This is a genomic window from Nonomuraea sp. NPDC049129, from assembly GCF_040648495.1.
In the GTDB taxonomy this organism is placed as follows: Bacteria; Actinomycetota; Actinomycetes; order Streptosporangiales; family Streptosporangiaceae; genus Nonomuraea.
This window is the reverse complement of the sequence record NZ_JBEZDU010000002.1, coordinates 630,727-688,397: the sequence shown is the minus strand read 5'-3', so window position 1 is coordinate 688,397 and position 57,671 is coordinate 630,727. Positions and strand designations below refer to the sequence as shown.

Annotated in this window: 42 protein-coding genes (1 of these 42 running past the window's edge); 20 read left to right on the top strand and 22 right to left on the bottom strand. The window is 69.4% G+C overall.

Annotation, left to right across the window (positions count from 1 at the left end; genetic code table 11):
• Positions 1–382: the 3' end of a transposase gene (locus AB0B64_RS08170; protein ID WP_358175626.1), read on the top strand. It extends 848 nt beyond the left edge of the window; 382 of the gene's 1,230 nt are visible here — the last part of the coding sequence; its start codon lies off the left edge, out of view; its stop codon occupies positions 380–382.
• A 112-nt stretch (positions 383–494) separates the two neighbouring features.
• Here AB0B64_RS08170 and AB0B64_RS08165 read toward each other — a convergent pair whose 3' ends face one another.
• The 4 genes from AB0B64_RS08165 to fxsA are packed head-to-tail and all read right to left on the bottom strand — an operon-like array spanning position 495 to position 3,615.
• On the bottom strand, positions 495–2,483 hold the full coding sequence (locus AB0B64_RS08165) for a tetratricopeptide repeat protein (protein ID WP_358175623.1): 1,989 nt from the start codon (positions 2,481–2,483) through the stop codon (positions 495–497).
• The gene (locus AB0B64_RS08160; RefSeq protein WP_358175620.1) at positions 2,480–2,878 is read right to left on the bottom strand and encodes an SIR2 family protein; all 399 of its coding nucleotides are present in this window, start codon (positions 2,876–2,878) and stop codon (positions 2,480–2,482) included. The genes AB0B64_RS08165 and AB0B64_RS08160 overlap by 4 nt, the downstream gene beginning before the upstream one ends.
• Entirely contained in the window at positions 2,875–3,369 is a 495-nt protein-coding gene (locus AB0B64_RS08155; protein WP_358175617.1) for a hypothetical protein, read from the bottom strand. The genes AB0B64_RS08160 and AB0B64_RS08155 overlap by 4 nt, the downstream gene beginning before the upstream one ends.
• A 60-nt stretch (positions 3,370–3,429) precedes the next feature.
• Positions 3,430–3,615 carry an FxSxx-COOH cyclophane-containing RiPP peptide gene (gene fxsA / locus AB0B64_RS08150; protein ID WP_358175614.1) on the bottom strand — a complete coding sequence of 62 codons (186 nt, stop codon included), beginning with the start codon at positions 3,613–3,615 and terminating at the stop codon, positions 3,430–3,432.
• Between the two features lie 206 nt (positions 3,616–3,821).
• On the opposite strand from fxsA, the gene fxsT (AB0B64_RS08145) reads away from it, so the two are divergent.
• On the top strand, positions 3,822–6,308 hold the full coding sequence (fxsT, locus tag AB0B64_RS08145) for an FxSxx-COOH system tetratricopeptide repeat protein (RefSeq protein ID WP_358175611.1): 2,487 nt from the start codon (positions 3,822–3,824) through the stop codon (positions 6,306–6,308).
• A gap of 353 nt (positions 6,309–6,661) precedes the next feature.
• Entirely contained in the window at positions 6,662–9,175 is a 2,514-nt protein-coding gene (gene fxsT, locus AB0B64_RS08140) for an FxSxx-COOH system tetratricopeptide repeat protein (RefSeq protein WP_358175609.1), read from the top strand.
• On the opposite strand, the gene AB0B64_RS08135 is transcribed toward fxsT (AB0B64_RS08140), so the two are convergent.
• Entirely contained in the window at positions 9,135–10,457 is a 1,323-nt protein-coding gene (locus AB0B64_RS08135; RefSeq protein WP_358175606.1) for an HEXXH motif domain-containing protein, read from the bottom strand. The two genes, fxsT (AB0B64_RS08140) and AB0B64_RS08135, sit on opposite strands and share 41 nt — an antisense overlap.
• Entirely contained in the window at positions 10,454–11,587 is a 1,134-nt protein-coding gene (locus AB0B64_RS08130; protein WP_358175985.1) for an FxsB family cyclophane-forming radical SAM/SPASM peptide maturase, read from the bottom strand. Before AB0B64_RS08130 ends, AB0B64_RS08135 begins: the two co-directional genes overlap by 4 nt.
• A 179-nt stretch (positions 11,588–11,766) precedes the next feature.
• On the opposite strand from AB0B64_RS08130, the gene AB0B64_RS08125 reads away from it, so the two are divergent.
• Complete coding sequence (locus AB0B64_RS08125) at positions 11,767–12,105, top strand: hypothetical protein (protein ID WP_357941419.1); 339 nt, start codon at positions 11,767–11,769, stop codon at positions 12,103–12,105.
• Between the two features lies 1 nt (position 12,106).
• Here the strand turns inward: AB0B64_RS08125 and AB0B64_RS08120 are convergent, their stop codons facing one another.
• The 7 genes from AB0B64_RS08120 to AB0B64_RS08090 all read right to left on the bottom strand — a co-directional run bounded on the left by AB0B64_RS08120 (position 12,107) and on the right by AB0B64_RS08090 (position 33,357).
• Positions 12,107–12,658 carry a hypothetical protein gene (locus AB0B64_RS08120; RefSeq protein ID WP_358175603.1) on the bottom strand — a complete coding sequence of 184 codons (552 nt, stop codon included), beginning with the start codon at positions 12,656–12,658 and terminating at the stop codon, positions 12,107–12,109.
• A 14-nt stretch (positions 12,659–12,672) separates the two neighbouring features.
• Positions 12,673–20,040, bottom strand: coding sequence for a zeta toxin family protein (locus tag AB0B64_RS08115; RefSeq protein WP_358175600.1), 7,368 nt, complete (start codon positions 20,038–20,040; stop codon positions 12,673–12,675).
• A gap of 22 nt (positions 20,041–20,062) precedes the next feature.
• Positions 20,063–20,392 (bottom strand): hypothetical protein, encoded by a 330-nt coding sequence (locus AB0B64_RS08110; RefSeq protein ID WP_357941413.1) that lies wholly within the window; start codon positions 20,390–20,392, stop codon positions 20,063–20,065.
• Between the two features lie 106 nt (positions 20,393–20,498).
• Positions 20,499–21,146 carry a dienelactone hydrolase family protein gene (locus AB0B64_RS08105; RefSeq protein WP_358175597.1) on the bottom strand — a complete coding sequence of 216 codons (648 nt, stop codon included), beginning with the start codon at positions 21,144–21,146 and terminating at the stop codon, positions 20,499–20,501.
• Between the two features lie 14 nt (positions 21,147–21,160).
• Positions 21,161–23,173 (bottom strand): erythromycin esterase family protein, encoded by a 2,013-nt coding sequence (locus AB0B64_RS08100; protein ID WP_358175594.1) that lies wholly within the window; start codon positions 23,171–23,173, stop codon positions 21,161–21,163.
• Between the two features lie 140 nt (positions 23,174–23,313).
• Positions 23,314–29,346 (bottom strand): RHS repeat-associated core domain-containing protein, encoded by a 6,033-nt coding sequence (locus AB0B64_RS08095; RefSeq protein WP_358175591.1) that lies wholly within the window; start codon positions 29,344–29,346, stop codon positions 23,314–23,316.
• 21 nt (positions 29,347–29,367) lie between these two features.
• On the bottom strand, positions 29,368–33,357 hold the full coding sequence (locus AB0B64_RS08090; protein ID WP_358175588.1) for a LamG-like jellyroll fold domain-containing protein: 3,990 nt from the start codon (positions 33,355–33,357) through the stop codon (positions 29,368–29,370).
• A gap of 551 nt (positions 33,358–33,908) precedes the next feature.
• Here AB0B64_RS08090 and AB0B64_RS08085 point away from each other — a divergent pair.
• From AB0B64_RS08085 to AB0B64_RS08065, 5 genes are all read left to right on the top strand, one after another.
• Entirely contained in the window at positions 33,909–35,417 is a 1,509-nt protein-coding gene (locus tag AB0B64_RS08085; RefSeq protein ID WP_357941403.1) for a serine/threonine-protein kinase, read from the top strand.
• A gap of 179 nt (positions 35,418–35,596) precedes the next feature.
• The gene (locus AB0B64_RS08080) at positions 35,597–35,821 is read left to right on the top strand and encodes a type II toxin-antitoxin system VapB family antitoxin (protein WP_225289512.1); all 225 of its coding nucleotides are present in this window, start codon (positions 35,597–35,599) and stop codon (positions 35,819–35,821) included.
• Complete coding sequence (locus AB0B64_RS08075; RefSeq protein ID WP_357941401.1) at positions 35,818–36,219, top strand: PIN domain nuclease; 402 nt, start codon at positions 35,818–35,820, stop codon at positions 36,217–36,219. The genes AB0B64_RS08080 and AB0B64_RS08075 overlap by 4 nt, the downstream gene beginning before the upstream one ends.
• 136 nt (positions 36,220–36,355) lie before the next feature.
• Positions 36,356–36,835, top strand: a complete 480-nt coding sequence (locus AB0B64_RS08070) for an Rrf2 family transcriptional regulator (RefSeq protein ID WP_357941399.1) — start codon at positions 36,356–36,358, stop codon at positions 36,833–36,835.
• A gap of 90 nt (positions 36,836–36,925) precedes the next feature.
• Positions 36,926–38,191: an MFS transporter gene (locus tag AB0B64_RS08065; RefSeq protein WP_358175586.1), complete on the top strand. Its 1,266-nt coding sequence runs from the start codon at positions 36,926–36,928 to the stop codon at positions 38,189–38,191.
• Positions 38,192–38,260: 69 nt separating this feature from the next.
• Here AB0B64_RS08065 and AB0B64_RS08060 read toward each other — a convergent pair whose 3' ends face one another.
• A complete protein-coding gene (locus tag AB0B64_RS08060) occupies positions 38,261–39,022 on the bottom strand; it encodes an alpha/beta hydrolase (protein WP_357941395.1) in 762 nt (253 codons plus the stop codon).
• Entirely contained in the window at positions 39,016–39,603 is a 588-nt protein-coding gene (locus AB0B64_RS08055) for a TetR/AcrR family transcriptional regulator (RefSeq protein WP_358175584.1), read from the bottom strand. The genes AB0B64_RS08060 and AB0B64_RS08055 overlap by 7 nt, the downstream gene beginning before the upstream one ends.
• 365 nt (positions 39,604–39,968) lie before the next feature.
• Between AB0B64_RS08055 and AB0B64_RS08050 the strand changes: the two genes are divergently transcribed.
• Positions 39,969–41,504 carry an aldehyde dehydrogenase family protein gene (locus AB0B64_RS08050; RefSeq protein WP_358175581.1) on the top strand — a complete coding sequence of 512 codons (1,536 nt, stop codon included), beginning with the start codon at positions 39,969–39,971 and terminating at the stop codon, positions 41,502–41,504.
• A gap of 107 nt (positions 41,505–41,611) precedes the next feature.
• A complete protein-coding gene (locus AB0B64_RS08045; RefSeq protein ID WP_357941389.1) occupies positions 41,612–43,030 on the top strand; it encodes a CehA/McbA family metallohydrolase in 1,419 nt (472 codons plus the stop codon).
• Positions 43,031–43,094: 64 nt separating this feature from the next.
• On the opposite strand, the gene glnII is transcribed toward AB0B64_RS08045, so the two are convergent.
• Positions 43,095–44,114: a glutamine synthetase gene (gene glnII / locus AB0B64_RS08040; protein WP_357941387.1), complete on the bottom strand. Its 1,020-nt coding sequence runs from the start codon at positions 44,112–44,114 to the stop codon at positions 43,095–43,097.
• Between the two features lie 193 nt (positions 44,115–44,307).
• On the opposite strand from glnII, the gene AB0B64_RS08035 reads away from it, so the two are divergent.
• On the top strand, positions 44,308–44,862 hold the full coding sequence (locus tag AB0B64_RS08035; protein ID WP_357941385.1) for a hemerythrin domain-containing protein: 555 nt from the start codon (positions 44,308–44,310) through the stop codon (positions 44,860–44,862).
• Here the strand turns inward: AB0B64_RS08035 and AB0B64_RS08030 are convergent.
• The gene (locus AB0B64_RS08030) at positions 44,859–47,756 is read right to left on the bottom strand and encodes an AAA family ATPase (protein ID WP_358175578.1); all 2,898 of its coding nucleotides are present in this window, start codon (positions 47,754–47,756) and stop codon (positions 44,859–44,861) included. The genes AB0B64_RS08035 and AB0B64_RS08030 overlap by 4 nt on opposite strands.
• Before the next feature lie 10 nt (positions 47,757–47,766).
• Positions 47,767–48,444: a hypothetical protein gene (locus AB0B64_RS08025; RefSeq protein WP_358175575.1), complete on the bottom strand. Its 678-nt coding sequence runs from the start codon at positions 48,442–48,444 to the stop codon at positions 47,767–47,769.
• Between the two features lie 241 nt (positions 48,445–48,685).
• Between AB0B64_RS08025 and AB0B64_RS08020 the strand changes: the two genes are divergently transcribed.
• A complete protein-coding gene (locus AB0B64_RS08020) occupies positions 48,686–49,006 on the top strand; it encodes a carboxymuconolactone decarboxylase family protein (RefSeq protein ID WP_358175572.1) in 321 nt (106 codons plus the stop codon).
• Positions 49,007–49,328: 322 nt separating this feature from the next.
• On the opposite strand, the gene AB0B64_RS08015 is transcribed toward AB0B64_RS08020, so the two are convergent.
• Positions 49,329–50,264: a hypothetical protein gene (locus AB0B64_RS08015; RefSeq protein WP_357941377.1), complete on the bottom strand. Its 936-nt coding sequence runs from the start codon at positions 50,262–50,264 to the stop codon at positions 49,329–49,331.
• Here AB0B64_RS08015 and AB0B64_RS08010 point away from each other — a divergent pair.
• The 4 genes from AB0B64_RS08010 to AB0B64_RS07995 all read left to right on the top strand — a co-directional run bounded on the left by AB0B64_RS08010 (position 50,257) and on the right by AB0B64_RS07995 (position 52,674).
• Positions 50,257–50,463, top strand: a complete 207-nt coding sequence (locus AB0B64_RS08010) for a hypothetical protein (RefSeq protein ID WP_357941375.1) — start codon at positions 50,257–50,259, stop codon at positions 50,461–50,463. The two genes, AB0B64_RS08015 and AB0B64_RS08010, sit on opposite strands and share 8 nt — an antisense overlap.
• Before the next feature lie 255 nt (positions 50,464–50,718).
• Positions 50,719–51,504 (top strand): neutral zinc metallopeptidase, encoded by a 786-nt coding sequence (locus tag AB0B64_RS08005; protein WP_358175569.1) that lies wholly within the window; start codon positions 50,719–50,721, stop codon positions 51,502–51,504.
• Positions 51,505–51,783: 279 nt separating this feature from the next.
• Entirely contained in the window at positions 51,784–52,227 is a 444-nt protein-coding gene (locus tag AB0B64_RS08000; RefSeq protein WP_357941371.1) for an Hsp20/alpha crystallin family protein, read from the top strand.
• Positions 52,228–52,335: 108 nt separating this feature from the next.
• A complete protein-coding gene (locus AB0B64_RS07995) occupies positions 52,336–52,674 on the top strand; it encodes a MerR family transcriptional regulator (RefSeq protein ID WP_357941369.1) in 339 nt (112 codons plus the stop codon).
• On the opposite strand, the gene AB0B64_RS07990 is transcribed toward AB0B64_RS07995, so the two are convergent.
• The gene (locus AB0B64_RS07990) at positions 52,664–52,894 is read right to left on the bottom strand and encodes a hypothetical protein (protein ID WP_358175566.1); all 231 of its coding nucleotides are present in this window, start codon (positions 52,892–52,894) and stop codon (positions 52,664–52,666) included. The genes AB0B64_RS07995 and AB0B64_RS07990 overlap by 11 nt on opposite strands.
• Positions 52,895–52,944: 50 nt before the next feature.
• Here AB0B64_RS07990 and AB0B64_RS07985 point away from each other — a divergent pair, with 50 nt between their 5' ends.
• Positions 52,945–53,694: an SDR family oxidoreductase gene (locus AB0B64_RS07985; RefSeq protein ID WP_358175563.1), complete on the top strand. Its 750-nt coding sequence runs from the start codon at positions 52,945–52,947 to the stop codon at positions 53,692–53,694.
• Positions 53,695–53,842: 148 nt separating this feature from the next.
• Here AB0B64_RS07985 and ugpC read toward each other — a convergent pair whose 3' ends face one another.
• Positions 53,843–55,060: a sn-glycerol-3-phosphate ABC transporter ATP-binding protein UgpC gene (gene ugpC / locus AB0B64_RS07980; protein ID WP_357941363.1), complete on the bottom strand. Its 1,218-nt coding sequence runs from the start codon at positions 55,058–55,060 to the stop codon at positions 53,843–53,845.
• A 171-nt stretch (positions 55,061–55,231) separates the two neighbouring features.
• Here ugpC and AB0B64_RS07975 point away from each other — a divergent pair, with 171 nt between their 5' ends.
• Positions 55,232–56,308 (top strand): LacI family DNA-binding transcriptional regulator, encoded by a 1,077-nt coding sequence (locus AB0B64_RS07975; RefSeq protein ID WP_358175560.1) that lies wholly within the window; start codon positions 55,232–55,234, stop codon positions 56,306–56,308.
• A 207-nt stretch (positions 56,309–56,515) separates the two neighbouring features.
• Here the strand turns inward: AB0B64_RS07975 and AB0B64_RS07970 are convergent, their stop codons facing one another.
• Positions 56,516–57,001, bottom strand: coding sequence for a glutathione peroxidase (locus AB0B64_RS07970; protein WP_357941359.1), 486 nt, complete (start codon positions 56,999–57,001; stop codon positions 56,516–56,518).
• 187 nt (positions 57,002–57,188) lie between these two features.
• On the opposite strand from AB0B64_RS07970, the gene AB0B64_RS07965 reads away from it, so the two are divergent.
• Positions 57,189–57,611: a transglycosylase SLT domain-containing protein gene (locus AB0B64_RS07965; RefSeq protein WP_357941357.1), complete on the top strand. Its 423-nt coding sequence runs from the start codon at positions 57,189–57,191 to the stop codon at positions 57,609–57,611.
• The last annotated feature ends 60 nt before the right edge of the window (positions 57,612–57,671 follow it).

The window sequence follows — 57,671 nt, the reverse complement described above, 5'->3', positions numbered from 1 at the left end:
TCTGCAGGGTATCCGCGGGCGGGTAAGGGTTCATCGGTTCCAGCGGCGTACCCTGCACGGCTGGGCCTTCGCCCAGCAGATCACCTTCACCCGCTACAAGGCCGCGCGAGCCGGGATCGCCTTCGTCCTGGTCGACCCCGGGTATACGTCGCAGGCGTGTCCGGAGTGCGGGCATATCAGCAGGGCGAACCGGCCGGCGCGGGGCCGGTTCATCTGCACAAGGTGTGGCCTCGCTGGGCACGCCGACCACATCGCAGCCCGCAACATCGCCACACGCGGCATAGCGGGCTGGGCTGCCATCAACCAGCCACACGCTACCGGCCTCCCCTCACCCAGACGGGACCGCGAGAGCAAACCACCAGCCTCACCCGGTGGTAGTTGATGTTGTAGCTCGGCGTCACCGAGGCGCCGCTGCAGTGCTGCAGGGTACGACCGCCGTTGCCGTTGCTGGGGTAACCGAGCAGCAGGTTCGAGGCGCCGGACAATGCTGGCAATTACCGCAGGTCCGCCAAGATCCGCCGCTGGTAGGAGGTGAGGGGCGGCCGGGTCGCCTCGCGCACGACCTGGGCGGCGCGGGCGCGGTCCCCCATCCGGGACAGGGCACGGGCGCACAGGTACGCCACCAGCCCCTGGTCACGCCCCCCGAGCAGGGCCGCCTCCAGCTCGACGGACGCCTCCTCGGCGCGGTCCAGCTCGGCCAGTGCCAGGGCACGGGCGGCGATGGTGGCCGGTTCGGCGGGCTCGCGTACCCGGTCGAGATCGCGCAGCGCCGGCTCGGGCTTGCCGAGATCGGCGAGGATCGCGCCGCGCACCCGCAGGGCGACGGGGGTGTCTCCGTCCGCCGACAGCACGCTGTGCAGGATGGGAAGCGCCGCCTGCGGGCTGCCCGTGTGCCACAGCACGATGGCCAGCTCGACCTGCACGGCCAGGTCGCCCGGCACCCTGCCCACGGCCGCCAGCAGCTCCGCGATGGCCTCGTCCGGGCGTCCCTGGTGCAGGATCACCCGGCCCGCCGCGGCCAGCGAGTGACCCACCGCCGAGGTGTCCCGCAGCCGCTCATAGACCTGGCTGGCCTGCTTGTAGCAACTCTCGGCCGCCGCCCAGTTCCCCGCCGTGTCCGCGAGGTTGCCGAGGAAGGACTCGATCTCCGCGCGTATGCGCAGCTCGTCCTCCCCGCAGGTGCGCCTGGCCTTCTCGGCGTGCGTCCCGGCCAGCTCGAGGTCGCCGTCCGCCAGCACCTGCTCGGCCACCCGCAGGTGCTGTGCGGCGCTCATAGGAGTTTGGCCGGAGCCGGGACGGGCGCTCGCACCGCCGGACGCGCGCAGCACCGGCTGGAGCAGCCGGTCGTGCTGGAGCTCGCACCACCGTGAGCCCGAGCGCATCTCCGCCTTGAGCACATGCCGGTCGATCAGCGCCTTGACCACGCTGTTGGGCATGCCCGCGGTCTGGGTCTCCCCCTCGTAGGCGGTGCCGCGGGTGCCGAGCGCGGTGATGAACGTCTCCCGCAGCCAGGCGCCCAGCCGGTCGACGGGGATCTCGTGCTCGTGCCCGATCTGGGCCAGGGCCTGGTCGAGGAAGTCGCCCAGGGATCGGTCGACGTCCGCGTGCCGTTCCACGTACTCCGGGGTGATGACGGTCAGGTCAAGGGGGCAGGAGTTCCACAGCGCGGAGCAGACGATCTGCAGCTGCACCGGCTCCACGGAGTGGGCGGCCGGGGAGCCCTCGTCGTGCAACCTCACTGTACGAAGTCTCCTGACCAGAATCTCGGCGGCCTGCGGCGCGAACGAGCGTGCTGTATCGGCGAGAGGTTCCCTGATCGCCGCCAGCGCTTCCTCATCCCGGAACGGAGCCAGCATTACCGATGCCGCAAAACCGCCGCTCCTCAGCGGCTCCGCGCGGGCCATGAACGGGGCCAGGTAGTCGTCCCTGATCGACAGGAGCAGGCGCAAATCCTCGTTGTCGTCCAATGCCTCGGCAAGCTGGGCGATGAAGGGGTTACGGAAGCGCTGGCGGTGGGAGAAGTCGAAGAAGAGCTCTTCGGCCTGGTCGATGGCGGCCAGGATGGGGATGGGGTCGCCGTACTTGTCGGTTCGGGAACCGCGAAGCCGGAAGAACTGCCGAATGGTCAGGCCCGACAGTCCCGTCAGCGACTCGCCGGGCGCCCACGACGACAGGAGGGCCAGCGTGAATGGGTTGCGTTCGGGCGACACGACGGGATTGGAAGCGGACCCGTGCGACAGCCGCCCGATCGGCAGCACGTTCACTCGTTTGTCCGCTAGCGCCGGTAGTACTCCCGCTTCGAGCAGGGAGGTCTTGCCCACCCCTGACGGCCCGTGCAGCACCGTGAGCCGGTGCGCCTGCCACATCACGGAGACCTCGTATGCCTTCGCATCCCGGCCGAAGAACCGATCCTGGTCATCCTTCGTGTACGAGCGCAGGCCGACGTACGGCTCGGCCTTCGAGCTCGGCTGATCGGCGATCACGACCGGTTCCCCATTCGCTCGGCCAGTTCCGTACAGAACTGGCGAGGGGTGCCCCAGAAGACGGAGATCTCCCAGCCGTCGAAATATCGGGCGAGATACTCCTTCGCACGTAGCGTGGCACCAGGCTTCACGTTCTCATACTCAGGCGTGAGTTGCACACTGAAATGCCGTCTGCGACGGATCGCTGAGTAACGTCTGATGAGTCCGTGGAACAGCACGCGGAACGTCCATTCCTGAAGTATGTAGCCGAGAAAGAGCAGGGGCCGGTTCGCCAGGGCATCCAGGATGATCGGGGGAATCACGTGCCGCTTGTTCTGCGCTCGCGTGGTTGTCATGTGCACCAGGAAGTCCATGTAATCGTCTTCAGTCAGCACCATGGACGACGGGAGGCTCATGCTTCCATGAAGATGGTAGACCATGGGCCGATTGGCGGCGGGGCGTGTTTCCGCACCGCGCTCGAACCAATTCCGCCATACGACAGGCCCTTGCGCCACGGGAAAATCGCCACACTGGGTTCTTTGGCGGAAAAACGGATTGCCCGTACGAGAAAGTCGTCGTAATTGGTGGCCAGGAACACCGGGACGGGAAATCGGGCAATGGACGGATGGACTTCTCCGGGCGCTATGAAGTCGGGTGGACTCATCGCCCTGAGGTGACGGCTGAATTCCTGTTTGAGCGCGGCGTCCCCGAGTACTGTACGGACGTATTGCATCACCCGCGCGAAGTCGCCGTGGTCGACGAAGGGATAGGTGTAGCGGGCCACCCACTCACGGCTCAGCGAACTGCCGGACGCGACGTTGCCGTCACTGGCCCACGCGCCGATGAACGGTGTGCAATAACCGGTACGGAGCTGATTGATCAGCCGGGCCCAGTCGGAGTCCTTCATCGGGGACGACCTACTCTCCTGGCACGACGAGGGCGTGGAGCACGAGGTACGACCCTATTTTTAGCTGGTGGCGGCGGGCCCGTCGATGCTCTGGCTGAACCCCGCGATCGGTCCCATCGCGTCTTCGCCCGCGCGCAGGAGCGTACGCAGGGCATGGGCGAGCGCTGACGCGTCCAGCTCGTCGAGGTCGGCGAGCGACAGATCACTCACATCGACGAGACCCGGCTCGGCCAGCTCATCGCTCATGGAAGCTCCTACGATCCCAAATCGGACAGAGAGAACACAGCACTGCACCGACCGAGATTAGCGTGATCAACTTATCTCTATATGGCGTCGTCCGTGAGGGAGATGCAAATGTTCCCGGAGCGCCTCACGCACTACGATAAAGAGGCCAGCGACCCCGGAGGCGTGACGTGACAGGTTCGCAGCCAGAATCGGTCAGAACGGGGCGAGTGCCCGAAGTCTGGGGCAAGATCCCCACCCGCAACGTCAACTTCACCGGCCGGTCCGGCCTGCTTGAGCGCTTGCACGCGGGCCTGTCCACCGAGGTGACCGCCGTCGTCCCGCACGCCCTGCACGGCCTGGGCGGGGTGGGCAAGACCCAGCTCGCGGTTGAATACGCGCACCGCTTCAGGGCCGAATACGACGTGGTCTGGTGGATCCCCGCCGATCAGCCCCTCCTGGTCAAGTCGTCGCTAGCCGGCCTGGCGGCGCATCTCGGTCTGGAGGGCGCCACCCGAAGCGGGGCCGAGGACGCGGCCGACGCGGTGCTCGACGCCCTGCGGCGCGGTGTGCCCTATGACCGCTGGCTCCTGGTCTTCGACAACGCCGACCAGCCTGAAGAGATCAGCCGGCTCATCCCCCAGGGGCCAGGGCAGGTGATCGTCACCTCACGCAACCACCGCTGGCAGGGCATCGTCGACGCCGTCGCGGTGGACGTCTTCGACCGCGTGGAGAGCGTGGAGTTCCTCTCCAGGCGCGCGTCACTCTCCAGCGCCGACGCCGACCGCCTCGCCGAGCAGCTCGGCGACCTCCCGGTGGCGCTGGAGCAGGCGGGCGCGCTGCACGTGGAGACCGGCATCTCGGTGGACGACTACCTCCGGTTGCTGAAAGAGCAGACCAGCACCCTGCTCTCCGAGAGCAAGCCATCGGAATACCCGATGCCCATGACCGCCGCGTGGGCACTGTCGGTCGCGCAACTGCGCAGCAAGCTCCCCGAGGCCGTCGACTTGCTGCGCTGCTGCGCCTTCTTCGGCCCGGAGCCGATCCCCCGCGACGTCTTCCGCAGGGTCGACCATCATGCCTCCGACGCCAGGTTCAGCAGCATCTTCGGGGACACGATCCTGCTCACCAGGGCGATCAGGGAGCTGGGCAGGTTCGCGCTGGCGACCATCGACTCGCAATCACGCACGATCCAAGTGCATCGGCTGGTCCAGGCGCTGCTGAGGGACGAGCTGGATGAAGAGGAGCGCCGGCGCTTCCGGCACGAGGTGCACCTGCTGCTCGCCAGCGCGACGCCAAAGCGGCCCGACGAGACGGCCAGCTGGCAGCGGTACAACGAGCTGATCGCGCACATCCTGCCGTCGCGGGTGGACGACTGCGCGGATCCGGCGGTCCGGAGCATGGTGCGCGACGTCCTCTACTACCTCTATCGCTCGGGCAACTACCAGTCCGCGCGCATCTTCGCGGAGCAGTTCGTGGCCAAGTGGGCCGAGGAGTCGGGGCCCGAGCACCCTGACGTGCTGATCGCCCAGCGTCACCTCGCTGGCATCATCCGCGAGCTGGGCGAATACCGGGCCGCTTACGATCTCGACAGCGCCACGCTGGCCAAGATGACCGACGTGCTCGGCCCGGAAGACCGCGAGACCTTGGTGCTCAGCAGCGGGTTCGCGGCCGACCTGCGGGCCGCTGGCGACTGGTCGGCGGCGAGGGAACTGGACGAGCGGCTGCGGGCCCAGCACATGACCGTGTTCGGCGAGCAGTCGCAGGCGACCCTGCAGATCATGAACAACCTGGCCGTCGACTACTGTCTCAACAGCGACTACTGGGCGGCCAGGAATCTGCATGACATCGTGCACCGCATGCAGAGCGAGAGCGAGGAGCGGATCGGCGAAGCCGACGTGCTCAACAACTGGAACGGCCTGGCCAGGGCCGTCCGGCTGACCGGCGACTCGCGGGAGGCGGTCGACCTCGGCGAGGACGCCTACGCGTACGGCGTCCAGAAGCTCGGAGCCGAGCACCTGTGGACCCTGCGCACGGCCCGCGATCTGTCGATCGCCAAGCGCAGGGCGGGCGACTTCGACGGCTCGCTCGAACTCGCCCAGGACGTGCACTCCCGCCTGCAGCGCATCATGGGCGACCACCACCCCGACACCGTCGCGGCGGCCAGCACCCTGTCCAACGCCCTGCGCGCGACCGGCGACGTCGGCTTCGCCTACGACATCGCCGAGCAGGCGGTGGCGAGATACCGCGCCATCTACGGCGAGGACCACCCCTATGTCCACGGCTGCGCGACCAACCTGGCGGTCCTCCAGAGGCTGCGCGGCGACCCCGCGGCGGCCAAGGACACCGACGAGCGGGCGCTGGCCCGCCTCGACGCCAGGCTCGGACGTGACCATCACTACACCCTGACCTGCGCCGTCAACCTCGCCAGCGACCATGCCGCGCTGCACGACCACGACTCGGCCATGCGGCTGGGCAGCGGGACGCTCGTCAGCCTACGCAGGACCTTCACCGACACGTACCCATTGCTGATCGCCTGCCTGACCAACCTCGCCCTTGACGCCCGCGCGTGCGGCCGGCAGGAAGAGGCCGACTCGCTGTACGCCGAGGCCCAGCGAGGTTACGCCGACGCTATAGGCCTCGATCATCCCGACGCGCGACTCGCCTTGGAAGCGGGCGCGCGCATGGACTGCGACTTTGACCCGCCCCCCATCTGATCCAGCCCCGACTGGGTACCTCTCATCGCCATGGCGAAGTCGTGATACAAACCCGGCCGATCGCTCTGGCGGGCCTTGCACAGCGCAAGTCGAAGCCCCAGAAACAGGATCAGGAAACGAAGCGCGCCCAGCAGAAAGGTAGCGGCCGAAAAAAGCAGTACGGTCCGGTCCACATTGTGCCTCCTGTGTGATGCGTCCTACATTCAGGGAAGCCAGGAGAGGCGGTGTCCCGCAATGATCCGGGTCAATGCTGGAATGGTCTGGACGACCCGAGACATCTGCCTGGAGAAATGCTCGGGTGATGCGGATGATACTGAACGAGTCCGTACGGGTTCGGACAGGGGCGGGTGTCGATGCCAAAAGAGCGGAACGAATCGCTCCGGGCGTTCATCGCGGCCCTGAGCGAACTACGCGGGCGGGCCGGCAGCCCGTCCTACCGCGAACTGCGGCGGCTCAATCCCGAGCGGCTGGCGCCCAGCACCGTGCAGAGCCTGCTGGAGGGCGAGCGCAAACGGCCGCCCTCGTGGCCGCTCGTCGACGCCTTCGTCCGCGCCTGCCTGGCCTTCGGGCGCGAGAACGGGCTGCGCATGGAGGACGACGAGGAGGCGTACGTCCGAGGGTGGCTGGACCGGCACCGGGGCGTCTCGGCGAGCATGAGCCAGGCGGCCGAGCCGGCACCGGACGACCGGGACGATTCCCTGCCGCGGATCCTGGGCGGCGGCACTCCGCCGGTCAGAGGCCATTTCTCTGGCCGCCGGCGCCTGCTCGCCGAGCTCGGCACCGCGATGGCCGCGCAGACGGGCTGGCCGGTGTGCCTGGTCGGGCCCGGCGGCCACGGCAAGACCCAGCTGGCCTCCGAATACATCCACCAGCATTCCTCCAGATACGTCACCGTCTGGTGGGTCAGGGCCGAGCAGCCGAGCCTGATCCGGACCGATCTGGCCTCCTTAGGGCACCGGCTCGACGAGGGCATCGGCGAGGCGGAGATCGTCTCGGAGACGCTGAAGCTGCTGCGGGAGGATCCGCGCTGGGCGCCGTGGCTGCTGGTGTTCGACAACGCCGGGCATCCGGAGACCATGGGGGCGTTCCTGCCGCGTGGCGGGTCGGGGCATGTGCTGATCACCTCCCGCGAGCCCGCGTGGGACGAGGTCGCGGTCCCGATCGACGTCGGCGTGTTCGAGCGCGGGGACAGCATCGAGCTGCTCACCCGGCGGGTGCCCGGGATGTCCGTCGACGAGGCCGGGCAGGTGGCGGAGGAGTTGGAGGACATGCCGCTCGGCGTCGTGCAGGCGGGCACGTACATCAAGGGCTCCGGCCTGGCCCCCGGGGCCTACCTCGCGCGGCTGCGGGAGCAGCCCGGCCGGATGCTGGACCAGCATCCGCCGGTCGACTACGGGCGCGGCCTGGCCTCGGCCTGGGACCTGGGCTTCGAGACCCTCGCGCAGACCTGCCCGGAGGCCCTGCACCTGCTGCGACGCTGCGCGTTCCTCCGGCCGGAGTCGATCTCGCGCGGCCTGCTGCGCCAGGGGCGGCTGCCGCTGTCGGGCGAGTCGGTCGCGGTGTTCCAGGATCCGGTGCTGGCCGACAACGCGATCCGGGCGCTCACCCGCTACGGGTTCGTCCGCCTGGCCGGTCAGGGCACGATCCAGGTGCACCGCCTGCTCCAGTCGACGGTCAAGGAGCGCATGGCCGGCGAGGAACGGGAGCGCGTACGGCGCGACGTCCACCGGCTGCTGGCCGGATTCGACTGCGGCGATCCGGACAACCGGGCGAACTTCCCCCGATACGCCGAACTGGCCGGCCACGCCGAGGCGTCGTCCCTGGCCGACTCCACGGACGAGGAGGTGCGGGGCTTCGTCACCCGGCTGGTCACGTACTTCCGGGCGATCAACGACGGGGAGGGCGCCGAGCGCTACAGCGGCGTCGCGCTCGAGGCCGGGGCCCGCACGGCCGTCCATGACAGTACGGTGGCCAGGCCCGCGCCCGCGCCGGCCCTGCCGCGCCGGACGCTCCTGGCCCAGGAGATGGAGGGCGACGACTGGGCCCGGCTGATCTACCAGGTGACCACGGGCGACTGCACGCCGATCGTCGGCACCGACGTCTCCAGGGAGAAGGCCGCCAGGGTCCGGGCGATGAGCTGGGAGTGGGCCGGCCGGCTCGGCTACCCGTTCGCGGACGCGTGGGACTTCGAATCCGTCCTGGACTATGCGGTGACGCTTCCGGATCAGGCGGCCATGGCCGAGGAGATCCTGGAGGGGCTGCGGCGGGAGTGGGAACGGCAGGACGAGGAGGACCCGCACGCGGAGGACCCGTACGCCTTCCTCGCCAAGATGCCCGCCACCTCCTACCTGACCACCGGCTACCACGGCCGGCTCGCGCAGTCGCTGCTGCGCGCGGGCCGGGAGCCCGTCATCAAGGTGCTGCCCTGGCGCCCCGAGCGCGCCGCGGCCGAGCCCGTGGTCGCGCCCACCCCCGAACGGCCCCTGGTCTGTCACCTGGCCGGCTCGTACGACCTGCCGGGCTCGCTGGTGCTGTCGGAGAGCGACCGGCTGAGGTGCCTGCGGGTGGAGTACGACCAATGGTCGCCCGACATCCTCGGGGCGCTGGTGACGTACCCCTTCCTCATGATCGGCTACAACCCTCGGTCGTCGTCGTTCGACCTGCTGATGTCGCTGCTGTCGGGCGTCCCCAGCCCCAAGAGGAACATCATGGTGCTCTACGATCCGGGCCCCGGTGGGATGGAGGAGGCCGCCAGGAAGTATCACCTGGCCAGGATCGCCCGGCTGAACATCCGCGCGGCCGTCTTCTGGGGGGACGCCCGCGACTTCATCCAGGAATTGTCGCGCCGCCTGGAGACGACGGCGTGATCATGCCATTGCGCTCCTCCCACATCCGGCTGTGGGCCGCCGCGTCCTTGTGCGCCTTCTCGATGGCCTCGGCGGAGACCTCCTCCTCCCGCCAGGCGTTCAGGGTCTCGGCCATCCGGGCGACGAAGCGCTCGCCGGGCGGCGTGAGGAACCCGCTCTCGGCGATCACCCGCGTCGCCCCCTCCGCGGCCTCCCACCAGCGGTAGAATTCGGCGCTCGCGGCCAGCGCCGCCTCCCCCTGCTCGTGCCGCCGCTGCCTGCGCCAGAACCCGCTGACCCCGACATAGGCGTACGCGCCCTGGAAGAGGCCGCCCAGCGGGCGGGGATCGTTGCGCCACGGCGCGTAGTAGCGCCGGTCGCCGGACGGCCGCAGCAGGGGCAGCACGTCGAGCACCGCCGACAGCTTCCCGTGCTGCACCTCGTGCGCGAACGTCAGCGCCAGCGTCGTCGCGTCGGGCGGCGTGGACAGCGCCACGCAGCCGAACGCCTCGCGCGAGCTGCCGCTGATCTGGTCACCGGGTACGTCGGTCAGCGGCGTCAGCACGCTCGTGGCGACGGACACCTCTTCGGCGACGGTCCGGTGATGGGCGAGCATCAGCTCCCACGCCTGCCGCAGCGCCTCACCCCAGACGGCCAGCTCGTCGTCGGACAGCCGGTCCGCGGCCAGCCGGGCGCCGGGCATCCGGTACGGGTCGAGGTCGTCGACGCAGAGCGAGAGGGTCTCGCCCTGGGCCGTCGCCTCCAGGCGGCGCAGCGCCTGCCAGCCGGGGGCGTCCTGATGGGGATCGTCGGGGATGCGTACCGTCTCGTCGCCGATCACCTCCGCCGGGCCGCCCGCGCGCCTGACCGTGGCCGAGGAGCCGCCGAGCACGGCACGGCCGAGCGACGGCAGCATGATGCCGCCTTCCTCGGCGGGCACCTCGATCTCGAAGTCCATGCCCGAACGGACGGCGGCCGCGGCGGCCACGGCGGCCAGCCGGGCGGGCGAGTGCCCGCCGGACCCCGTCGCCAGCGCACGGTAGGCCAGCGCGTGGTAGGTACGCCAGGCCCAGGCGCCGACGGCGGGATGACGCAGCACGGCCGCCACCGCTTCCGGGCGATGACTCTGGGCCTCGCTCAGCAGCCGGTACGCCTCCGGGGCGACGCGACCGACCCCGTGGATGAGCAGGACGTGCTTGCTGTGCTGAGCGCTGAGCAGCAGGCGGGCCGCCGCCGCGCCGCCCGCGCCCGAGCCCAGCGCCTGGAAGTGCTCGTCCGGGATGATGTGGTGCTTGAGGCTCATCGGCGCCCTTCCAGCAGGGCGGCGACGTCGCGTTCGACCTCGCCGCGGATATGGGTGATCAGACGGAACAGGTCATCGCAGCACACCGAGCGGTTGCCGAAACCGCTGTCCGGGTCGTAGCGGTGCGCGTAGAGGCCGCCGCCGCAGACCGACAGGACCGGACAGTCCTGGCATTCCTTCGCGAGGGCCTCGGCGCCCAGCTGTCGGCTCATGACGGCCGGATGCCGGAGCACGGCGTCGAAGGTGTCGCGGGCGACGTGGAACCCGGTGACGGGAGCGCCGGGATAGGCGGACTTCAAGGTGTCGGACTGCTGGATGCCACCGTCGGCCTCGATCACCACCATCCGGGCCGGGCCCAGCCCGAGGCTCTCGCTCGACGACGTGCCGCCCATGAGGAGGTGCAGGATGTCGGCGAAGAGCCGTACCTCGGTCTCCCTCTGTTGCGCGCCGTACCACCGGTCGAAGATCGGGATCAGCCAGTCGGCGTACGGCGTCGCGCCGTCCTCGGCGGGCAGGCCAGGCGGCGGCTCGGCCCAGTTGCCGTGCGGCAGGAGGAAGTCGATCCGCGGCGGCCCGGACTCCAGCAGCGCCTCGTAGGTGGTGAGGGGGTCGCTGTCGAGGTCGACCGTGCAGAGGAGCCCGCCGTACAGGTGGAGGTAGCGCTCGGTGAGCAGGTCGAGCGCGGCGGAGACGGTCGCGTGGCTACCGCTCCCGTCGGCCCGCCGCCGATGCCGATCATGATCGGCGGCGTCGCCGTCCAGGCTGAGGCCGACGCGGACCCCGAGATCGTCGAACAGCTTCAGGTACGTCTCGTCGAGGCGCATCCCGTTGGTCTGCAGGCTCACGTCGAGACGTACGCCCGGCCCCAGGGCCTGCCTGACGGCCCGGACGGTATGGGCGATGTGGTCGGCACCGGCCAGGAGCGGCTCCCCGCCGTGCAGGATCAGGTGGACGGACGGCATCCGGTGCGCGTGAGCGTGCTCGGCGATCCGGGAGGCGGTGTGCGCGATGACGTCTTTCGAAACCCGACGCGGCTGCTCTTTCCAGCTTTGATCGGCCATTTCGTAGACATAACAATAATCGCACCTCAAGTCGCATCTACTATGTATTTTTAGGATGAACTGGCACAAAGGCCATGGCTGCCATCCTTCCGGCGACAGCGGCGTGACCTGGGGCTTTATCTCGCCCAGCCAGGTTTCATGCGAGCGTGGCACGTGGCCGAACCTACCCCGCCATTCGGCGGCGTCCAGCATTAATCGGTAGCATGGCGGTCCTGACGATGTCGCCCGCTGAGAGGACGAAACCCCGAATGTCGCAGCTGGATCCGTTCCGGCATTGCCTGACGTCCCTGCGCTATGAGGGGGACGGTCCGGGAGAGCCCATCACTCTGGAGCAGCGGGCGGCGGACCTGCGGCAGCGGCTGGCCGGCGATCGTGGGCTCGACGACCGGCAACCCGGCGAGCCGGCCCGCAACGTGACCGTCACGGAGCTCCAGGCGATGATCATCGCCGACCTGCTGGACGAGCTGGCCGCGCGCCTGTCCCCCGGTGCCGCCTTCGGGCCGGGCGACAGCGGGGAGGCGCTCGCGGGCCTGGCCAGGGACCTGTCTCAGGAACTGCTCGGCCAGACGTTCATCGGCACTCGGTGAGTCAGTCGCGTAGGAAGTCGGCGGCCTGACGGCGTAGCCGGTCCGGGGCAGCGGCCCAGACGGGGGCCCGGGTCATCGCCGCCAGCTTGACCTTCTTCACCTCACGGGGCGCGTCGTCGCGCACTCCGAGGTGCTGCCACAGCTGGTCCAGCTCGTCGTACGGCAGCTCCCACGACTCCCCGATCGCGCCCTCCGGCGGGGTCGGCGTCAGGAAGACCTCGTCAGCGGTCTGCGGCGGGTCGACCTGGACGATCGTCAGGCCGAGGCGTTCGGCGGCGTCGCGGAGGAGCCGACGGTGGCTCTCGACGGTGTCCGGCGGCGGCGCCCCGTCGGCGAACAGGGCCAGCAGCCAGCCCGACTCGCCGACCCGGGAGAGATCCAGGACGAGCCGCGCCCCGGCGCCGTCGGTGAAGGTGCGGTGTGCCAGGCTCGCCTCTTCCCCCGGCCCTTCGGCGCGCGGGACCTCGTCCAGGTCCAGGGCGCCGATCAGCTGCCGTACCTGATCGGCGGCCAGGTGCCCGTGGGCCAGGACGCGGAGTGCCGGCCAGAGCATCGTCACTCTCCCTCTCATCGGGTTGACGGCCCGTCGGTGAACGGTCCATCGGTGAACGGTCCGTCACCGGACGGCCCGCCCGTGTCGGGTGACCCCCAGGTGGTCAGCCAGGCTCTCGGGTTGGCCGGGCGGTGGATGATCCAGTCGGTGTCGCGGAAGTGCGACGAGAGCTCGGAGCCCATGCTCGTCCCGTCGAACGGCCCGCTGGACTCGAACAGACCCAGCGATATGGGCCGCCCCAGCGCCGTCTCCCAGTCATTCTTCCACGCCGCCAGCTCGGGAAAGGCTCTCATCAGGCTGTCCTTGTCGATGTAGCCGTGGCCGCCCATGAAGTCGCCCGGATAGCGGCCGGGCGGCCAGTGCGAGCGGGCCACCTGCACCATCGCGCTGCTGGAGATGTCCATGTCATAGTCGCTGGGCGGCTGCTCCAGGCCGAGCCGGTACATCGAGTCGAACGGGCGGCGCAACGGACGGTTCGGGTCGTCGCCGAACCATTCCCGGAGCCTGCGCAGCGCCTCCGGGTTGCCGGCCAGCTCGTCCTCGGCGGGAAACGTCTTGTGCAGCCCGGCGAAGAACTCGGCGCCGGTCCCCTTGAGCCGGATGTCCACTTCGGCCGGTCCGATGCCGTCGCGCCCGATCGCGTCGAGCAGCTCGCCGGCGTAGCGGTGATACCGCTCCGGTGTCATGCCCATGGGGGCCTGCCGGGTGACGAGCCACTTGAGCTGCATGGGGGACATGCCGAGGAAGTCGAGATCGCGCTTGGTGACGTGGTAGCCGGAGTCGTCGTGCGGCCACCACGACGGATAGGGTTCCTGCCCCTTGAGCACCCGGTCGATCCGGTGGCTCAGCGGGTCGGTGAGGTCGAGTTCGCCCGTGGTCACGGGGGTCGGCCGCAGGGTCCAGCCGCCGTGGTCGCCGACGGCCACCGGTGGTTCGGCCTCCCCGAAGGACCCGCCGATCCCCGCGGAGATGTGGTCCAGCGTCGCCAGCCGATCGCCCGGCAGCGAGACGAACTCGCGCTGCCCGAAGAAGCCCATCCCCGTGAGCGGCACGGAGATGATGTCCCGCGCGGGCTTCCTGTCGATCAGGAGCACGCCGCGGCCGGGGAGGGAGTCCAGCCAGTCCATGACCACCTGGCGGTCGGCGGACCAGCTCGCCAGCGGCCGGTGCCGCATCTCGAACATGTCCCCCGGACGCAGCCCGGCCCACGCCGAGTGCTCGCCCTCCGGCCACGCCATGCCCCGGTAGGCGATCACTTCCTCGATGCCGCGCCGGGCCAGCTCGGCCTGGGTGAGCTCGTACTGGCGGCGGATGAACTCGCGCAGCGTCTTGCGGTTGTACAGGAGCTCCATGTCGACCGCGCTGCGCGTCTTGCCGTCCATCGGCCAGGACATCGCCTCCGTGAGACCGAACTCCTCCTGGACGACCTCCTGCAGCGCCAGCACCCGTACGTTGCTGTTGGCGTTGCGATGCGCCCAGGCCCCGAGGAGCTCGCTCACCGCGATCCGCCGCACCAGGATCTCGGCGAACGGATCGTCCATCCGTACCACCCTGTCCGGCGCGTGTGCCGGGTCGGCGGGGTCGAGCGCGTCGACGTGCAGGACCCGCGCGCCCATGGACGGATACCGCTCGTTGAACGGCGCGAGGACGTAGTCGCCGTCGCCCAGGCGGTTGACCATGTCGGAGCCGACGTGCAGGCCGACGGCGGCCAGGACCAGCTCCGGCGTCGAGGACCGCATGCTGCCCGCGAGGGCGTTGATGGTGTGCGTCTTGGCGGGGCTGGTGTCGGTGAACGCGCCGTCCCCGGTCAGGAGCGCCTCGGCGACCTGGCGGTGGTGCGTGCGCTCCGGGGAGCCGGGCGGCGGAGGCGGCGCGTAGTGCCCGACCGGCTCCGTCACGGGCAGCGTGACCGCGTGGTCCGCCGCCCTGGGCAGCAGCGGCCCGGTGCCCCGCGCGTGCTCGGCGACGTGCCAGAGGCGCTGGAGGATCGCCTCGTGCAGGTGGAGCCGGTTCATGCGCTCGAAGAGCGGGCGCAGACCGTCCAGCTGCCGCTTGATGATCGCGATGTCGTTCGGCGGGATCGGGTTGTCAACCCATCTGAACACGCGTGGCTCGGTCTCGCGGAAGAACGTGCGGACGAACGGGTTCGCCGCGTCGGGGAGCAGCAGGTGGGACGCGGCCCCGTCGCCGACCCCGAGGAGGGCACCGCCCCGGCCGAGCGCGAGATCCTGGAGGGTGACGCCGTGCTTGGCGGTCACCGCGTGATACAGGCCGAGGAACACGCCGTCACGGGTGGCGGCGCGCTGCCAGGACTGGTCCGTCGCCTGCTCGCCGGGCATGTGGTCGCTGTAGACGTCCCGGCTGCCGAGCGCGTACGACAGCGGGACCCGCGCGCCGACCGCGCGGCCCACATGCGAGTCGAGCACCTTGACCGTGGCGTCGCCCGCGCGCGCGTACCGCTCGTAGGTCGCCTGGGTGCCGTCGTCGAACGTGACGAGCTCCCGGTTCAGCAGGCCGTCGCCGTGGGCGAGCGGCTCTCTCCTCGTCACCCGGGCGCCGGTGACGGGATGGGCGGGCAGGGTCAGGGCCGGGGCGTCGGCGAACCCGTACCTGGCCGCCGCCGGATAGACGGGCTCGCTCTCCGCCGGGACGGGGGACTCGCCCTCCAGCACCGCTCGGACGCGCGGCCAGCTGGCGGCGAAGCCGGGGTGCAGGTCGAGCTCCGTGACCCTGGAGATCGGGATCCAGGCCATCGCCCCGGACTCGCTCCCCTTCACGGCGACGGGCATCCGCTCGGCGACAGAGGCGATCACCGTGTCGTACGACCAGCCGCCGTGGTCGTCCCTGACGACCTCCTCGACGTGGACCTCGCCGGGCGGCAGGTCGCTCTCCTCGACGGTCTCCCGCAGGGCCGCCTCGGCCGCCGACTCGTGGCTGTCCCGCGCGCCGCCGGGCAGGGACCAGGTCCCCCCTTGGTCGACGGACGGATCGCGCTGCTGCATGAGTACGTGCGTCTCGCCGCCGGGGGCGCGGTGGTGGACCAGCAGCCCGGCCCCGCCGAAGAGGCCCCAGTGGGCGTGGCCCTGCGCGCAGTTCACCCACCCCTCGCCCGGCATCGGCGGCAGCTCGGGCGCCGCCGCGTGCCCCGCCGCGAGTCCCTGCCGGGTCGCCAGGTCCTGCACCGCGGCCACCAGGGACTCGCCGGCGCCCTTCCACGTGGCGTTCGCCTCGCGCAGGAGTTGCTGCAGCTGACGAGCCTTCTCCTGCGCCCTGGGCAGGTCCCCCAGGATCTCCTTCAGGTGCGTGGCCCAGCGCTCGACCGGCACCCTGTCCTCGAACCCCTGCTCGACCAGGCTGGCGCGGGTGAGCTCCGGCGGGAAGCGGCCGGGATCGCCGAGCAGGGCGCCGACGCCGCTCGACCGGGGCACCAGGATGGGCACCGCCGCGCCCGCCGCCTCCAGCCCGACCAGCCCGAACCCCTCGCCCCGCGACGGCATGATCACCACGTCGGCGTTCCGCATGTCCGCCAGGATCTCCTCGCGGTCCAGCGTGAAGGGCTTGATCTCGACCTCACGGCCCGCCACGTTCGACAGCCGTTCCTTCACCTCGGGCACGGTCTCCGAGGCCGCGCCCCGGATGACCAGCCGGACGTCCAGGTCCTTCTGCAGCTCCCGGATCATCAGCGCCGCCTCGTGCCCACCCTTCTGGGCGGCGTCGGCGCGGCCGATGAGCAGGACGGTACGGGTCCGCTCCCCGAAGAAGGGCCGCTGCCGGGACAGCTCGAACGGCACGCCGGGCAGGAGCTCATGGACGGGCGGCACACGATCGCCGGGGTTGGAGTCCGCGAGCCGCTGCGCCTCCGTGGCGAGCACCGGGCCGACGCCGGCCAGCATGTCGGCCTCGGCGACCAGCGCCCGCTCGATGCCCTCGAAGTCGCGGCCCAGCGCCTCCATGTCCGCGATCCGGCCGAGCGCGCCGGTCACCATGTGCAGGACGTGCACGAGCGGCGCGTCCGGATACAGCTGGTCACGCGCCCGCAGGGCCGCCGGGCCGGAGTAGCGGCTGTGTCCGATGACCACGTCCACGTCCGGTGGCAGCTCTTCGCCGTCGAACGCCAGCTGGTCCATCTCGCTGCGCCCCGGGTCGTACTGCCGAGGACCGATCACGTGCAGCCGCTCGCCGCCCGTGCCGCTCGGCACCTCGTGCCCCACGCGGACGTACACCTCATGCCCCGCCTCCGCGAGCCCCTCGACCAGCTTGCGGTTGACGGCGATGATGCCGCCCTTGTGGGGGTCCCATTCGGTGCAGTACGCGAGCACGCGCAGCCCGGCCCGGCCGAGCTCATGCTGCTCGGCCAGGCGGTCCCACTCCTCGGCGAGCTCCCGGCTCAGCCGTTCGCGCTCGGCGGGCGCCGCCTCGGCCAGCCGGCGCTGGTGCTCCTGCCAGAGCCGCTCGCGCTGCTCGACCTGCTCCTCTCGCAGGACGCCGTCCGCCTGGGCCGTGTAGCGCTCCCGAAGCCGCTCCGCCCGGCCCTCCGGATCGAGATCCACGCCGTGCGCGGCGGCCATGTCGGCGATCTCGGGCAGCTGGGCCCGCAACTCTTCCGGCAGCCTGCCGTCGAGGTCCGCGTACGTCCTGCGGAACCAGTCGGTCTCCTCCTGGGTGAACGGGCGCTCACGCGCCTCCCGCAGGATCTCCTCGGCTCTGGCCGGGCCGCGCCAGTGTCCCGTGTCGTCGAGGGAGTTGCGGTACACGATCTCGCCGCCCCATTGGTGGAGGGTGATCGCTTCCAGGTACCTGGCCCGGTCGATGGCTCGCATGGTGTCGGGGATGCCGCCGTAGCCCTGGTCGTGGATGTCCTGGGAGACGAGGCGTCCGTGTCCGTCCCGGTCGCGCATCTGCTGGTAGCGGTTGAGCACGGACAGGCGGCTGATCGGCGCCGGAACGGCCATGACGTGGGCCTCGGCGCGGTAACCGAGGGCGTGGAACTGGGCGGCCTCGGCCTCGACGCCTTCGCTGCTGTTCATCGCGCCTTCGCGGATGAGGTTGACCCGCAGCTCGGCGGCCAGGGCGATGACCTTCTTCATCCACGCGTACGCGTCGCCGCCGGCCTGTTTGGCGGCTATTCGGTCGTTCTCGGCCATCAGATGGGCGTACCTCGGGTGGTACTTCAGCAGGCCCTCGAAGTCGGCGATGAGGGCGCGGTCGGGACCCATGCCGTCCATGGCCGACTGCTGGGCGGTGGTCTTGCCCGACGCGGCCTGGCCACCGATGAACACGATGCGCGGGTGCTCCGGCCGTCTGACGCCCGCCATCAGGTCGGGGACGATGTCCCGCCGGAAGATGAGGTCGTTGTCCTCCTCGGTCAGCTTCCACTGGTCGGGGCCGCTGGTCTCGTACTGGTACGGCCGCCCTTGGCTCCGGTCTTGGGCCGGGCCGTACATCTGCGGGGGGACGGCGTCCTTGCCGCTCAGGAGGTCGAAGAAGCTCCGGCCACCGGTCACCGGATCGGCGGTGCTCGCCTGCGGGCGCCGGGTGGGGATGTCCTCGGCGGTGCGCGGGCCGTCACTCGGGGTGCCGCCCGGGATGTCCGCCTGCGCCGTGGCTGTCGGCTCGGCCCGATGAACGGCGTCGGTCTGGGTGGAGCTGAGGTTGTCGCGGACGTGGTCGAACGAGGGATCGTCGTGGACGGGGGTGTGGTCCGGCGGGACAGAGGGCGCCTCGGCCGGTCTGGCCTGCGGGCTGACCGTAGGATCCGCTACCTCGGCGGGAGCTAGCGGGTCGGCGGGAGGTGACGGCTCAGCGTGCTCGCGCGTGTCCACGTGCTCGGTCGTGTCCGCCTGGCCCGCCGGATCCGTCGGGTCCGTCGGGTCCGTCGGGTCCGCCTGCTGTTGTGGCTCCTGTCGGGGCTGCTGTCCCGGTTCCCGGTGCTCTGGTGCCTGTTGTGCCGGTTCCGGGCGGTGTGACGTCCTCGTGCTACCGGCCGGTTCTGGCCTGGACATCGGCACCTTGGTGTCCGGTACGCCCCGGGGGACCTCCGCACGTTCCCGGGTAGCGGCCACGTCCTGCGCCGGGAAGCCCCTGGCCTCGACCGGCCCACCAAGACCAGCAGGTGTGTCCGGCGGCGCCGAGACGGGCGACGCCGGAGCGGGCGGCGCGGCGGTCGCGGCGGCGCGGGCCGTGTCGCCGGCCAGTGCGGCGGTGGTGGCCGTGTCGAGGGCCTGGCGCGGGTGGATGATCGCGCTCATGACGTCGACGCTGAACGGGCTGATCGTGTTCGTCCGCCCCACGCCCGCCACGACGCCCCCGAGCAGCGATTCCGCGGTCGGCATGTCCCACTTGCCGTACACGATGCCGTTGGAGACCAGGCCGGCCGGCGTCGAGATCACCGCGTTCGTGAGGCCGGTCTGCAGCGCCCTGCCGGGAAAGCGCATGACGGCGTTGAGCGCTCCGGGAGCATCGCCCGCGGCGGCGTTGAGCGATCTGATTCCGGGCAGCCGCCCGACGAGCCCCGCCACCGGCCCGGCCACCTTCGACGCGAGCACCGCGCCCGAGGCGTCGCCCAGGATCGTGGAGGCGGTCTTCTGCCCGTCCCACTGGGTACGGGTGCCCCGATCCATCTGCTCCTTCTGGGCGACGTAGTCCATCAGGAAGCCTTCACCGATCTCCTCGGGAATCTCCCTGAGCATATGGCTGGCCGCCGCCCTGGCCAGCAGCCCCTTGCCGGCCTGCCGTCCGCCCAGCGCGGCCAGCTTCGGCGCCTGCTTGATGGCGGCCGACCCGGCGTACCTGCCCTTCGCCACCCGTTCCAGCCAGGTGAACACCTTGTCCATGAACGTCCGCAGCCGTCCGGCGAACTTGCCGATCAACGGCGTCAAAACGCCCGCGCTGGCCGCCGTCGCGAACGCGGAGATGGCGATGGACGAGACCGTGATCCAGAATCCGGCGTTGATCAATAACTTGGCGTACTGCGTCTCACGCGCGTAACTGTCGTGCTGGAGGGCGTACGCGTGCGCCAGCGCGGCGAGGGCCGGGATGCCCTTCCCCTCCGCGAGCAGCTGGTCGGCCTGCCTCTTGAACTCCTCGGCCGCCGAACCGAAGTAGCCCTGCATGATCAGGTCACGCGCCGTGCCCCCGGCCGCCGCGAACTCCAGCGCCGCCTGGCTCCAGTCCTCGAAGGCGACGGCCAGCGCCGCCTCGCCGGACTCGCTGGCCTCCGGCCACATCTGTCCGGAGGACAGCAGCGCGATCAGCGCGTCGCACCACGCGGGCAGACTCGTCCCCCACGCGGGCGTGATGTCCGTGGCATAACCGCCGCTGCCGATCGTGTCGTCCTGCCCGGCCAGAGGGCTGGTGACCGGGGTGCTGACGTTTCGGGTCACGCCTTCCCTTCCCCACGCATGATCAGGACGGCATCACGCGTCTGGGCGCCACCAGGTCGGCGTCGGCACCGGCCGAGTTGGCCACGTTCTCCGTGACCGCGGGACCGGCCGCCACCGCGAAGTCCGCCGACTCGGCGCCCGCCCGGAGCATGGCGTTGGGGCCGTCGTCGGCCAGGTACGCCTGCTCGAACTCCCGGCCGGCCGAGTCGTGCCCCCACGGCGCGGCGGCGTGCAGGCTCTCGATCCTGCCCCTGGCCTCGGCCAGCTTGTCCCGCAGTTGGACGGCCGCGTCCGTCCATCGCGCCACCCCGCCATCGACCACGTGCCGATGGATTTCCAGCCGCTCTCCCATGGGCCTGTCCTTTACGCGCGTACGCCTGTACCGCGAATAGACGCTAGTGCGCGACGGACCCGACGGAACCACGCTTCACCGATCGTCGAAACGATCTGCTGACACTTCAGAGGCGGGTGACGAACCAGTCCGTGGCCAGCCGGGCCACCTGCTCGAGCGTGCCGGGCTCCACGAACAGGTGGGACGCGCCCGGCACGATCTCCATGCGGACCTCGCCGGGCATCCGCCGCATCGCCCGGAGGTTGAGGTCGATGACCGCCGGGTCCTCGCCGCCGACGATGAGCAGGGTGGATTGGCGTACCCGGGTGAGGACGTCGTCCGCCAGATCGGGACGCCCGCCTCGGGAGACGACGGTCCGCACCGCGTCGGGCCGCTCCGCCGCGGCGACCAGGGCCGCCGCGGCGCCGGTGCTGGCGCCGAACAGGCCGATGCCGAGCTCCGCGGTCCTGGTGTCGGCCCTGGCCCAGTCGGTCAGCGCGGCCACGCGGTCGGCGAGCAGGCCGATGTCGAACCTGAGCTCGCCGGTCACGGCGTCGCGCCGTTCCTCCGCCGCGGTCAGCAGGTCCGCCAGTACGGTGACCAGGCGAGCGGCCTGGAGCCGCCCCGCGACGTAGCGGTTGCGCGGGCTGTGGCGCCCGCTGCCGCTGCCGTGCGCGAACAGCACCGCTCCGCGCGGCTCGGCGGGCACGGCGACGTCGGCCTCCAGGGCCACGTCACCGATCGGGATCCGCACGCCGGCTTCCGCGATGTTCATGATCCCTCCCGAGGCTAGACCGCGAACGGGTACGTCTCGGGCGCCTCGCCCCGCTCCCAGACGGCGGTCCGCTCGAGCGGTTCCAGCGCGCGGGTGTCGTCGATATGGATCAACGCGTCGAACTCGTCGGCCACCCGGGCCTGGAAGTAGTGGCTCTGCCGCTCGGTCTGAGGCCGGTAGATCACCCCGATGGCCCGTTGCAGCCGCGCCGTCCGCAGCACGTCCGCGGCGGGCTTGGCCACGTCGAACCAGAGCAGGAACTCCCCGCTGCTCGCCTGGTGCAGCAGCTCCTCCACGCTGCCGGGCAGCGCCGGCCGGACCATCTTGCGCTCGGCCGGGCCGCCCCAGTCGTCGGCGGCGGTGACCGTACCCGAATAGGTGGTGAAGCCGATCAGGCGGCATTCGCCGGGGTGGCGCTCGCGGATCAGCCGGCCGACGTTGAGCTCGCCCCGGGCGCCCATCTCGGTCGCCCGCGCGTCGCCGAGGTGGGAGTTGTGCGCCCACACCACCAGCTTGGCGGGCTCACCACGGACGCGGCCGAGATGGTCGGCCAGTGCGTCCAGGGCGTCGGCCATGTGCTCGTCGCGCAGGTTCCAGGAGGAGATGCGGCCGGTGACCATCGAGCGGTAGTAGCGCTCGGCCGACCGTACGCTCACGGCGTTGCGCTGGGCGTGGAACAGCTCGTCCTCGGCCGGCAGACCGTCTTTCCTGGCGTAGTCGTACGCGTGCCGCTGCAGGTCGGCGAGCTGGGCGACCACCTCTTCCTCGCACGACTCCCCCGCGCCGAAGGCCGCCGCCAGCCCGTACGACTGGGCGTCTCCGTCGGCGTGGTCGAAGCACGCGTACCGCTCGCGGGCCCGCGCGGCGGCCTCAGGGGAGACCCGGTCGAGGTAGTCGATGACGTCCTGCATGGACCGGTACAGGCTGTACAGGTCCAGCCCGTAGAAGCCGGCCTTGCGCGTCTCGTCGCCGACCCGGTCGTTGTGATCGCGCAGCCAGCCGACGAAGTCCACGACGGCCGTGTTCCGCCACATCCAGGTCGGGAAGCGCTCGAAACCGCGCAGCGCCTCCTCCACCGTCTCGTCCTCGCCGCGATCGCGTACGTAGCGGTTCACCCGGTAGGCGTCCGGCCAGTCGGCCTCGACCGCCACGCCGTGGAAGCCGCGTTGTTCGATGAGCTTCCTGGTCATCTCCGCCCGTGCCGCGTAGAACTCGGCGGTGCCGTGCGAAGCCTCCCCGATCAGCACCAGCCAGGCATCCCCGACCAGCCCGAACAGGGTCTCGTCCGGGGGCACGCCGTTCTCGACGACCGCGGCGGCCATGCGGATGATCGCCGCCTCTGACCGCCCGCCGCCCGCGCGCGTACTGTTCGTGTTCCCGGGTCGTGCCGCCGCCCGCAGCAGCTCCCGTACCTCTTCGTCGGTGACCTGGTCGAAGTCCCAGTACGCCTGCCCGACGGCGAAGAACGGGGACGGCGTCGTGGCGCACACGACCTCGTCCACCTCCAGCCGCAGCTCCTCGCAGGTCGAGCTGGGCGCGGCCGGCACCGCCACCACGATGCGCTCCGGCCGCAGCCGCCGCACCGCGAGCAGGGCCGCCCGCATGCTCGAACCAGTGGCCAGGCCGTCGTCGACCAGCATGACGGTCCGTCCGCTCAGCTCCGGCATCGGCCGCCCCTCGCGATAGGCCAGCTCCCGCCGTACCAGCTCGCGGCCCTCCCGCTCGGCCGCCCGCCGCACGACCGACGGTTCGATGCCGAACCCGCGGACGACCTCCTCATTGAGCACGATCACCCCGCCGCTGGAGATCGCCCCCATCGCGAGCTCCTCGTGCCCCGGCACGCCGAGCTTGCGCACGAGGAACACGTCCAGCGGGGCCTCCAGCGCGGCGGCCACCTCGTAGGCCACAGGTACGCCGCCGCGCGGCAGCCCGAGCACGATCACGTCGTCACGATCGCGGTATTGAGTCAGTAGACCGCTCAGTGCCCGTCCGGCGTCCCGGCGATCACGAAAGGTGTGATCTGCCATAACCGTCCCATCCCATCTCGTGACAGAGCATGTGACCTGCTCCTACTCCCTCCCTTCCCTCCCTTGGACAATCAGTCCCTTCCGTGGATTAATCACTCGTGTCTCGTCCCAGTGGATCGGTGATTTCAGCCAGGGATCGTTCAGTAACAAGTGGTCGCGACTGTCACTGCCGCGACGGGACCGACCAGCACGGCGGCAGGACCCGATGCCACGGTGCCCGCAGTGCCTCCGACCACCGCGGCCCAGCAGTTCAGGCCCTTTTTGATGTTCTCCCAGCTGTAGTCCTTGGGGGCCCTCATCGCTATATCCATGTAAGTAGTGGTGCTGACACCGCCCGGATTCTTAATGCTGTGGTTGAGGTAATCGGCCTCGTAGTCGAGAATCCAGGGGTTGTCCCCGAACCCGAGCTTGATGTACTTGCTCTCCTTGGTCGTCATGCCATCGACCTTGGTGACCACGGTCTTCGTGCTCCCCTTGTCCGAATACGTGGTGGTCGTTCCCGTGGGTGCGCCGCCCACATGTCCGCGTGGGCCGCCCGCGCCGTTCCAGTCGTGCTGTGCGGCACGGCTCCGCGCGGCCAGCAGCGCCGGCAGGCTCTCGCAGTAGAGCCGGTCCGCCACGCAGCTGCCGCCGAAGTCCTTCAGATGGGCGATCGACTTCGGCTTCTTCGCCTTCTTCAGTGGCATCCGCACCGGCTTCTTCGCCGGCCTCTTCAGCTTCTTGATCGGCTTCTTCGGCTTCTTCGCCGGAGTGGGCTTGTGGCTCACGGGCGGGTTGTCGCCCTCCAGGTACCTGAGCCCGTCGGGGTCGCTCATCGTGGCCGGATTGTTGTTGCCGTAGGCGTAGGCGTTCATCTGTTGCGGGTCGAGTGGGTCGATGACCGGGTCGACCGAGAGGAACCTGCCCATCGCCGGGTCGTACTCACGGGCACCCAGCCGGGTCAGGCCGGTGTCCGGGTTGATCGTGCCGCCGACGAAGCCGCGGTCGCCTGCGGGCCAGGCGGTGGCCGCGCCGCGTGGGGCGCCGAACAGGTCCAGGCGCCGGGAGGTCGCGGCCAGAGTGGTGGAGTTGATGGCGGTCTGGGAAGTGCCGTGGTGGTCGGCGACCGTCCAGGTGAAACCGTCACCGGTGCGGGTGCCCAGGCCGTCGTAGTAGCGGGTTCCGGTGGTGGAGCCGGTGGCGGTGTTGAGCCGGAGCTCGCCGTCGTCGAGGAACAGCGTCACCGAGCCGGGGTCGCGGCGGATCAACTGGTCTCCGTCCGCGGCGTACAGGTAGGAGGTGGTCTTGCCGTCGGCCGTGATCGACGCCAGGAGGCCCTCGTCGTCCCAGGTCAGGGTCTGTGCGCCGCCGGCCGCCGGCCGCGTGATCGTGTTGCCGGCCGCGTCGTAGGCGTACGCCGCGTTCGTCGAGCCGGTGGTCGTGGCGGTGACCGCGTGGGGCCGGACCACGCCGTCGCCGGCGGTCGGATAGGAGTAGGTCGTCGCCACGTCCGCGGCGCCGCCGAGACCCTTCGCGGTCATGGTGCGCCGGTTGCCGGTCTGGTCGTAGCCGTACTGCTGCCAGTAGGGCGCGGGGCCGCCGACCACGGACGCCGACGGGGTGGTCGCGCAGGTGTCGGTGCCCTGGGCCCAGGCTTCGGTGACGCGGCGCAGGTAGTCCACCGTGAAGCACTGACTGTCCTTCGCCGCGCCCACGGTGCGGTCGGTGATGCGCGTGACGTTGCCCATCGGGTCGTAGCCGTAGGTGAGGTCGTTCACCATGACGCCGTTGGACTTCTCACGTTCGGTGAGGGTCTCGGTGACCCGGCGGGTGCCCTCCTCGTAGTAGGTGGTGCTCCACAGCCGTTGCCCGGCCGGGCCGAGCTCACGCTGGGCGATCTCGGCGAGTTCGTTGTACTCGGTGTCCGTGACGTAGGTCAGGTCGCCGGCCACCGTGTCCGGCCGGCCGAGGTCGTCGTAGCCGTAGGTCAGCGTCTCCTGCGGGAGATCGCCCAGTTTGGGGAGGGTCTTGGTCGCGGGGCTGCCGTCGGCCGCGTACGTCAACGTCGTGGTGTAGGTGCCGGCGAGTTGGTTCTCCGCCGCCGGGATGGTCACCGACGTCGCTTCCGGGCGTCCGGCCGCGTCGTAGCCGGTGACGGCGTTCACATAGCCCTGCCCGTTGACGTACCGGGTCGAGGAGGTCAAGGCGCCCTTGGCCAGCGTGTCGTAGACGGTCTTGGTGAGCAGCGTCCCGGTCGCCGAGGTCAACCGGGTCTCCGCTGCGCGGCCGAGGTCGTCGTACACCGACACGACGGTCTTGCCGCGCGCGTCGGTGGTGGTCAGCAGCTGGTCGGCGTCGTCGTAGGTCATGGTCGAGGGGCCCTTGTCCGGGTCCTCCGCCTTGGTCTTGCGGCCGAGCACGTCGTAGGTGTAGCGCCACACGTTGCCCGCCGGGTCGGTGACCTTGGCCAGGTCGCCGGCCTTGGTGTAGGCGTAGCGGGTCACGTCGTTCGGGCCGCTCAGGGTCCTGCCCTGCCACTGCACCAGCGCGTAGACCTGGTCGCGGGCGTCGGTGTACGTGGTGGTCACGGTCCCGCCCTCGGGCGGGATGACGCTGACCCAGTTGGCGCTGTACGACGTCTCCGTGCGCCATCGCTCGCCCATGGTGCCATCGGGCTTGAGCGTCATGGTGATCTCGGCCCGCTTGCGTTCCGCGCCGTCGTAGGTGGTGACCAGCGCGTTCGGCACGTTGCCGCCCTCCGGCTGGTACAGCGTCGTCCCGGGGGCGTCGGCGTGGTGGTAGGCGGCCCGTTTCACGCTGACGAGGCCGCGCGAGTCGTACAAGGTGTCGGTCAGGATCCGGCCCCCGCCGGGGCTGACGGCCTGGGTCTGCCGGGGGCGGAGGAAGCCGTCGTACAGCGCGTACGTCACGACGCGGTTGCCGTTGGGGCCCAGCGTGCTGGTGAGCACCCAGTTCGGCCCGCCGCTCCGGCGCAGGCCGTACTCATAGCGCGTGTTCGGGGTGTCACCGCCCGCCTCGGTACGGCCCGGCTGGTACACCTTCACCAGCCGGCCGAGCGCGTCGTAGGTCAGCGAGGTGGTCCGCTGGTTGGCGTCCTTCTCCTGGACGGTGCTCCCCCACGCCGGGTCGAGGGTGGTGGTCACCGTGTGGCCGAGCGGGTTGGTCACCTTGGTCTCGGTGGTCAGCCCGTTGACCTCGGTGTACGACGTCGTGGTCAGCCGGAGCAGCGCGTCGCGCGCCTCCTTGACCCGGCCGTAGGAGTCGAACGTGGAGGTGTCGCTCACCCGATAGGCGGGCGTGGATCCGTTGTAGGACTTGGCCTCCTCTGTTTTGGTCACGTCTCCCCGGAGCGGCGCCGTGCCGAACTCCTGCCCGTCGTACGACAGCCGCGTGTCGGAGATGGCGTCGGCCGGGTAGGACGGGTCGGTGCCGCAGGCCACCCCGACCGTCGTGGTCCTGCTCGGCAGCTCCACCAGCATCAAGGCGACATTCTGCGCGTACGTGGTGACGGTGCACCGATCATCGGTGGTCACGGCGACGTCTCCGAGGTCGTTGACCTTGGTGGGGTTGCCGTAGTCGTCGTAGGTGGTCTCCACGCGGGTCACCCGGTAGGTGCCGGTGGTGTAGCGATCGCGGGTCTCTGTCCGGGCGGTCTCCACCTGATTGGCTTGGAGGCTGCCCTGGGTGGCGGTGAGCCGGGTCCACGGGTCGTTGATCGCGCCGGTGACCTCGTTGACGCCGTCGTAGGTGATCTGCTCGCGCAGGAAGCCCTTCAGCGGCTCGGCGTCGGCCAGCGCCACGCCCGCGGAGTCGGTGACGTTGGCCTGCTTGGCGCCGCCGCCGGTGTTGAGCCGGTCACCGTTCATGCCGCGGAAGTACAGGTACTGGGTCTTGGACTCGGGTTTGTTCTCGTCGTTGGCCGGGTCGCCCTTACGGACCGTGACCTTCTGGAACCCGCGCCAGTCCGACCAGGTACGTTGGTTCTCGGGCACCAGCGGGTTGTCGTTGTACGCCCAGGCGCCGCCCCCGACGTAGTCATAGCTGGTCACCATGTCCTTGGTGTCGGTCACCAGATCGTCCTGGACGACCTTGCTCACCACGTACTTCTGGAACCAGTCGTTGACCGGCGTGGTCGCGGGCGGCATCGTCCACCGCTGCGGGAAGCAGCGCTTGATGTTGGTCTCCGCCGCCGTCGGCAGGGCGCCGGTGGCGCAGTCGGGCGGCGCGTAGCTCACGTTGATCGCGCCGCCGGACTCGGAGACGATGCTGGTGATCCGGGGTTTGTTCAGGGCGGGCAGGCCGTCGGCGACGAAGTTGACCCGGTTGGCCATCATCGTGCCGTCGAACGTCACCGCGTCCAGCTTGATCGCCGTACCGGCCAGTCCGGTCTGGGTGACGCTGTTCAGCCACAGCGCCTTGTCGCCGGTGCCGTCGTTGGCCGGCGGATAGGTGTAGGCGAATTCCCACTGGTCGACGCCGCGGTAGTTCCCGCCGCCGGTCGACACCTGGGTGGTCACCTTCGCCAGGCGCTTGGTGGACCAGAACGTCGGCGAGTACCTGTCCGCGCAGGCGATCGACGCGCAGTCGGTGTCCCACGGCACGTCCGGCCAGACGGCGGTGGTGTGGGTGGCGCAGTTCTGGCCGGGCACGCAGCGGTCGGCGGAGTCGAGCACCACCCGGGCCGGCGCCGGGCCGGAGTACTCCTGGCCGGCGCGGGTGCCGTAGTCGATGCGCGCCAGGGTGCCGCCACGGGTGTAGGTGCCCGTGCTCGCGCCGTTGTTCTGGGCGTACCGGTTGCTCTCCTGGTTGTAGAAGTAGCTCATCGAGTCGCCGTGCGCGTCCACGACGTAGTCGAGGTTCCAGCGGTAGGCCTGCTGGCACGCCGAGGCGGCGAACGTGGTCGCCTTGCACGGCTCGTCGGTGTCGTTGCCGTACACCGGCACCGTCCAGGCCGACTGCGTGATCTCGCGCCCCGTCGCCCAGCCGGGCAACCGGTTCAGGCCGAAGAAGTACTGCGTGCCGTCGCTGGTGGTGACCTTCCAGTACTCGCCGTTGTCGTCGCCGTTGGCCTGGGGATCGGCACGGAACAGGTGCTCGACCCGGGTGCCGTCGTCGTCCTCCGGCCGCCACACGCCGTTCTGGTAGACCAGCGGCCCGGACTGCTCGCCGAAGGACAGGGTGGCGTTCTCGGTCTCCCAGCACAGGTCGCCGGTCTTGGTCTGGCCGTTGTTCCCGCCGAGATCCTCCGCGCAGCCCTTGTACGACCGCTCGATGAACCCGGGCGCCAGGTTCCAGCCCTCACCCACCCACGACGGCTGGTTGTTGGTCGCCACGGTGTGCCCGTCCACCGCGCCGGAGGAGTAGGAGAGCGCCAGGGGCGGGTCGAGCTCTCCGGGCACCGGTGGCGTCCGCATCGGGTACGACCAGGCGAAGTCGCCGCTCTGGGTCGAGACCTGCCACTGACTCGACGGGGACAGTGAGGTGGCCTTGTAGTCGCCCTTCGGCCCGTTCGGCGCCGCGGTCAGCGCCAACGTGCCGCCCGCGTCGCCGACCGACACCTCGGCCGACACCGTCGCGGCTTTGAGGTCGTTGCGTACGGCGGTGACCGGTGTCTGATCGCCTGAGGCCGGGGCGAGCCGCAGGCGGGACGCCCAGTCAGCGCCGTACGCGTCCTTGAAGGCCGAATAGTCGACCGTGACCGTCACCGGCCCACGCTCGGCCTTGCCATCCGATCGCTTGATGGACACGAGCAGCCCGGACACGCCGGCCTTGTCGGCGGCGCTCCTGTCGAGCACCTCGACCTTCACCCGCCCCGGCCCAGGCCGCCCCGTGGCCGCCACCCACACGGGCAGCGACCCGGCCCTCGTCTTGGCGGCCGCCGCTGAGCGACCCGACAGTGTGACCTCGGCGGCCCCCGTCTCCGGCCAGTCCGCCTTGGCGGCGGGCCGGCGGCCGGACGCCGCCTCCGGGTCGGGCCGGGCGGCCGGCGGCGCGAAGTCCGCGCCGGGCACGGACTCGACCTTGTCCGGCTCGCTCGGCTTGATCGGCCCTTGGAGGGCCATGACATCCACGACCTGGGCCGGTGTCGCCCCGGCCGGAGTGCTCGCCATGAGCACGACGAACAAGCAGGCCAAGGCCGTGATCGGCCACAGCCGCCATCGGTTACGGCGCATCAGTCGAGATCCCTTTCCGGGTCAGAGTCCAGTGACGGCGAAACCGAGGGAGCGGTCCTGCGTCTGTCCCTCGCACTTGGGATCACGTGAGTCGAACAGGTCGCCCCAGCTCGCCCGGCAGCGGAACAGCTCGACGCCGACGGCGTTCGGCGCCCCGGGCACGGACTGCGGCGCGCTGGTCCAGATGAAACCGAGCCTGCGCACGACCGTCTTGCCCTCACAGGCGGCGTCGGCGGAGGTGAAGGTGTCGGTGCCGTCCTGGCAGCTCATCAACGCCGTGGTACCGGGCAGCTGGGTCATCGACAGGGTCCCCATGTTGCCCTCCGGACGGTAGTTCGCCGACAGCCGGGCGGTATCGCTGGCGTGGTCGTACGGGTAGCCCGTCGTGTTGTGCCTGATCAGGTGGGTGTAGGCGCGCGTGTAGCCGAGCTCGAACTCCTTCGTCTGGCCCTCACACCCGGGGTCCGTGGAGGCGAAATGTCCCACGCCGGGGAACTGGCACCGGTAGACCAGGCGCGTGGGCACACCGGCGGGCGGCGTGATGTAGAAGCGCCCGACGCTGCCGAGGTTGAGGTAGGTGCCGCAGTTGTCCGGGTTGAGGAAGTAGTCCGCCGTCCCGCTACGGCACGAATAGATCACGCGGGTGTTGGGCTCGTCCGCCCCGGCCGGCAGGCCGAGGGAGAACTCGAAGTGCGAACCCGCCGGCACCGGCCCGTCCGTCACGATGTGCGGCCCGGCGAGGTTGACGTACCGGGCGATCTGGCCCCCGTAGAGGCTGCGTCGCTTGGTGACGGGCTGCGCCTTGTCCGCCTTGATCTGGTCGGCGGTACGAACGCCGGTCCACGCGTGCACGTCGTCGACGTCTCCGGCGAACGGTGTCGCCGCCGCGCTGTTCTGCCGGCCCCGGCCGATCTGGAAGGCGCCGGTGGCGTTCACCGTGGCCGTGGCCTTCTTCCAAGCCACCTTCGCGCCGTCGACATAGAGCTGGATCTCCTGGGCCGCCGGGTCGTAGACCCCGGCCAGATGCGTCCACGCTCCGGCCTGCGCGCTCTCGCCCGAATCGGCGCTGAGGGCGGTCAGCTGGGTGTCGGTCGCCGACTGCGGCAGCGCGAACGACCACTTGTGGGTGTCACCGCGATAGCGCAGCTGGAAGCCGCTCCCCTGGCCGGCGTCCTGGCTGAGGACCGTCCGCCACTGATCGTCGGCCGCGTCCAGCCTGGCCCACGCGGTGACGGTGAAACCGGCGTCGGTACGGAGCACCGGCACGCCGGTCGCCAGCGTCTCGGTGCCGCCGCCGAACCGCAGCGCCCCGCTCCCTACCTTGCCGGTGGTCCAGGAGGCGGCGCTGCCCAGGGCGCCGACCCGGTAGCCGCCGGACACCTCCTGCGCCGTCGTGCCCGTCCCGTCGTCGAGCGGCAGGAACAGCTCCTCGGCCGCCGGGCTGCCGGCCAGGTCGTGAATCTCCTCGGTGGCCAGGGTCCGGTCGTAGATGCGCACCTCGTCCAGCGAGCCCGGCCAGTAGTCGACCGGCCCGGCGGCGTATCGGGCCCGGCCCAGCTGCACCGTCCCGCTCGCGCTCCACGGTGTGGTGTGAGCGGCGGGCGCGCCGGCGACGCCGTCCACATAGAGCTTGATCTCCTTGGCGGCGGCGTCGTACTCGCCGACCAGATGGGTCCACCGCCCGGCGACCGCCGGGCCCGCCGATTCCGCGACGTGACGCGCGGCGGCGTCGGCGTCGGAGGCCGGCATCATGAAGTTCCACTTCTTGGTGTTCGGGTTGTACTGCAGGAAGAACCCGCTGATCCGGGTGCCGTCCTGGCTGAGCGCCGTCCGGTAGGCGGTGTCGAGCCGGTCCAGCTTCACCCAGGCCGAGACGCTGAACGTCTTCGCCGTGTCCACGGTGGCGCCGCCCGTGGTCTCCGCGTAAGCGGTGCCGCCGTCCAGCCAGAGCGCGTCACCATGGCGGCCGGTCCGCCAGCGCGCCGCTGCGGAGAGGGTCGCGTCGTGCTGGGCGGGCGACTCGTCGACGGCCTTGGTCTCGACGTACCCGTCGAGCTTCCAGTGTCCCCTCGGCGGCGTGCCCGGCCCGACGATGAAGTGGTAGCGGTACAGCGGCCCCAGGTTGTCCGCGCGGTCGACGCTGCGGGCGTACAGGTCCAATGAGCCGTCCTCCGGCGGTGTGACCAGTATGTTCGCGCTGCCCGAACTGGCGGTGACGGAGGAGAAGGTGTTCTCCTGGCCGTACAGGGAGTACTCGAACCCCTTCACGTCACTGACGCCGTCGGCGCTCAGCGTGAATCCGCCGGTGCGTCCGATGCCGCCGCCTCTGGGGCAGGGGTCGTAGTCCGGTGGCGGGCATTCGGGGTAGGTCACCGAAGTGACCTTCGGCGCCTTGTCCGGGCCCTTTCTGTCGATGGTGACGTCACACCACTGTCCCCACGGCCCGAAGTCGACGCCGTCGGCGCCCCGTACGCGATAGGCCAGATTGGCGCCGTCCGCGGCGTTCGCCGTCGGCACGTCCATGGTGAAGGTGGAGCCGGACGCCTTGTACTCCGTGGCGGCCACCCCGAGCCGCGCGCCGAACCTCGTGTACCACTCGAACTGGGCCTGCACCGGGCCGCCGTCAGGGTCGGAGACGACCGCCGACATCTGCGGCCCGCGCGGTCCCTTGTTGGGGTCGTTGTCGATGTAGGGGTTGATGTACGGCTCGTTCGGCTGCACGGCGCACGCGGTGTTCTCCACCGTCTGGCCGGTCGGCGTGCTGGGGTAGCTGTTGTACGTGATGACCAGGCTGGGGTTGGTGTTGAACTTCTTCCAGGCGTACGCGTCGCCCTCGTTCGCCGCCTTCAGCATGATCGCCGTGAGGCCGTTGTTGTACGTCACCGCCGCGTTGACCGCGGCGGTCGCGTCGAGCCCGACCCAGTTGCCGGGGCAGGCGGAGCTGTAGCCGTAGGCGACGTTGACCGTCCCCAGGCCGATCGGGCCGCCACCGGCGAAGGGCTGGTTGTTCCAGGTCGTCCCCGCGCTGACGGGGTTCGTCCCCCACGCCTCGACCGGCCGGGCCGAGCATGAGGGGGCGTAGTTCTCGAAGGCGTTGAACTCCGCCACCTGAACGTGCTTGCCGACCATGAACGACGCGTCGTACTGGAAGTACGAACGGGCCACCCCGATGCCGTTGCAGCCCGCCCAGTTGCAGTAACCGACCTTGGCCAGGTTCTCCCCGTCCCCGCCCCAATAGGCCTGCGACGGATGGCCGGACAGCACCATGGCGAACCCCGTCTGGCCGGCGGCGAAGTCCGGATCGATGTACATCGGGAACGTCGCCGCCGGATCGGTCAGCAGCTTCTTGTCCGGCCGCAGGACCAGCGTGTCCTTGCCCAGCTCGAGCTCGCCCACGGCCCGCCTGGTGGCCGACGGCGTCGAGTCCCACGTCATCGGCGCGCCGGACCCGAAGACCTGCTTGCCCTTGTCGTCGTAGGCGCCGATGTTCCCGTGCCCGTCGTCGCGTACCGACACGCCCTTCGCCGCCAGGCCGAACGTCAGCTCGGCCAGCTTCGGATTCGCCGCCGCGGCCTTGTCCTTCACCACCAGCACCTCGGTGAAGCCCTGTGCGGTGGCGGTCATGCGCAGATCCACCCCCGGGATGACGTCGGGGTACGTCGCGGAATCGCGGCTCAGCACCGGCTTCGGCAACGGCGCCGGCCAGCGCAGCTCGACCTGTGCCTTGCCCTGCCCGAGTCGTACGAGCGGCTGGTCGCCGCCGCCGGAGAAGACGACGGGAACCGTGGTCGCGCCCGGCTCCACCCCGCCGTCGGCCCGCTGCCGCAGCGCCGTGTCGACCGGCACCCACCCGGAGTCCCGCTTGACGCGGACCGGAATGGTCCGCAGCTCGGCCGTGAACGAGCCGTTCGGGTTGGCGTAGACGTCCCGGCTCTCGGCCTGCTCCGCGGTCACCGCGACCCGCTTACCGGACCGCTTCGCCTCACCGACCGCCCAGGACGCGGAGCCCACCGGATCGTTGACGGTGAAATTTGTTGAACTCGCCGTAACCGCCGACGCGCTCGCGCCAGCCGGTGCCGCCACGGGTAATAAGCCGGCGCATACGGCCGTCAATCCCACGAGCGGAGCACGCAAACATCGCCACACTGTGTCTCCAAAAGGTAATCGGGGGCAGCCTGAAACGGCCCTGTTGAGCTGCCGGTTCGACAGAAGAGGCCGCACGTTTCGGCCAGGCTCAGTGTCAGCCGCCGAAGATCCTTGAGCCAGGGCATACACCGGACATTTGGCGGACTTTGTCCTGCCTCATGCACCAGGTCTGGCCGGGGGCCGTGACATCACTCGCGGTGATCTCAGGACGTACGGGACACGTCGTGTCCCGGTAGCCGCTTTCCGGCTCGGCTGGTGGCTCGGTTGGTGGCCGTGGTTACGTCCAGTCCGGCTCTGATCACCATTCGCTGACGCTCGCGACCCGATCCCTTTACTATCTGATGTGCCCGCGCTGAGCCGGATATCGACAGGAGACGACGGATGGTCGGAAAGTCCGGAACGTCGGCAATGGCACTGTGAGGCGGCTCGCGGGTCGCTACCGGCTGCTGTCGCAGCTCGGCCAGGGCGGCATGGGCACGGTCTGGCGGGCGACGGACGAGCTCCTTCGTCAGGAAGTGGCCATCAAGGAGGTGCGGCTCCCGTCGGACCTCGACGAGGCATCGCGAGCCGAGCTGACCGAACGCACACTCCGTGAGGCGCGCGCCGCGGCGACGCTGCGTTCCCACCCGTCCATCGTCACCGTGCACGATGTGGTCCTCGACGACGACCGGCCGTGGATCGTCATGGAGTTGGTCCGCGGCCGCTCCCTCGACCGGGCCGTACGCGACGACGGCCCGCTGCCGCCGCACCGGGTGGCCGAAATCGGCCTGCGGATGCTCGACGCCCTCACGGCGGCGCACGCGTCGGGCATCCTGCACCGGGACGTCAAACCCGCCAACGTCATGCTCACCGACGACGGACGGGTGCTGCTGACCGACTTCGGCATCGCGACCGTCGCCGGAGACACCGGGCTCACGCAGACGGGGATGCTGACCGGCTCGCCGGGCTACATCGCCCCGGAGCGTCTGCGAGGTGAGGCCGACGGCCCGCTCGCCGACCTGTGGTCGCTCGGCGCCACCCTGTTCACGGCGGTGGAGGGCGGCCCGCCGTTCGCCCGCCCGAACGAGGCCGCGGTGCTGGCCGCGGTGCTGATGCAGGAGCCTGCCCCCTTCCGTCTGGCCGGCCCGCTCGCCCCCGTGCTGGCCGCGATCCTGGACAAGGACCCGGAACGCCGCTGTCCCCCGGACGAGGTGGCCGGGTGGCTGGAGGCCATCTCGCGCGGAGATCCCGCGACGGGCCCGGCTCCGAGACAAGAGCGGACCTTGCCGGGCCGCTCGCCTCAGCGCCCGCCTCGACTCGTCCGACCCCAGGTCCTCGTGGGGGCCGCGCTGGCGGTGGTGCTGACCGTGGCAGCGGGGGTCGTGGTCGTGCCGATCCTGTTTCCGAACATCGTCCGCCTACTCGGCTACGCGCTCACACCCCGGACCACCTACTCCGCGACACCGAGGTTCAGCCCGTCGTCGCCGACGACGGCCACACCGCTGATCACCCGCGACTTCGAGGCATGTGACCTGCTGACCAACGCCCAGACGCGCTCGCTGTTCGGCACTGCGATGAAGCGCCAGTACGTGCTCGACTCTTCCTGCGGCTGGTCCGCGGCGGACGGCACCGGCCTGCGCGTCATGGCGTTCCGTCTGCCCAATGCCTCGGCAGCCGGTCTCTACTACGAGGGCCTGGTCAAGTACATGAAGGACGAACCGAAGCGCAACCCGGGGACCAAGCTCCGCAAAGGGCCGAAGGTCGGCGACGAGGCGTACAGCTATTCCCAACGGCGCACCTGGGGGTTCGCGCCCTACCAAACCCACACCGCCTTCCGCCTGTTGAACGTCTCGGTGGTCATCGACGTCTCTGCCCGGCAGCCCGGTCACGCCACTGCCGATCGAGCGGCCAAGCTCGTCGCGGCGTCCGTCAACAGATATCGGTAGCCCGGTATCCGCACGTCCAGTAGCCGATTCTGTCGACCTGCCGCTTCTCACTCGATCACCACACGTCGACATCCACGCCGATCGCGATGGTCCGCAGGGCGAGCCGTTGCGGCGAACGGCCACAAAAGCCCGCTGCTGATATACTAATTCTGATTCGTATATACAGGCGAGGTGGTGTCATGACCAAGACCCTGATCGACCTCGACGACGAAGCCTTGGCCGAGGCCGCGAAGCTCCTCGGCACCTCGTCCAAGAAGGACACGGTCAACGCCGCCCTACGAGAGATCGTCGACCGACGCAGACGGGCGGCGGCCGTGGCTCGCATGCGCGAGATGGTGGCCGCTGGAGAGATCGACTTCTCCGTCATCGACAAGGGTGACAGCGCGCAACAGGGCGTGGCGTGACGGAGCTCTACCTCATCGACACCAGCGCATTGGTCCGCTTCTACCGCCGCCAGGTCGGGACAGAATGGGACCAGACCGTCTCCGCCGGGCTCGTCGGCATCTGTGAGCCGGTCAGACAGGAGTATCTTCGCGCCGTCGGCGGCCGACCCGCCTTCTATGAGGTCGGCAATCTCCTCCACGAGACCTTTCCGTACTACTTCATCCCCGAATCGGCCTGGAACGAGACCGGCGAGTTGCAGCGCGAACTCGCCGACAAGGGCTGGCACCAATGCGCCTCGCCGGTCGATCTGCTCATGGCGGTAACGGCCCGGCACCACAAGCTCACCGTGCTGCACGCGGACGCCGACTTCGACACCATCTCCCGCCTGACCGGACAGCCGGCGCGCTGGATCAGCTGACCGATCGTCCCCTGTCGCCGCGAAACCGCCCTATATCGCCCTTCGCCGGTTAATTGATCGCGCCCCGGACCCGTTCCGGGACATGCGCCCGCATCCGCGACGAGGCCGGCGAATCGGGACATGTAATATCCCTGATATGTTCATGGGCGAGGGCGTCGAGTGGGGCCTGCACTGCTGTCTGGCACTGGCATGGCTGGAAGAACAGGCTCCCGTGGCCACGAGCCAACTGGCGGAGATCTTCGAACTCCCGCCCGCCTACCTCAAGAAGCGGCTACAGCCGCTGGTCCGGGCGGGCATCCTGGCGTCCACCCCAGGCGCGCGCGGCGGCTACCGCCTGGCCCGTACGCCCGAGCGCATCACGCTCATGGACGTCGTGAGCGCGATCGAAGGGTCGGCCGAGGCGTTCCGCTGCACCGAGATCCGGCAGCGCGGCGCCGGCGCGGAGACCCCGGCCCGGGAGTTCGAGCGTCCATGCGGCATCGCCACCGCGATGCGCCGCGCCGAGCTGGCCTGGCGGCGAGAGCTGGCCGCTCAGACGCTCGCGGACCTCATCGCCGCCAGCCCTGCCGGCGCCCCCCGCCGAGTACAACGCTTCCACCAGCGGCTCGGCAGCTGACGGCTCGGCCCGGTCAATCGGCCGGGCTCTCTTACGACTGACAACACAGCCTGGCCGATCGGCCAGGCTCTCTTACGAAGGAGAATCGGGATGCCAAATGTCTCGATAATGGGCGGCCAAGCCGCCGCACCTACCGATCGTGTCGGCCGGGGCAGGGCGGCCCACCAGCGCCCATTCCGGCAGGGCGGACTGGGCCCGGTCCTGGTCCTGGCCCTGGGCACCTTCTCCGTGGGCACCGACGCCTTCGTCATGGCAGGCTTCCTGCCCAGCACCGCCGCCGACCTCGACATATCCACCGCCACGGCCGGACAGGCCGTCACGGTCTTCGCCGCGGCCTACGCCTTACTGTCCCCGCTCCTGGCCACCGCGACCGCCCGCGCCCCACGCCGCGCGCTCTTGGTCACCGCCCTGCTCATCCTGGGCTTGGCCAACCTCGGCTCCGCCATGGCCCCTGACTTCGCGCTGCTGATGGCCTCCCGGATCGCCGCCGCCGCAGGAGCCGCCGCGTTCACCCCGAACGCGGGCGCCGTCGCCGCCACCCTCGTACACCCGGAACGACGAGCCCGAGCGCTGGCCGTGGTCATCGGCGGGCTGACCATCGCCACCGCACTCGGCGTGCCGCTCGGCGACCTGGCGGGCCACTGGCTGGGCTGGCGCTCCGCCCTCACGCTGGTCGCCGGCCTCTGCCTGATCACCGCGATCGGCGTGGCCCTCCTGCTGCCCACCCTGCCCGCCAACCCGCCGGTCCCGCTACGCACCCGACTGTCCGTCCTGGGCAACCCCGCAGTCCGCGCCATTCTCCCGCTGACCGTGCTCGGCATGGCAGCCGCCTACACGGTGTACGCCTACAGCGTCCCCGCCCTGTACGCCGTCGGGATCAGCCCCTCGGCCACCGTCTGGGTCCTGGCCCTGTACGGGGTGGGCGCCGTCGCCGGCAATCTCACCGCCGGATACGCCACCGACCGCTGGGGCAGCGTCCGCGTCCTGACCACCGGCTACCTGACGATGGCCGCGGGCCTGGGCCTTCTCGGCGCGATGGCCGCCACCCACACCACCTCCCTGGCCATGGTCGGCCTACTCGCCATGGCCTGGGGCGCGGGCAGTTGGTGCCAGACACCGCCGCAACAGCACCGGCTGATCGCCGTCGCCCCCCACGAGGCTCCGCTGGTCGTGGCTCTGAACTCCTCCGCCATCTACGTGGGCATCGGCGCCGGAACCCTCCTCGGCGGACTGACTATCTCCTCGGGCACCACGACCATGTACACCACCGCCACCGCCCTGGCCATCCTCGCCCTGACCTACCTCCTGGCCACCGCCGGCAAAGCTCGGGGGAAGAAATCCGAAGACACCCCCTGACCGGCTTGGTGCTCAGTCTGTGGGCGCTTGGTTCTCGGCGCGCTCGGTGCGGACGATGGCCGGCTGTGATCAAGTACCTGTCAGGAAGGCCAGCGCGTCGGGGGCGAAGCGCTTGTCGGTGAATGTTCCGCTATGGCTGCGGCCTGGGTAGACGACGAGTTGAGCGCCGGGGATGCCCTCGACCGTCCGCCGGGCCAGCTCCAGCGGGTAGACGAGGTCCTTTCCTCCCTGAATCAGCAGCGTGGCCGCCTTGATGTCGTGCAACCGGCCGCACAGGTCGAAGCCGTCCTCGGCGTTGAGCACGGTGACGGCGTCCGCGTGGTCTTTCTGGCCGCTGTCTGACAGCCACAGCAGGCCTTTGAGCAGTCTTTGCCCAGTGGCCGATTCGGTGACGATCTCGGCCAGCGCGGGGCTTGGCCGCCTGCCTTGGCGTGCGCGTTCGATGTAGGCGCGCTGGGCTCGCTTGCCGACCGGGCCGAGAGTGCAGGCCGTGCCCGCGAGGACCAGGCGGTCGACCAGGTCGGGATGGTCGGCGGCGAGTTGCAGGGCGATGGAGCCGCCGGTGGAGATGGCCAGCATGTTCACCGGGCCCTCGAAGGTGGTTTTGATCGCTTGCGCATAGACGGCGGCGAGGTCGGGCATCGTCGTGGTCGGTGGCAGCCCTGGCGGGCGGTTGACAACATAGACGGTGAATTCCTTGGTGAACGGTCGTACCATCCGCATCGTGGACCAGCGCGCCAGGCCCGTCGGGTTGGCCGCTTGCGGGGTGTAGAGCAGGACGACCAGGGGCGATCCTTCACCGGCCGACAGGTAGGGCAGGCCGTTCAGCATGTGGTGATCCCTTCTGTGACCGCGTCGATCAGGCGGTCCATCACGGCCGGGTAAATCTCGGCGCCCAGCTGTTCGGCGTGCAGCGGGGTAAGCAGGACCGCGCGCAGGACGCCTAGCAGTATCTGAGGGTCGCCTTCCAGATGGGTGTTGAGGAACTGGAGCAGGTCGGCCATCGGGCCGCCCGCCGCGGCGGCCATGCGCTCAGGGGTGAGCTTGGCCGCGACAGCGGCCATTTCCTGGGGGTGGGACATCAAGCGGCGGTAGAGCGGATTGGTGTCGAGTTCGGCGACGGTGGCGTGCAGGAAGCGCCGCAGCGCGTCGCGAGTGTCACTGCCGCGGTTGAGGCCTTCGTCGATCACGCGCCGCCGTACCTCCTCGCTCTGCCTCAGCATCGCCTCGAAGTACAGGTCTTCCTTCGAGGCGAAGAAGGCGTACAGCGAACTCTTGGCGATGCCCGCAGGAGCGGTCAGCTCTTCCAGGGACGTCTTGCGCAACCCTTGGGTCGAGAAGAGGCGGGTGGCGGTGTCGAGTAGCTGCTCGGTGATCCGCGACCGCTCTTCCGCGGAGAATGCCGATGGCACAGTATCTCCATATGAACAGATTGGTTTTTTGTTCACAGTGTAGCGCTCGGCGAGCAGCGCGACGCAAGCCGCCACCTGCGCCCTGAGAGGGCCCGCCGGTCAAAGGACGTGCTGATGACCTTGCCAGGCACTTCCTGGCCCCAGACGGTCAACCCCCGGGGAGCACGAGGGGCCGGGGCCCCTCGCCGGGGCGGAGCCCCAATGAGCACAGTCTGAGCGCAGCGAAGGCCATGCCTGTTCAGCTGGGAAAACCGCCTGAGCGCAGCGAAGCCCATGATTGCGAGCAGGGGAAACAGCCTGAGCGCAGCGAAGTCCGTGCTTGAGGGATGATGGGCTGTGGCTGAGGACCAAATGAGGAGGCTCCGGTGACTCGTCAGATCGTCTCCGTTGTGGGTGGCAAGGATGCCGTCGGCACCGACACGTACGAATCGACCAACCCCGCACGCATCGCCGAGGTCGTCGCCCGCGTCGGCCTGGTCGATGCCCAGACCTTCGCCGACGCCTGCCGCACCGCCAAGGAGGCGCAGCGGGAGTGGGCCAAGGTGCCGGCTCCGGTGAGGGGGCGGGTGATCGCGTCGATCGGGCGGCTGGTCGAGGCCAATGCCGAGGCGCTGGCCCACCTGGTCACCCGGGAGATCGGCAAGCCGTACGCCGAAGCCCTGGGTGAGGTGCGGGAGATCGTTGACACGTGTGACTTCTTCCTCGGCGAGGGCCGTCGGCTGTACGGGCAGACCGTGCCGTCGGAGATGCCGGACAAGAAGCTTTTCACCTTCCGTAACCCGGTAGGCGTGGCGGCGGTGATCACCGCCGGCAACTTCCCGGTCGCGGTGCCGTCCTGGTATCTGGTTCCGGCGCTGCTCTGCGGCAATGCCGTGGTGTGGAAGCCAGCCGAGTACGCGGCGGCGTCCGCGCATGCGATGTACCAGCTGTTCGCCGCCGCCGGGCTGCCCGACGGGGTGCTGAACATCGTGTTCGCCGACGGCGTCCAGACCTTCCAGGGGCTGGAGCTGGCCCTTGAGGAGGGCACGGTGCACAAGGTCGGGTTCACCGGGTCCAGCGAGGTCGGCAGGAAGATCGGGGAGCTCACCGGGCGGCATCTGCAGGCGGCCTGCCTGGAGCTGGGCGGGAAGAACCCGATGGTGATCATGCCGGACGCCGATCTCGATCTGGCCGTCGAGGGGGCGCTGTTCTCCGGCTTCGGTACGGCCGGTCAGCGCTGCACCAGCCTGGGCACGGTCATCGTGCATGAGAGCGTGCACGATGAGTTCGTCGAGCGGTTCGCCCAGGCCGTACAGAACGCCAAGATCGGTGACCCGGAGCAGGACGTGCTGGCGGGCCCGCTGCTGGACCAGAAGTTCGCGGATCGGTACGAGGAGTACCTGACCTGGATCCAGCCCCACCACCGCGTCGTGTCCGGAAATATCGGGAAAATTACTGACGACGCCCCGCGCCGCGACTTCACCGGCGACGGCGGCCTCTACTACCACCCCGTCGTGGTCGATGGCGTCAAGGCGACCGACCAGCTGTTCCTGGAGGAGACGTTCGGGCCCATCGTGGGCGTGACGACCTTCGAGACGATCGACGAGGCCATCGAGCTGGCCAACCTGCCCGGCTACGGCCTGTCCAGCTCGATCTACACCACCGACGCCCGCCACGCGTGGAAGTTCCGCGAGGGCATCTCCGCCGGCATGGTCAGCGTCAACAACTCGACGTCCGGCGCCGAGGCGCACCTGCCCTTCGGCGGCAACGGCAAGTCCGGCAACGGCAGCCGCCAGTCCGGCATGTGGGTGCTCGACCAGTTCACCCGCTGGCAGGCGATGAACTGGGACCACTCCGGCCACCTGCAGAAAGCCCAGATGGACGTCGCGGACATCGCACCGGATATGAACTTCCGGCTCTAGGTCCTTCTACTTTGAGGGAAGAAAACCACCCCGCCGGGAAGCACGCGCTTCCCGGCGGGTGATGGTCGTGTCACGATAACGGCGCCTTCGATTACAGGGAGAAGCCGATGCGTGACGATCCGACACCATTAACCGAGGCGCCGACCACCACGGTGCCGTCGACCAAGGCGCGGACTGCCCGACGGACGACCCAAGGGGCTGCTCAACAAACCGCCCAGCAGACGATCCGGCTGCGGGCCGGCTTCCCCTGCCGCTGGAGCGTCTGGAGCGCCGACGGCAAGGGCTGGTTCCCGCGCGACACGCCGCCGGCCCGCGACCTCGACGGCCTGCCGTACTTCCACGGCGACGACCTGGTGCTCGACGTCCCACGCGAACCGCTGACGGTCAGGGCGGCCAGAGGCATGGAGTACGACTGGGCGGAGACGACCCTCGTGCCGGGCGACGGCGAGACGCTGGTCGAACTGGCGCCGCGCCGCATCTACGACGCGGCGGCCCGCGGCTGGTACGGCGCCGACCTCCACGTCCCCCTCAACCAGCCGTGCTGGTACGGCGCCGACCTCGACGTCCCCCTCAACCGGCCGTCCCAGTGGGTGGCCGACTCGCAGCACGGCGAGGACCTGCACGTGATCAACCTGCTGCCGGGTGACCAGGACGCCGTCGAGCGCTGGTCGGGGCGCGATCTGCCGTGGTCGGACGAGACGCACGTGGCCAGGGTGGATCTCGCCCACCACGCGCTCGGCCCCGAGGAGGGCTACGACAACGTCCGCAAGCTGCGCGAACGAGGCGCGCTCATCGGCTACGCCAACGCCTTCCGCGGTCCGGTCGAGACACCCGAGCAGCTCGTCGGCGACGGCGATCCGGGCTACGACGCGCGGCTGTCGGTGGTCGACGCGGCGCTCGGCCTGGTCGACAGCTTCTGCTCGGCGATCGGCTCGGACCGCGCCTACCGCAGGCTGATCGGCGCGGGCAACCGCGTCGCCGCCGTAGCCGGTACGGGCCATCGGCTCGGGCCGATCGGCCGCGAACGCACCTATGCGCACGTAACCGGGCCGCTGACCGCCGAGTCCTACGCCGACGCGGTACGGTGCGGCCGCACGTTCGCCACAACCGGCCCCTTCCTCGAGCTGTCCATCGAGGGCCACGGCCCCGGCGCCACCCTCGACCTGGCCCCCGGCAGCAGGGTGCGCGTCGTCGGGCGGGTGATCGGGCCGCTGGTGGAGAACGTACGGCTGCTGACCGCCGACGGCGAGCTGGCCGCGGGCCCGACCGGTGAGGTGGCGGCGGAGCTGACCGTGATCTGGCCGACCTATGTGGTGGCGGTCGCCGAGGGCGGCGGGCAGGTACGGGCGCACACCAGCCCGGTCTACCTCGACGTCGAGGGCCGCCGGGTGGCCAGGGAAGAGGATGTGACGTTCTGCCTGCGCTGGCTGGAACTGCTCGAAGAGCTCATCAGGAACCGGGTGAGCGCCGACTACCTGGCGGTCGTGGAGGAGGCCCGCAGGGTCTACCAGTCCCGCCTGGCGTGAGAGACGGAGGAACGCGGGCCCCATATCGGGGGTGCCCGCGTTCCTCTCTACTCGCTTACCGAGATCAGACCTGGCCGGCCTTCTCCAGGGCCGAGCAGCAGGTGTTGACCAGCAGGCGGGTGACCACGTAGGGGTCGACGTTGGCGTTGGGGCGGCGGTCCTCGATGTAGCCCTTCTTGTCCACCTCGACCTGCCACGGGATGCGTACGGAGGCGCCGCGGTTGGAGACGCCGTAGCTGTACTTGTTCCACGGGGCGGTCTCGTGGGCGCCGGTCAGGCGGCTCTCGATGCCCACGCCGTACTGGGTGATGTGCTCCATCGGCTTGTCACCCTCACCGAGGGCCTCGCACGCGGTGATGATGGGCTCGTAGCCCTCGCGCATCGCCTTGGTGGAGAAGTTGGTGTGCGCGCCGGCGCCGTTCCAGTCGCCACGGGCGGGCTTGGCGTCGAGGGTGGCCTCCACGCCGAACTCCTCAGCCGTACGGTAGAGCAGCCAGCGGGCGATCCACATGTGGTCGGAGACCTCCAGCGGACCGGCCGGGCCCACCTGGAACTCCCACTGACCCGGCATGACCTCGGCGTTGATACCGGAGATCGCGAGGCCGGCGGCGAGGCAGCGGTCGAGGTGGAGCTCGACGATCTCGCGGCCGAAGATCGCGTCGGCGCCCACGCCGCAGTAGTAGGGGCCCTGCGGGGCGGGGAAGCCGCCCTCGGGGAAGCCCAGCGGGCGGCTGCCCTTGAAGAAGGTGTATTCCTGCTCGATGCCGAACCAGGAGTCCTGGTCGGCGAACTGCTCGGCGATCGGGCGGAGCAGGGCGCGGGTGTTGCTCTTGTGCGGGGCGCCGTCGATCTCCTCGACCTCGCACAGGACCAGCACGCTGGAACCGCCACGGATCGGGTCGGGACAGGTGAAGACCGGACGGAGCACGCGGTCCGAGGAGTGACCCTCGGCCTGGTTGGTGCTGGAACCGTCGAAACCCCAGACCGGCGGCTCGGCTCCGTCAGCCAGGATTCTGGTCTTCGAGCGCAGCAGGGCGGTGGGCTCGGTGCCATCGATCCAGATGTACTCAGCCTTGTAGCTCACGTCGGTCCTTTCAGGGTGTCTCACAGCCACGCCGAGTCTTGCGGTCAACCGTTTCCCGGTTTTTGCCCGAATGTGAACGTCGTGTTAATCAGTACGGAGAGTCCACCGGGCTATAAGATCATTTATTACAAAATGGGGGGATCTTCATGTACGACCTGTGGTCCGCGCCGGAGGCCGCCGGGCTGGAGCGCCAGTGACAGTGACCGACCTCGACGAGGCGCGCAGGCCACGCGGCCACAAGCACGATCCCGAGGCTCTCACGCCGGGACAGCGGCAGCTCGGCCGGCACCTGATCGACGTGCACAACGGCTACCGCCAGGAGATGCGGCAGGTCCTGGACGCGCTCGACCAGGTCGCCGCGGGCGCCCTCGACGCGGCCGCCCTGCGCTCGGTGATCAACCAGCTGACCATGCGCCAGAACTACTGGACGCTGGGCGCGTTCTGCGCGACGTTCTGCCGGCTGCTGACCGTCCATCACACGATCGAGGACGAGGCCATGTACCCGGCGATACTCGAGCGCGACGGCTCACTCGGGCCGGTGATCGAAAAGCTCAAGGAGGAGCACGAGGTCATCGCCGGGCTGCTGACCCGGCTCGACCAGGCGTGTGTGGACCTGGTGGCCGGCGACACCGGCCTCGACCGGGTACGGGCCGAGGCCGAGCAGCTGGCCGCCGTCCTGTCCTCGCACTTCACCTATGAAGAGGAGGAGCTGGTCGAGCCGATCGGCCGGCTGGATATACGGGTCTAGGGCCTCCTGTCCGTTCCTCTGCCGTCGTAGCCGAGCAGCCGCATGGCCGTGTCGGGGTCCATCGCGGCGGCCAGCAGTTGCGCCCTGGCGTGGGCCTGGTCGCGTTCGTGTTCCGCCTTGGCCTGCGCCGCTCGTACGGCCTTGATGGCGATGAGCGCCAGGCCCGCGCCCACGATCACCGCCACCACGACCACGAACAGGACGAGCAGCAGTCCGGGCGAGGCCATCCCGGCGACCGGGGTCGCGCCCGTCAGGACCAGGCCGGTGAGGAGCGCGAGCACGACGAGCGCCAGCAGGCTGGCGACGACGACCCACGCCCGGCGCCTGGGTGGCGGCGGCTCGACCGGCTGGGGCGACGGCGCCGCGTAGACGGGCGCGGGGTCAGGCGCCCACGGCACGAACTCGGGCCGGCCCGGCTCGGCGACGATCTCGGCGGTCACCACCACGGGCTCGGCGGCCAGGGCAGTCCCTACCGGCTCGGGTTGAAGAACCGGCCCGACCGGCCACCCGGCGGTCTGGCCGTTGGGCTGGTAGGCAGGCTCTTCCGCCTGCCCAGGCAGGTCGCGCTCGATCCGGCTGTGCTCCTTGTGCGCCCTGGCCGCGTCCCGGTGGTACTCCTCCAACTCCTGGTACAGCTCGTCGGAGGCGTAGATCGTGCCGTCGATGAGCGGCCCGGTCGCCCGCTCGATGATCGCCACCACGTCGTCGCCGTTGAGCGTCTTGTGCGTCTCCAGCGCGTGCGCGAGGCAGAGCACGTCCCGGCGATGCTCCTCCAGCAGCCGCTCGGTCTTCTCCAGCAGCCGGACCAGGTTGAACTCGATCCGCTCGCCCAGCACGTCAGGCGCCAGCTCGGCCTGGCCCCGGCTCGGCTCCCGCTCGGTGATGCCGATCGGGCCGCCACCACCGCCGCGCCGTGGCATCGCCTTGCCGCCGTGGATCTCCAGTTCCTGCAGCGCGGGAAGGGAGGTGACGCCCGAGCCCATCCCCCAGTACGACTCCATGAGCGCCGTCAGGAACGTCGCCGAGTGCAGGTCGCTGGAGACCCCGGAGGAGTTGTCCTCGCCGAAGAACATCCGCTCCCCCGCCAGAGAGGCGAGCGAGACCATGATGTCGGCCTCGTACTCGGACTTCCACCGGGTGAACTGGTCCTCGGGCTTGATCGAGGCGACCATGCCCAGGTAGTCGGCGCCCTTCTCGATCGTGGCGATGTCGATCTCCAGGTGGAAGCGGGTCACGTAGGCCACCACGGCGTGGCACGCCTCGTGCACGGCCACGGCGTGCCGCTCCCGCTCGATGTACTCGACGTCCTCGGGCGGGCCGAGCTGCTTGAGCCGCTTGGCGCGCAGGACGTCCGACCAGGAGATGACCTCCCGGCCGTCGCGGATCGCGGTGATCAGCGACTCGTTCACCAGGTCCTTGATCGTGGCACCCGTCGCGTACGGGGTGATGGTGGCGAGCTTGTCGATCTGCTGCTCGGTCAGCTCGTGGTCGACCTTGTCGAAATAGCCCTGGTACGTGCGGACCCGTCCGGCCTTGGAGGGGTAACCGACCTTGTAGATGCGGTCGATGCGGCCGGGACGCAGCAGCGCCTCGTCGAGCGCGTCGGGCCGGTTGGTGGCCATCATGACGAGGATGCGGAACTTGGGCGGCGGCTTGGGTCGCATCCCGAGCAGCCGTCTGACCAGGCGGTTGAAGAAGCCGCGCGGCTTCTTGAGCCCGGACAGCTCGGTGAGCAGGGCCTGCAGGGTGCCCGGGTCGCCGCTGTTCATGCCGCCGCCGCCCATGAAGAAGCGGTTGCGGGTCTCCGGCTCCTCCACCTCCCGCCGGGCGCGGAAGGCGAGCACCGAGCGGGTCTCCTCGGACAGATAGTTGGCGCCGTGACAGCCGGAGAAACCGCCGCCGCCCTGCCCCTGCGGGCCCTGCTGGGCGAGCCGGCCGCGCTTGCCGAGCGAGTCGGCCTCGTCGAAGAAGACGATCACCCCGCCGTACCTGAGCGCGAGCTTGCGCAGCTTCCTGAAGAGCGTCTTGACCTTGAGAATGCCGATGCCCATGAACATGTTCGTGAAGGCGCCGGGGTCGACGAACACGTACGGCTTGCCGGTCTCGCCGGCCACCGCCTCGGCCATCAGCGTCTTGCCGGTGCCCGGCGGCCCCCACAGCAGCAGGCCGCTGGGCACGTACCCGCCGCGCTTCTCGATCTCGTCGGGCCGCTCCAGGAAGACGATGTTCTCCTGGACGCGTTCGACGACGTGGTCCTGTCCCCAGACGTCGGAGAAGCGGGTCTTGATGTCGTCGGGGAAGTACGTCTCGACGCCGCCTCTGGACAGGAACCAGAACAGGCCGACGAACTGGATGATGACCACGAAGAACAGGAACACGATCTGGATCAGGAACGGCATCGCCTTCCAGATCAGCGCGGGCGCGCTGAACAGGGCGAGGAACGGGCTGGTTTCGAGCACCGCGCCGAGCACCAGCGCGATCAGCACCACCCAGAAAACGATCTTCGCGGCGCGGGAGAAGCGATACCTGGTCCAGTCGTCGAAGCGCCGGTGGGACCACCGCTCGAACCCGCCGAAGACACGGTGGCTCCAGAAGCGGTGGTAGGCCGACCACCGCTCGCTGACGAAGAAGTGGAGCTGCCGCAGCGCCTCCACGCCCAGCAGCCAGAAGATCCACTGATAGGCGTACGCGATGGCCCGCATGGCCTCGCCGAACGACACGATGCCCTCGTAGTCGGCCATCACCTTCCAGGTGAGGACGAGGAAGGCGAGGACCAGCCCGATGAGGAACTTGCTGCGATCCCAGAACCGCATCTTCTTCCTGGTCACGGCTTCGGGATCGGATGGGCCGCTACCGGGCGCGCGCAGCCCGCCGTGATGCGTGGTCGTGGTCAATGACGCTCCCTCATCCGGGCAGCCGGAGCAGCTTGAAGGTTTGCTCGATCTTGTCGAACTCGGCCGCGCGAGCTCGGAAGCAGATCGCCTGGCAGCCGATGAGCATCACGGAGACCGTGGCTCCCTGCTCGTCGAGGATGGCGGTGTGGTCGAAGGTCTGGACGTCGCCGCCGATCTGGTAGTTGAAGCGAACCCGTACTCCCCTGGCACCACGGTCCAGCTGGAGGATCTGATCGCTGATCGACTCGAACCGGTTGAACAGCGGCTGCCGCCCGGCCTCGGTCGCCTTGGACAGGTACATCGCGCGGATCTGCGCGGTCACCGGCAGGATGAAGTCACGCAGCCGATCCAGCGACATCCCGTCCCGCTGCTCGTCGGTGAGCTTGTGCACGGTGGCGTAGATGAACGGATCCGTCGAGCTGAGCAGGTGCGCGACGGACGGCTGCGCGGACTGGTCGAAGGCCGTGGACCAGACCCGCTCGCGCCGCAGCCGGGCCGCCTCCGAGTTCGGATGGTCGCCCGACAGGGAGAGTTCGATCGGATAGGCGTTGAGCTGGCTGAAGGAGGACGGCACCTTGAAGTAGGTGGTGCCTTCCCTGTCACGTACGTAGGTGAAATCCGGCTGCCCGCACGCTGACAGCATGACGATCGCGGTCATGAGCGCGATCCAAGCCCGTGTCTTGTTCACCAGGGCTTACCTCCGCTTTACGGACCAACGGAGTTGTTGTGCCCGCTTTCATGCGGAATGAGGCCGAGTGTACGGTGATAAATCTTGACCAAATCTTGGCCGTACCTTGGCTTCAGTTGTTACAGATCCGCTCGGAGCGGACGTCCGCACTACGTTGGCGTGCCCCCATTGGTTCAACCGGCAAAGTAGCGAAAGATAGAGGGATCCCTGCTACCCGGAGCGGACAATGACAGAACCGGCCATGGAGACAGTGGACAGCTTCGGCATGACGGCGGAGCGGGCGTTCGCCGACCTCTGGTCGCGCGGCGTCCTCTCGGCCAAGGAGCGCCACCTGCTCTTGCTCGGCCTGCTCGTCGGGCAGGGCATCGACGACCAACTGGAGGTGCGACTCGACGCCGCGTTGCGCGCGGGCGACCTGAGTGAGAGCGAACTGCGGGAGGTCGTGGTCTTCCTCACCCACTACGCGGGCTGGACCCGTGGCTCGCGGCTGAACAATCAGGTCGAGGATCTGATCGAAGCCGTCAGACGGGGTCGATCCGATAGACGGGACCTTGGCGGCTGAGCGCGTAGAGCTCCTGTCCATCCCTAACCGGACATATCACCGCGCATAACCTCTCCGCCATCGATCGGGGCGCTTGGTCGTACGATGGCGGTATGAGGCGTAAAGCCATCGCACTTGTGGCAGCCGCCGCGGCCCTCGTGGCCGCGGCGACGGTGGTCGTGATTTTCCGTTCTCCCGCTCCCGACGAAGCGGCGACGGGGGTCCAAAATACGCGCGCTCCGCAGGACATCGCGTCCCACTGGACCAAGGAGCGCATGAATGAGGCCAGCCCGGGATGACGAAAAGCGAGGGGCCGTTAAGCCCCTCGCTTCTTTTATCGTGATTAGTGGGCTGTTACATCGTTATAAACGTTGACAGCCCCGTCACCGTGGTAGGGCGACTTGTAGACGATATTGGTGGGGTTCTGGTTGGCGTCGACGTCCCGGTGGCTGTTGGCGCCGATGATGTAGCCCCAGCCTCGGCTCAGCTGGAGGTCCTGCAGCCAGGGGCCGCCGCTGGAGCCGTGGAACATGTCGTTGTTCATGTGCATACGGTCGTCGGAGGAGCTGGCGCGGGTGACGTTGCCGAAGCAGTACCACAGGTCGTTGCCGGTGAAGTCGGTGCGCTGGTAGCCGTCCTGCGGGAAACCGAAGGCGTTGATGCCGGTCCACGCCTGGCCCTGGTTGAACTTGTAGCCCTGCGAGCCGGTCCAGTCCTGGAGGTTGCCGTGGGCCGGCTGCGGGTTGAAGGCGATGGCCGCGATGTCGTAACTCCAGTTGTGGTTGTTGAACCAGCCGTTGGTCGTGTTGGCGTATCGCCAGGTCCAGCGGCCCTGAGGCTCTAGACCGTTGTCGGCGTCGGGGACGAAGATGAAGTCGCGGAACCAGCCGGACGCGCCACCGCTCCCCGCGTGCACGCAGTGGCCGGACGTCCAGACCGTGTTCTTGTTGGCGGCGTTGATCACGCTGCCGGTGCAGTAGCCGGAGCTGTTGTCATTGCGCGTGTAGTAGATCTTGCCGATCGTGAGGGCGGGCATGCTCCCCTGACGCCCCCAGCGCTCGGCCCGCTGGCCGGCGAGCAGACCGGCCGACGGGCCGGCGGACCGGCTGATCTTCCTGGTCGGCAGCGACCCCTCGGCCGAGCGGCTGGGCAGGACGTTCTTGACCTGCTCCGGCGCCGCTTTCGCGTCCGGGACCGCCACGACCGGCTCCGGCGTGGCCGCGCGCATGCGTTCGGCGGTCCAGTGGGCCTGGATGCTCTTGCTGTCGGACTTGTTCACCGCCCCCGTGGCGGATGCGGCAGGGGAAGGTGCTGCCGTCGCAGTCGCGGTCGCGCTCAACCCCGAGACTGCCAGCAATGTCGCAAAAGCGACAATTGCGGCGCGCCTTGAGCGTGCACTCATGAATCTTCCCTTCCATGAAGCGATTCTGGCGAACTTTTTCATCTTGAGAGGTCGCCGCTTCAATGTGAAGGGGTAAGGGAATTAATTTTCGCCGACGTCCGAATGACGACGCTGATTTTGATATCTAACATTTCACATGACAATAAAGGGTATTTGTGACAGTGCTGGTGGCTGGCGAGTCAATAGCGGTGTTTGTTACTCCGGCGCCTCCTGGGTCAGCCATTCCCGGCCCCCGCCCGGGCAGGCCCCATCGAGACGACGCACAGTGAAGGAACGGATACAAAGGAATTGATGATGCGAAAACACGCCAGCGGCCCTATTGTCACCCCTCGTGAGAAAATTTCCGATCATGGCGCTGACCGTCGCGTCGATGCTCTCCTTAACCGGTACGGCCACCGCCGCGACGACCGCGGCCGACCCCGTCAAACACCCCAAGCTGATCGCCAACCCCCTCTACGAGGCCGGCGCGCTGCCCGCCACGACCTGTGACGAGCCGCCGGTCAAGCGCAACAACCGCAAGCTGGCTCGTGCCTATATCGACGCGATCGTCGCCTGCCTCGACACCACCTGGGAACAGCACCTCACCGCCGCCGGCCTGCCCTTCAGCAAGCCCAAGGTGCGGCACGTGGACAAGCTCCCGAAGACGTACTGCGGCATGAAGACCGACAGCGGCGACTCCCTGACCTACTACTGCGACCGCACCAACACGATGATCTTCCAGGTCGGCAAGACGTGGCTCAACGACCCTTCCGACATGTGGCTGCTCAGCACGGTCACCTACATGTACGGCTACCACGTCCAGAAGCTCGTCGGGATCGCCGACGCCTTGGACGTGGTGCCGGCCCGCACCAAAGCCGCGGGCCGGGAGCTGGGCCGGCGCGGCAACCTCCAGAACGAGTGCCTCTCCGGCGCGTTCATCAAGAGCGTTTGGCCGCTGAAGGGCAGGACCACCAAGGACTGGACCTACCTGCAGAGCATTCAGGAGGGTGACGCACCCGGCGAGGCACGCTGGTACGGCAAGAGGGCCAACGTCGTCGCCTGGACCAAGCGCGGCTTCGCCACCGGCGACCCTGGCTCGTGCAACACCTGGGCGGCACCCTCCTCGAAGGTGGCCTAGCTCTTTTCCGCGGGGGGCGTCCGACCGGTCGCCCCCCGGCGCTCGCCATGAAGGCCGTCCGTCGCCGAGGCAGGCGGTCGGACGCGGCAAGCACGACAGCGGCGGTGGGGGTCGCGGCGAGAAGTGACCGGGGGCCACTGACCATCGGCGCCGCCGCAACCAGTTGACAACTTCACCCGGAGGAAACTTATAATTCCAGCTGTAGGTTTCCTCTTGGACGGAGGATAGGTAATCCGGGGGACCGAGGAGCCCCCGGGCGTTCTTCGGAGGTGAAGCGCGATGCTGCTCACGTCGATCGACCCGTTCATCCAGGAGTTCGAGCGTCAGTTCGACCGTCTCGCCCGCCAAGCCGGCGCTCAGGGCAACGGGGCGACGATGCCGATGGACGGAATCCGCCGCGCCGACGATGTGGTGCTGCGGTTCGACCTGCCCGGCGTCGACCCCGACTCCATCGAGGTCACCGTCGACCGCGGCGTCCTGTCGGTGACCGCGCGGCGCGAAGAGGAGTACGAGCAGGACGAGCGTGTGTTCGTACGGGAGCGAGTGATGGGCTCCTTCACACGCCGGGTCTACCTGTCCGAGCACCTGGACGCCAACGCGATCGAGGCCGCCTACAACAACGGCGTGCTGGCGGTGCGGATCCCGGTCCTGGAGCAGGCCAAGCCACGCAAGGTGGCCATCCAGCGCACCACGACCGAGTCGCACAAGGCGATCAAGAGCTGACCGCCCACGCAGCGCCCCTGCACCTGGACAGGCTACGGCCCCGCCCCGGTACGGCCCCTACGTGCGCCACCGGGCGGGGCCGCCCGCATTCCGACAGGAGGAACGGTCATGAAACTACCCATGGACGACGAACACGCCGCCCTGTTCACTGTCGGCCAGGTGGCGAGCATGCTGGACGTACAGCAGGCGTTCCTGCGGCGCATCGACGACAACCAGGTCGTCTCCCCCCAGCGCTCGGCGGGCGGACAGCGCCGCTACAGCCGCCACGAGATCGGCCGCGTCCAAGAAGTGGTGACGATGATGGACCAGGGCATGACGCTGCCGGCCATCCGTCGCATCATCGAGCTACAGCACGAACTCGCCGAGATCACCCGCGAACGCGACGAACTCGCCCGGCGCCTGGCGGACGCCCAGTCCCAGCCAGGCGCGACCCCGCTCAATCCTTGATGTTCGCCTCGGACTGATACTTGTCCGCCATGTGCGCGACCGCCGCGAGCTGCGCCTCGGCGTGCTCTTCCCGGACGGCGCTCGCGCGGTCCCGTGCGTCCAGGGTCGGCTGTGCCTGGCCCTGGAACTCCGGGCCATGAATACGCCGAATCGAAGCCTGCTCACCGCTGCTCCTCGTGATCTGGGCTGTGGTCTCAGTCCACTCGAGAATCCCCACCACGGCAATACACCCCCACCGGACGGTGACGGGAGAGGCGTTAAGGTGCTGCCATGCCTACCGCATTGATCACGGGCGCGACCGCCGGCATCGGCGCCGCCTTCGCCCGCCGGCTGGCCGCCGACGGGTTCAGCCTGGTCCTGGTGGCCCGCGACGAGGCCCGGCTGGGCGAGATCGCGGACCAGCTCAAGCTCAGGTACGGCGTCAGCGTCGAGTCGCTGCCCGCCGATCTCGCCACCGACGACGGCCTCGCCCGGGTCGAGGCGCGGCTGCGCGACGGAGTCGATCTCCTGGTGAACAACGCCGGCTTCGGCCACCCCCAGAAGTTCCTGGAGGTGCCGGTGGAGGACGAGCTACGCATGCTCAAGGTCCACTGTGAGGCCGTGCTGAGGCTGACGCTCGCCGCGCTACCCGGGATGAGGGAGCGTAACCGGGGCGGCGTGATCAACGTGGCCTCCGTCGCGGCGTTCTTCGTCCACGGCACCTACAGCGCGTCCAAGGCGTGGGTGGTGAACTTCAGCGAGGCGACCGCGGCCGAGGTGGGCAATCCGCGTATCAAGGTGATGGCCTTGTGTCCCGGCTTCGTACGGACGGAGTTCCACGACCGGGCGTACATGGACACCTCCCACATCCCCCGCTTCCTGTGGCTCAAGGCCGACAACGTGGTCAACGCGGCCATGCGCGACCTGGCCCTGGGCAAGCGGGTGTCGATTCCGGACCTGCGGTACAAGGCGGTCGCGGCGATCGGCAGATTCGTCCCTCGTACGGTGGTGAGCAGCGCGGCGGCGAAATTCAACCGCTGAGGTCGTACAAGCAAGCGGGCCCCCGCCGCGGGAGGGGGTCGCGGTGGGGGCCCTGTCCGGGTGCGGGATGATCGCACCCAGGCGGGTGTGAGGGGGACTCACGCCCAGTCCGGTCGTGAGCGGGCTCACGGCCGAGATTCGGTGGAGATCACTTGCCGACGTTCGCCTCGTGGCCGATGGCCAGGCCGGAGGTCGGGTCGAAGAAGTGCAGGTTGTGCGTGTCCAGCACGAGGTCGAGGCTCGAGCCCGGACGGGCGTGGCTGCGGGCGTTCACGCGGGCGGTCCACAGCGACTTGTCGCCCACCAGCGGCAGCGCCGCCTCCTCGTCGTCGCCCGTGTCGGCGGCGGCGACGGTGTCCTTGTGCTCGACCGGCGGGGCGTCGATCAGGAACAGGACGTTGATCTCGGAGCCGAGCTCCTCGGTGACCTCCGCCTTGACGGCCAGCGTGGCCCAGCCGTTGGCGTTCTGGCCGGCGGACGCGGCGTCCTCGAAGTCGGACGGGCGGATGCCGAGGATGACCTGCTTGCCGATGTACTGGTCGAGGCCCGGCTTGTCGCTGAACGTCGACTCCGGGATCTCCAGCTTGATGTCGGCGAACGTGACGGCGGTGCCGCCGTCGCGGACCAGCTCGGCGGTGACGAAGTTCATGGCGGGCGAGCCCATGAAGCCGGCGACGAACAGGTTGACCGGCTTGTCGAACAGGTTCTGCGGCGTGTCGACCTGCTGCAGGATGCCGTCGCGCAGGACGCAGACGCGGTCGCCCAGCGTCATGGCCTCGACCTGGTCGTGCGTGACGTAGACGGTGGTGACGCCGAGGCGCTCGTGCATCTGGTTGAGGGAGGCGCGCATGGAGACACGGAGCTTGGCGTCGAGGTTCGACAGCGGCTCGTCCATGAGGAACGCCTGGGGCTCGCGGACGATGGCGCGGCCCATCGCGACACGCTGGCGCTGACCACCGGACAGGGCGGCCGGCTTGCGCTTGAGGTACGTCTCCAGGCCGAGCATCTTGGCGGCCTCGTTGACGCGCTTCTGGATCTCCGGCTTGGGCATCTTGCGAAGCTTGAGGCCGAAGGCGAGGTTCTCCTCGACCGTCATGTGGGGGTACAGCGCGTAGTTCTGGAAGACCATGGCGATGTCGCGGTCCTTCGGCGGCAGGTGGTTGACCACCTTCTCGCCGATCGCGATCTCGCCACCGCTGATGTCCTCCAAACCGGCGATCATCCGGAGCGCGGTCGACTTACCGCAACCGGATGGGCCGACCAGCACCATGAACTCGCCATCCTTGATCTCAAGGTTGAGCCCGTTCACAGCCTTAACGCCACCGGCGTAGATCTTGTCGACATTGGTCAGAACGATGGATGCCATGACATTCCTTCGCGCTCCCGGGCGGGTGACCCGGATGATGTGCGGGGGGTATCCATTTGCATGGATACGTTTTCAAGCATCTCACCCGAAACGGACATGTGTGTCAAGAGATCAGCGCATGTCAGTGTCCTGGTCTTCCTGCGCGCCGGAAACCATGATGGAATCGTTTCCATGGAATCGAGGCGGGCCACCATCAAGGATGTGGCCGAGGCGGCGGGCGTCGGCGTCGCGACCGTGTCCCGGGTCCTGTCCGGCGGCTCGGCCAGCCCTGAGACAAGGGAACGGGTGCTGGCCATCGCGGCCCACCTCGACTACCGGCCGAGCGCGCTCGGCCGCAACCTCCGCCAGCGGCGCACGGGCGGCATGGGGCTGTTCGTACCCGACCTCACGGACACCTTCTACGGCCAGCTGGCCGAGGGCGTGCTGGCCTGCGCGCGCTCGGCGGGCGAGCCGGTCGTGCTCGGCTCGACGGGCGACGATCCCGAGCAGGAGGCCGAACTGGTCGGCATGCTGCTGGAGCAGAGCGTGGACCGGGTGATCGCGGTCCCGTCGGGCGGCGCCGAGACGTGGGCCCCGGCGATCAAGGCGGGCATGACGGTGGTCTTCGCCGACCGGTTGCCGTCCGACGCGGCGTCTGATGTGCCGTCCGACAGGGACTCCGCGTCGCGTGGTGTCACCGACCTCATGCTGCTGGACGGCCTGCCGCCCGCCTCGCGGGCCCGGCCGCTGGACGTTCCCGCCGTACTGGCGGACGACCGGGCCGGCATCCGTACGGCGGTGCGCTACCTGAGAGGGCTCGGCCACCGGCGCATCGCCTTCCTCGGCGGCCCGGGGCACGGCAGGCGGGTGACGGCCTTCCGCGAGGCGGTCGGCGCGCCCGTGGACGAGGACCTGGTCGTGTTCGCCACGGGCAGCCGCGACTCGGCCTACGCGGCCGCGTCCGGGCTGTTCCAGAGCCGCCCCGACCTGACGGCCGTGGTGACCGGCGGCAACGTCCTGGGCGAAGCGGCCGTCCTGGCGGCCAGGGAGCTGGACCTGCGGGTGCCACGGGACGTGTCGCTGGTGATGTACGACGACGTCCCGTGGGCCGAACTGTGCTCCCCACCACTGACCGTGATCGCCCAACCGGGCCGCGACATCGGCTACCGAGCGGCGGAGCTGGTGCTGCGAGCGGGAAGCCGCCGACCCCGGAGCGTACTGCTCCCAACGGAACTCATCGTCCGAGGCAGCTGCGGCCCTCGCCACTGACCCCCAAACGTCCGCAGCGGCCGGGGCCACGCCACTGGCCACCCCCGCCGACCGACTGCCGCCACCCCCTGGCACGGCGTCCACGCACGTTCGCCGGGCATCCGTCCTTCCCCTCCCCCGAAGGGGGCATCTCTCCCAAGGGACACCAGCCACCACGGACCGTCACAGGGAGCGAGGCGGTCGCGTGACGGGCCATCCGGGGAACCCTCAGACCACCTTCTCGATCGCCGCGATGACCGCCGGGTCGTCCGGGGTGGTCCTCGGACGGAAGCGAGCGACCACAGCCCCCTCGCGGTCGACGAGGAACTTCTCGAAGTTCCACTGGATGTCGCCGCCCGTCCCCTCCGCGTCGGGCGTCTCCACGAGCGCCTCGTAGAGCGGGTGCCGGCCGGGCCCGTTCACCTCGGCCTTCTCCAGCAGCGGGAAGTCCACGCCGTACGTGGTGGCGCAGAACTCCTGGATCTCCTCGGCCGAGCCGGGCTCCTGGCCCATGAACTGGTTGCACGGCATGCCGATCACGCTGAACCCGCGCTCGCCGTACTGCCGCTGCAGCTCGACGAGGCCGGTGTACTGCGGGGTCAGGCCGCACTTGGAGGCCACGTTCACGATGAGCACGGCCTTGTCGCCGACGAGCTCGGCGAGCGTGGTGGGGGCGTCCGCGAGGGTGCGGACAGGAATGTCACGAAGACTCATGAGCCGACCCTACAGAACGCCCCGTCTCCCGGTTTGTGATGCACTCCACATTTTCCCGACATTTCCCCTGAACAGCCCTAAAGAGTGATCTTTGCCAACGATCTACCTTTTCATGGTCAATTCGCGGTAAATCGGGCGGATAGGGCAGGGTGGCGCGGTCCCCCGAACCCATCGAAAGGGAACCCGCATGCCCATGCTCCGCCGTACGAGCGCCTTGATCCTGTCCGCCACGTTCGTGGTGGCAGGCGGCGCGACGGCCGCACAGGCGCAGAGCTCCCAGGCAAGCTCCGAAACAAGCACGCAACGCGCCATCAGCAAGAACAAGACCATCGCCAAGCACATGGTCGCCAAGCGCGGCTGGACCAAGGCCCAGTACCGCTGCCTGGTGCGCCTCTGGTCGCGAGAAAGCGGCTGGAACCACCGGGCCGGCAACGGCTCGGGCGCCTACGGCATCCCGCAGGCGCTGCCCGGCCACAAGATGGCCACCAAGGGCCGCGACTGGCGCACCAACCCGCGCACGCAGATCGCGTGGGGCCTCGGCTACATCAAGCAGAGGTACGGCTCCCCGTGCCGCGCGTGGGCGCACTTCCAGTCCCGCCACTGGTACTGATCCGCCGCCCCCTGCCTGTCCCTGTTTTCACGAAAGGCCAGGTCAACGCGCGAGCGGGCC

Bases quoted from the DNA above. Each gene is read 5' to 3' on its own strand.
- AB0B64_RS08045 (WP_357941389.1), top strand. From the start codon at position 41,612: ATGCGTGACGATCCGACACCATTAACCGAGGCGCCGACCACCACGGTG.
- fxsT (WP_358175609.1), top strand. From the start codon at position 6,662: ATGCCAAAAGAGCGGAACGAATCGCTCCGGGCGTTCATCGCGGCCCTG.
- AB0B64_RS07985 (WP_358175563.1), top strand. From the start codon at position 52,945: ATGCCTACCGCATTGATCACGGGCGCGACCGCCGGCATCGGCGCCGCC.
- AB0B64_RS07995 (WP_357941369.1), top strand. From the start codon at position 52,336: ATGAAACTACCCATGGACGACGAACACGCCGCCCTGTTCACTGTCGGC.
- AB0B64_RS08000 (WP_357941371.1), top strand. From the start codon at position 51,784: ATGCTGCTCACGTCGATCGACCCGTTCATCCAGGAGTTCGAGCGTCAG.
- AB0B64_RS07970 (WP_357941359.1), bottom strand. From the start codon at position 57,001: ATGAGTCTTCGTGACATTCCTGTCCGCACCCTCGCGGACGCCCCCACC.
- AB0B64_RS08120 (WP_358175603.1), bottom strand. From the start codon at position 12,658: ATGCTCTGGCCGGCACTCCGCGTCCTGGCCCACGGGCACCTGGCCGCC.
- AB0B64_RS08155 (WP_358175617.1), bottom strand. From the start codon at position 3,369: ATGAAGGACTCCGACTGGGCCCGGCTGATCAATCAGCTCCGTACCGGT.
- AB0B64_RS08135 (WP_358175606.1), bottom strand. From the start codon at position 10,457: ATGAGCCTCAAGCACCACATCATCCCGGACGAGCACTTCCAGGCGCTG.
- AB0B64_RS08125 (WP_357941419.1), top strand. From the start codon at position 11,767: ATGTCGCAGCTGGATCCGTTCCGGCATTGCCTGACGTCCCTGCGCTAT.
- AB0B64_RS08160 (WP_358175620.1), bottom strand. From the start codon at position 2,878: ATGAGCCTCCCGTCGTCCATGGTGCTGACTGAAGACGATTACATGGAC.
- AB0B64_RS08100 (WP_358175594.1), bottom strand. From the start codon at position 23,173: ATGGCAGATCACACCTTTCGTGATCGCCGGGACGCCGGACGGGCACTG.
- ugpC (WP_357941363.1), bottom strand. From the start codon at position 55,060: ATGGCATCCATCGTTCTGACCAATGTCGACAAGATCTACGCCGGTGGC.
- AB0B64_RS07975 (WP_358175560.1), top strand. From the start codon at position 55,232: ATGGAATCGAGGCGGGCCACCATCAAGGATGTGGCCGAGGCGGCGGGC.
- fxsA (WP_358175614.1), bottom strand. From the start codon at position 3,615: ATGAGCGATGAGCTGGCCGAGCCGGGTCTCGTCGATGTGAGTGATCTG.
- AB0B64_RS08080 (WP_225289512.1), top strand. From the start codon at position 35,597: ATGACCAAGACCCTGATCGACCTCGACGACGAAGCCTTGGCCGAGGCC.
- AB0B64_RS07965 (WP_357941357.1), top strand. From the start codon at position 57,189: ATGCCCATGCTCCGCCGTACGAGCGCCTTGATCCTGTCCGCCACGTTC.
- AB0B64_RS08060 (WP_357941395.1), bottom strand. From the start codon at position 39,022: ATGCTGAACGGCCTGCCCTACCTGTCGGCCGGTGAAGGATCGCCCCTG.
- AB0B64_RS08095 (WP_358175591.1), bottom strand. From the start codon at position 29,346: ATGCGCCGTAACCGATGGCGGCTGTGGCCGATCACGGCCTTGGCCTGC.
- AB0B64_RS08105 (WP_358175597.1), bottom strand. From the start codon at position 21,146: ATGAACATCGCGGAAGCCGGCGTGCGGATCCCGATCGGTGACGTGGCC.
- AB0B64_RS08070 (WP_357941399.1), top strand. From the start codon at position 36,356: ATGTTCATGGGCGAGGGCGTCGAGTGGGGCCTGCACTGCTGTCTGGCA.
- AB0B64_RS08065 (WP_358175586.1), top strand. From the start codon at position 36,926: ATGCCAAATGTCTCGATAATGGGCGGCCAAGCCGCCGCACCTACCGAT.
- AB0B64_RS08110 (WP_357941413.1), bottom strand. From the start codon at position 20,392: ATGGGAGAGCGGCTGGAAATCCATCGGCACGTGGTCGATGGCGGGGTG.
- AB0B64_RS08020 (WP_358175572.1), top strand. From the start codon at position 48,686: ATGGAGACAGTGGACAGCTTCGGCATGACGGCGGAGCGGGCGTTCGCC.